The organism is Actinosynnema sp. CA-299493, assembly GCF_050946825.1.
Taxonomy (GTDB): Bacteria; Actinomycetota; Actinomycetes; order Mycobacteriales; family Pseudonocardiaceae; genus Actinosynnema.
Map to the genome: position 1 here is coordinate 5,898,313 of NZ_CP191993.1, position 57,671 is coordinate 5,955,983.

Genomic DNA, 57,671 nt, shown 5'->3' on the forward strand with positions numbered 1-57,671 from the left:
TCAGCGGCGTGGCGCAGGCCATCGAGTGGAGCCGCACGACGCCGCGCGAGGAGGTCGTGGCGCGCAAGGTCGACATCCTCACCAAGCGCGGGCGCAACGAGGACCCGGCCGCGCTGCGGTACTGGAAGTCCAACGGCGTCGCCGAGAAGGGCGGCCGGATCGTGGACCAGGAGCTGACGCTGTGGGTCGACTGGCTCGCCGAGCGCGGCGAGATCGCCAAGGACCAGGTCACGCTCACCGACCTCTACACCAACGAGTTCAACGGGGTGGCGGCGTGAGCGCCCACATCAGCTTCCGCGACGTGACCAAGCGGTTCGTGGTCCGCGACCGCGCCTCCCGGCGGCGCACCGAGTTCACCGCCGTGCGAGGGGTGGACCTGGACGTGGAGCGCGGCGAGTTCCTGGTCCTGGTCGGGCCGAGCGGCTGCGGCAAGTCCACGCTGCTCGACCTGCTCGGCGGCCTGACCGGGCCGAGCGAGGGCGAGGTGCTGCTGGACGGCGTCCCGATCACCGGGCCGGGCCTGGACCGGGGCGTGGTGTTCCAGCAGTACGCGCTGCTGCCGTGGCGCACCGCGCAGGGCAACGTCGAGTTCGGCCTGGAGGCGGCCGGCGTGCCGCGCCGGGAACGCGCCGGGCGTGCCCGCGACTTCCTGGACCTGGTGGGGCTGGGCGGTTTCGAGGACCGGCACCCGCACCAGCTCTCGGGCGGCATGCGGCAGCGCGTCGCGATCGCCCGCAGCCTGGCCTACGACCCGACCGTGCTGCTGATGGACGAGCCGTTCGCGGCCCTGGACGCGCAGACCCGCGAGTCCTTGCAGGACGAGCTGCTGCGCATCTGGCGGCGCACCGGCAAGACGGTCGTGTTCATCACGCACTCCATCGACGAGGCGGTCTACCTGGGGCAGCGGGTCGCGGTGCTGACCTCGCGGCCGGGCCGGGTCAAGGAGGTGGTGCCGATCGAGCTCGGCGACCGCACCGACCAGCCCGACCTGCGCTCCAGCACCGGGTTCGCGCGTTATCGGCACCGGATCTGGGAGCTGCTGCACGACGAGGTCTCCCGCGCCCAGCAACAGGAGAAGGAGGTGGCGGCGGTATGACCGCGCTGGTGGAGTCACGACCGGCTGCGGAGGAGCGGCCCGCCGACCGTGACCGGGTGCGCAAGCCCTCGGTCACCCGCCGCGTCGCCGACGCGCTGGTGACGGCGACCGGCAAGACCGTGGCGATCCTGGTGCTGCTGGCGGTGTGGGAGGTCGCGCCCCGGCTGGACCTGGTCGACGCCACGTTCCTGCCGCCGTTCTCCACCGTGCTCGACGCCTGGTGGGACCTGGCCGCCAGTGGTCAGCTCGTGGACCACACCGGGGCGAGCCTGGCCCGTTCGCTGTCCGGGTTCGGCCTCGCGGTGGCGGTCGCCGTGCCGCTCGGGCTGCTGATCGGCTGGTACAAGCCGGTGGCGACGCTGCTCGGACCGCTGCTGGAGGTCTTCCGCAACACCGCGGCGCTGGCGTTGCTGCCGGTGTTCGTGCTGCTGCTCGGCATCGGCGAGACGTCGAAGATCGCCATCGTGCTCTACGCCTGCACCTGGCCGATCCTGCTCAACACGATCAGCGCGGTGCGCGGTGTCGACCCGACCCTGCTGCGGCTGGCCCGGTCGGTGGACCTCTCGGGGTTCCGGCTCTTCCAGAAGGTGATCCTGCCCGCCGCGGTGCCCACGGTGTTCACCGGCATCCGGTTGGCCGGCGCGGTGTCGATCCTGGTGCTGGTGGCCGCCGAGATGGTGGGCGCCAAGGCCGGGCTCGGCTACCTGGTCAACGCCTCGCAGTTCAACTTCGCCATCCCCCGGATGTACGCGGGCATCATCACGATCTCGGCCATCGGCGTGGTGTTCAACCAGCTGCTCGTCGCGCTGGAACGCCGTTTCACGTCCTGGCGCGTTCCCGTCGGCTCCTGATTCCCCCACTGCGGAAGGAACATCGCATGACGCTCGAACTCGACGCGGACGTGCTGGTCGTCGGCGGTGGGCCCGCCGCGACGTGGGCCGCGCTCAAGGCCGCCGAGGACGGTGCTTCGGTGGTGCTGGCGGACAAGGGGTACTGCGGCACCAGCGGCGCGACGGCGTCCGGCGGCACCGGTGTGTGGTACGTGCCGCCGGAGCCCGAGGCGCGGGAGCGGGCCATGGCGAGCAGGGAGGCGCTCGGCGGGCACCTGGCGGACCGGCGCTGGATGGCCAGGGTGCTGGACGAGACCTACGACCGGGTCAACGAGCTGGCGGAGGTGGCCCGCTACCCGTTCCCGGTCGGGCCGGACGGCGAGCAGCTGCGCAACGGGCTGCAAGGTCCGGAGTACATGCGGCGGCAACGCGTCCGGGTGCGCCGGGCCGGGGTGCGGGTCCTCGACCACAGCCCGGTCACCGAGCTGCTCACGACGGACGGGGGTGAGGTGGCGGGCGCGGCGGGCTACCAGCGGCAGGCCGACCGGGCGTTCCGGGTGCGGGCCGGCGCGGTGGTGCTGGCGACGGGCGGCTGCGCGTTCCTGAGCAAGGCGCTGGGCTGCAACGTGAACACCGGTGACGGGGCGCTGTTCGCCGCCGAGGTCGGTGCGGAGCTGTCGGGCATGGAGTTCTCCAACGCCTACGGCATCGCGCCCGAGCACACGTCGGTGACCAAGACCGCGTTCTACAACTACGCCACCTTCTACCGGGCGGACGGCTCGGTGCTCGACGGCGCGGGCAGCCGGCGCGGCCGGTCGGTGATCGCGCGGACGCTGCTGGCCTCGGAGAAGGTGTTCTGCAAGCTCGACCGCGCCGACGAGGCGACCCGCGGTGCGATGCGGTTGGCCCAGCCGAACTTCTTCCTGACCTTCGACCGGCTGGGCGTCGACCCGTTCACCCAGCCGTTCGCGGTGACCCTGCTGGCCGAGGGGACGGTGCGCGGCACCGGCGGCATCCGGATCGTCGACGACGGGTGCGCGACCACCGTGCCGGGCCTGTACGCGGCGGGTGACGCGGCGACCAGGGAGCTGATCTGCGGCGGGTTCACCGGCGGCGGCAGCCACAACGCGGCGTGGGCGATCTCGTCCGGGTCGTGGTCGGGGCGGGCGGCGTCCCGGTTCGCCCGCGCGCTCGGCCCGGCCGCCTCTCGGCGCCGGGTCCGCGCCACCGGCGGTGCGGGACTTCGCCCGTCCGGCGCGGAGTCGTCGCTCTCGGCGGCGGAGGTCGTGGGCGCCGTGCAGGCCGAAGTGCTGCCGTACGACAAGAACTACCTGCGGCACGGTGACGTGCTGCGCACGGCGCTGGGGCAGCTCGACGGCACGTGGTCGGCGGTCCGCTCCGGTCTGCGCGCCGAGGGCGCGGACGTGGTGCGGGCGCGCCAGGCCGCGGCGATGGTCGCGCACGCCCGGTGGATGTACGCCTCGGCGCTGGTCCGCAGCGAGAGCCGGGGCATGGCCAAGCGGCTCGACTTCCCCGAACTGGACCCCGCCCAGCACTTCCGGGTCACCTCCGGTGGCCTCGACGAGGTGTGGGCCCGCCCGCAGGAGGTGTCGGCGTGATCGAGCTGGTGTCGGCCGCGCAGTGCGTGACCTGCGACAAGTGCGTCGCCGTGTGCCCCACCAACGTGTTCGACCGCGGCGCGGACGGCGTGCCGGTGATCAGCAGGCAGCAGGACTGCCAGACCTGCTTCCAGTGCGAGGCGAACTGCCCGACCGACGCGTTGTTCGTGGCGCCCCAGACCCACCCGCTGCCGGCCGGGTCGTCCGCCCACGACGAGGAGCACCTGCGGCGGACGGGGCTGCTCGGCAGCTACCGCCGCGACATCGGGTGGGGTCACGGGCGGACGCCGGGCGCGGCACGGGCGGTGGGCCCGGCGCTGTCACCGTCCGGCCCGCCGCTGATCTCGTGACCCCGGCGGGTCGCGGCACGGGTGCGGCGGCGGTGATGGGCGCCGTGCTGCGGCACGGACCGGTCGCGCGCACCACCATCGCCCGGCTGACCGGTCTCAGCCCGGCGGCGGTGACGCGCAACTGCGCGGCGCTCGCCGGTGTCGGCCTGCTCGCCGAGGTGGCCGGGCCGCTGCCGTACCGGGGCGTGGGCCGCCCGCACTCCCCGGTGGACGTGGAAACCGGTCGCCACCTGGTGGCCGGGATCCACATCGCCCACGAGCACTGCACGCTGGCGCTGCTGGACCTGCGCGGACGCGTCCGGGCCAGGCTGCGCGTGCCGCACCGCGACCCGGACGACCACCGGGAGGTGCTCGCGACCGCCGCCGACCGCCTGGTGCGGCTGCACGCCGAGCACCTGCCGGGGCACGTGCCGCTGGGCCTGGGCGTGGCCGTCGGCGGCTGGGTCGACACCGAGGCGGGCGTGCTGGTCGAGCACGCGTCGCTGGGCTGGCGGGACGTGCCCGTGCGCGACCTGCTCGCCGCGCGGACCGGCCTGCCGGTGCTGGTGGACAGCCACGCGCGGGCGTTGGCACGGGCGGAGCAGCTGTTCGGCGCCGCAGGGCACCACCAGTCGCTGGTGCACCTGTTCGTCGGCAACGTGGTGGACGCGGCGATCATCACCGGCGGCGGCGCCCACCGGGGTACGAGGTCGGCAGCGGGCGGTGTCGCGCACCTGGCGCTCGGCGACCCGGCGATCGAGTGCCCGTGCGGTCGCACCGGGTGCCTGGAAGCCACGGTGTCCGACCGCGCCTGGGCGTGGCGCGCCCACGCGGCGGGCGTGATCCCCCGGCCGTCGATCGCCGACCTGGGCGACGCCGCCGTGGCCGGGGACGCCGCGGCCACGGCGCTGCTCGTCGACCGCGCCAGGATCGTCGCCCGCGCCGCGGCGCTGCTGTTCGACATCGTCAACCCCGACGTCGTCGTGGTCACCGAGCTGGGCGTCATCCGGCTGCCCGAGTGCGCGGACGCCTTGCGCGCCGAGGTGGCCACGACCTCACGCGCGTGCCCGTCGCCCTCGGCCGTGCTGCCGAGCAGCTTCGGCCCGGACGTCCTCGGCGTGGCGGCCGGGGCCGTGCAGCTGGACGCGATCTACGCCGACCCGCTCGACCTCCGCAACCCGATCCGACTGGGAGTCTGAAGTTGTCCGCACGCGAGCTCCACCTCAACGCGTTCCTGATGGGCGTCGGCCACCACGAGGCCGCCTGGCGGCACCCCCGCACCGACCCCCGAGCACTCGACGACGTGGCGCACTTCCAGCACCTGGCGCGGATCGCCGAGCGCGGGACGTTCGACTCGGTGTTCCTCGCCGACGGCGTGCAGATCTGGGGCGACGTGCGGCACACGGCCGCCAACCGGTTCGAGCCGATCACGCTGCTGACCGCGATCTCGCAGGCCACCGAGCGCATCGGGCTGATCGCGACCGCGTCGACCGGGTTCAGCGAGCCGTACAACCTGGCGCGACTGTTCTCCTCGCTCGACCACATCAGCGGCGGGCGGGCCGGGTGGAACATCGTGACCACGGCGGGCGACCGGTCGGCGCAGAACTTCAACCGCGAGGTCAACTCCGAGCACGCCGAGCGCTACCGCCGGGCCGACGAGTTCCTCGACGTGGCCACCGCGCTGTGGGACTCGTGGGAGGACGACGCGCTGGTCGTGGACCCGGAGTCCGGCGTGTTCGCCGACGACGCCAAGGTGCACGAGATCAACCACAAGGGCCGGTTCTTCTCGGTGCGCGGGCCGTTGAACGCGGTGCGCAGCCCGCAGGGCCGCCCGCTGCTGGTGCAGGCCGGGTCGAGCGAGGACGGCAGGGCGTTCGCGTCGGAGTGGGCGGAGGCGGTGTTCACCGCGCACCAGTCGCACGGCGACGCGACCGCGTTCTACGCCGACCTCAAGCGCCGCGTCACGGCCCGGGGACGTGACGCCGACGACGTGCTGGTGCTGCCCGGGATCGTCCCGGTGCTCGGTGGCACGGAGGCCGAGGCGCGGGCGCTGGCCGACGAGCTGGACGGGTTGATCATCCCGGTGCGGGCGGTGCGGCAGCTGACCGAGCTGATCGGCGTCGACCTGACCGACCACCCGCTCGACGAGCTGTTGCCGGAGTTCCCGCCGGTCAGCCAGGTCAACGGCGCGAAGAGCCGGTTCGAGCTGGTGCGCGACCTGGCGCAGCGGGAGCGGCTGACGTTGCGCCAACTCCTCGGTCGGCTCGGCGGCGGGCGCGGGCACCAGGTCGTCGCCGGCACGCCCGAGCAGATCGCCGACCACGTCGAGCTGTGGTTCACCACGGGCGCGGCGGACGGCTTCAACGTGATGGCTCCCCTGCTGCCCTCGGGGCTGGAGGACTTCGTGGACCACGTCGTGCCGCTGCTGCGGGCCCGGGGCCTGTTCCGCACCGAGTACACCGGCCGCACGCTGCGCGAGCACTACGGCCTGCCGCGCCCGGTCAGCCGGTACGCCGCGGCCTCGTTGGTCTGAACGGCCCACGACCTCCCTCCGCCGCACCGGGCGGGTGCAGTCGTCCGGTGCGGCGGGGGGATCCAAGGAGGACGCCGGAGGTACCGCCGCCGCTCCGGTGCCCGGTGGCCGGTTGCTAGCGTGTCGCCGTGTCTGAGCGAGAGCACACCGGGCGGATCCTCGACGGCCGGTTCGAGCTGCTGGAGAGGCTGGGCAGCGGCGGCATGGGCACCGTGTGGCGCGCCCTCGACCTGGGGCTGCACCGCGAGGTGGCCATCAAGGAGGTCCGCCCGGCCGACGCGGACCAGATCGACGGCAACTCGGCGGTGGCCGCCCAGCTGCGGGAGCGCGTGCTGCGCGAGTCCCGCGCGCTCGCCCGGTTGCAGCACCCGAACGTCGTGTCGATCTACCAGATCATCGAGTCGGCCGACTCGCCGTACCCGTGGATCGTCATGGAACTGGTCCGCGGCACGTCGCTGGACGCGCGGCTGAGTGACGGCGTGCTCACCCCGGGCGAGGCGGCGAGCATCGGTCGGGACGTGCTCGCGGCGTTGCGCTCGGCCCACTCGGCGGGCGTGATGCACCGCGACGTGAAGCCGGGCAACGTGCTGCTGCGGACGGACGGCAGCGCCGTGCTCACGGACTTCGGCATCGCCGCCCTCCAGGGCTCGACCCAGCTCACCGCGACCGGTGACGTCATCGGGTCCCCGGAGTACATCGCGCCGGAGCGGCTGCGCGGCGACGAGACGCACACCGCGTCGGACTTCTGGTCGCTGGCGATGCTGCTGTACGTGGCCGTCGAGGGCTACCACCCGATGCGCCGGGCGTCCACGATGGCGACCCTCGCCGCGGTGATGACCGAGCCGGTCCCGCCGCCGCGCCGCGCGGGCGCCCTCGCACCCGCGCTCAACGCCGCGCTGCGCAACGAGCCGGCCGAGCGGCCGAGCGGCGAGGTGCTGGACCAGATGTTCGCCGCCGCCGAGCGCGACCAGGTTTTCCACCCGGGCCCGCCCACCCCGGCGGGGTTCGCCGTCCAGGGGCCGCCGAGCGGTCCGCAACCCTCGGCGCAGTACCCCCACTGGCCGACGCCCCCGCCGGTCGGCGGGCCGCCTCCCCCCGGTTACCCGCAGTCCTACCCCACCCCGCTCCCTCAGCCGCGCAAGCGGACGGGCGCCGTGGTGGCCTCCCTCGTGGGGGTGGCGGCGGTGGTCGCGGCCACGCTGCTGGTGGCCCGCATGACGGGCGTGTACGACTGGACGGCCTCCCCCGGCGGCTCGGCGACCACGCCCTTCCTCACCGACCTGCCCGGCCGGACGACCACCGCGGCCAACGTGGCGAAGACCGACCTGCTCACCCCCGCCGGCGCGCGCGAGGCGGTCGGCGCGCTCCGCGAGGTGATGGGCGGCAGCGCGGTGTCCGAGCTGACCCTGTGGTCGGACCACGCGACGGCCATCGCGCCGGCGGCGGCGGTCGAGCACGGCTTCGACAACTTCGAGTACCGGGGCGGCAGAGCGACCAGGAAGGGCCCGGAGAGGGTGGACGCCGACCGCCCGATGATCGACCTGAACGAGGTGAACTGGGACGCCGTGCCCGCGCTGTTCGAGCAGGCGAACAAGGACCTGGGCGTCCCGCAGCCGACCATGCGGTACGTGATGATCGACATCGACATCATCGACAAGACCCCGTCGTTCAGGGTGTACGTGGTCGACGACTACGGCGCCGCGTTCCTGGAGGCGAACCTGAAGGGCGAGGTCCAGGAGACCTACCCGCGCGGCAAGTGACCGCTCGTCGCGGCGACCGGCCGGTCGGCGTCGCGGCGCGGCCGGGCCGCGACGCCGGGCTTGCGGCGTTCCAGCACCCAGTCGGTCACCAGCAGCAGGAGCAGGGGGCTGAGCCAGACCCCGATGCTCGCGGAGCTGTGCTGGAGCAGTTCCGGGCTGCCCTTGAAGGTGGTGTCCAGCTGGGGCGTGAGCACGATCGTGGCGATGATGGTGACGACCCGGCTCAGCACGATCGACATGCTGAGCGCGAAGCTGCGCGACATCCACCTGCGGTGGTCGCCGTAGCGGCGTTGGCGGGCCATTCGCAGCCCCGTGATCGTGACCACCAGCCACAGCGCCGAGCCGACGAGGTTGGCCACGCGCACGGAGGGTCCTCCGGCGGTGTGCCAGCCGATGTAGAAGCCGAGCACGCCGGCGGGCAGCGCACCGGCGAAGACGTAGATCCGCCCGGTGAGCCGGTGCCCGCGCGGGTGGCTCGCGCGGAACGAGGGCCAGACCTGGAAGCAGGCGGTCACCATGGCGACGGCGCCGAAGACGACGTGCGCGACGAGCAGCGGGTAGTAGAGGTCGTCGCCCTCCGGCGGGGTCAGGCGGGACCGGGACGGGTCGAGGGTCAGGTAGGGCGGCACGGAGAAGGCGAGGAACAGCGCCGCCACCGTCATCAGCGGCGCGATCCAGGGGCGACGCCACCAGGTCCGCGCGCGGCGGGGTGGCGCCGTGCGCGGTGGGTTCGAGGTCGAGGTCATGGCGATTCCGTTCAGGCTGAGCCGGGCTGGGTGCGTACGCCGTATCGGCGATCTGCGCACACCGTATCGACCGCGTTCAGGCAAAAGCGCTGTTCAGAGCCACGAAGTGCACTAGTACCGCGAGGAACTGGACTAGTACGATACCTGGCATGTCGTCAGCACAGCGACCCGATCCGCCCTACCGGCGGATCGTCGCGGAACTCCGCGCCCGCATCCTGACCGGCGACCTGCGACCCGGCGACCGGTTGCTCTCCACCCGGCAGATCGCCCGGCGGTGGGGCGTCGCGGTCGCGACCGCGACCAGGGTCGTGGCGACCCTCCGCGACGAGGGGCTGGTCGAGACGAAGGTCGGTTCCGGCACGGTGGTCAGCGCCCGCGCCGACCCGGCGCCGGTCGACCGGACCACGTCACCGCGGCCACGGCAGGAGGTCGGCGCCGAGCAGTCGTCGACCCGCGAGCACGTCGTGCGCACCGCCATCTCGATCGCCGACGCCGAAGGGCTCGACGCCGTGTCCATGCGGCGTCTCGCGGCCGAACTCGGCGTCGGCCCGATGTCGCTGTACCGGCACGTCGAGAACAAGGACGAGCTGGTGGCGCAGATGGCCGACGAGGTCTTCGGCGAGCAGGGCCCACCGGTCCGGGAACCGGCGGGGTGGCGGGCCGGGCTGGAGCTGATCGCCCGCCGGCAGTGGCAGCTGTGCCGACGGCACCTCTGGCTGCCCAGGGCCATCTCGTTCACCCGCCCGGTGCTGGTGCCCAACATGATGGCCCAGACGGAGTGGGTGCTGCGCGTGCTCGACGGGCTCGGACTGCCCGTGGAGATCCGGGTTCGCGAGGCGCTCACGCTGCACGCGCTGGTCATCACCGCGGCCCTGCCCATGGCGGCCGAGGCCGAGGCCGAGCAGGAGACCGGCGTGCCGCTGGACCGGTGGTGGCTGGCGCGGCGGGCACGGGCCGACGAACTCCTCGCCGGCGGGCGGTTCCCCCTGCTGGCCACCATCCCGCCGGACGTGACGTCGGACCTGGACGAGCTGTTCGAGTACGGCCTGGCACGCCACCTCGACGGCTTCGCGGTCCTGGTGGGAGATCGGGCCTGAGCTCTGGACGCCCGCCGAAGGCCCGCCCGTGCCGGACCTGGTGCCGACCTGGTCGTCTCCAACCCGCACCTCGTCCGGGCCCGCGAGGACCGCGTCTACGACCGGCCGGTCGAGCGGTCGGTGTTCGACCCGGGGTACGGCATCCACCAGCGGTTCTTCGACGAGGTGAAGCCGCACCTCGCCGACGGCGGGCGGATCTTCATGAACACCAGCGACACGGTGGGCGACCCGAAGTCGATCGTGGCCCTGGCCGTGCGGATGGGCTTCGCCGTGCGGAAGCACCACTCGAACCGGATCGAGATCCCCGGCTCGCTGATCGGCTGGACCCCGGCGATCGCCGCCGCCGCGGACGAGCACGGCATGGTCCACATCGACTCGTCGATCTACGAGTTCCAGCTGATCTGACGGCCGCCGCCGGCCCCTGGACGACCGATGGCCCGCGAACGGGGATCGTCCGCGGGCCATCGGTGACGTGGGGGTCAGCCGGCCGGACCGTCGGTGACCGTGCCGACGACCGAGGTGCCGATCGAGCCCGGCGTGCGCGTCGCGAGGTCGAAGCGGATCCGCTCGGCCGGCTCGACCACCGCGTCGGCGACCGTCAGCACGGACACGTCCACGCTCACCTGCCCGCGCTGGAAGTAGGCGGTCACCCCCAACCCGGTGGACGACAACGGCCGGGACGGCAGTGGCTCCTCCTGGTACACGCGCTGGCGGAACCACACCTCGTCGACGTCCGTCGTGGACAGTTCGTCGCCTCCCGGTGCGATCGGCCGACCCGCGACCGTGACGTTCGAGTCGGCCGCCGAGGACAGCGTCACCCGCCAGGTCAGCGTGCCGCCCTCGGTGACCTCCCCGATGACCGGGGTGGCGGAGACGGTCGGCTCGGGGTCGTCGTTCGGCACGGTCAGCCGGTCCGTGTAGCGGCCGACGACCGCGCCCCGCACCGCCTTGGCCAGGACCACCCGCTTCGCGCCCAGGCTCCAGCGGGTGTTGCCGGTGACCTGCACCGGGATCTCGACCTCGTGCTGTCCCGGTGAGATCGCGACCAGCTGCTCGGCGTAGACGCCGTCCTCGCCCTGGACGAGCACCCGCACGGAGCCCTCTCCGTCACCGGTGACGGAGACCGGGAACCGGACGGTCCGGGCACCGGAGTCGCCCTCCTCGACGGTCAACGCGCCCACGTCGACGCGCGGCAGCGCCACCGGGCGGGGGTCCGGCAGACCGGGCGCCCAGCCGTGGGCGTCGATGAGCCACGCCTCCCCGGAACCGCCGTGCGGGACGAGCTCCAGCTCGGCGACGCGGCGCAGGTCGATCCCGTGGGCCGGCAGGGGCACGCGGACCTCCTGCGCCCAGCGGGCGGACAACCGCTCGGTGGCGGGCAAGCCGTCCAGCGTCACCTCACCCAGCCGCACGCGGCGCCCGGCCGCGTCGGTGACGGCCACGTCGAAGCGGTTGGCCGTGGTGTTCGGCGGCACGGCCAACCTCAGCGCCAGCTGACGCGCGCCCACCAAGGACATCGGCACGCCGGGGCGCACGGTCGAGGGCTGACCTTCGGCGGTCCACCGCAGCGCCACGGCGAACCGGCCCGCTTCCGGCACCACGCGGTTGAACCGGACGAAGTGCGGTGACGGGCGGGTGGCGGCCGGGTCGACGCACGCCGCCGCCGGATCGGCCGAGACCTGCGCGCACACCCGCGCGGACCCGGCCGCCGAGGTCGTCCCGTCCGGCACCACGAACGGGGAACGCGCGCCGCCGACGGCGTGGGCGAGCACGCGCGCCGGGTCGGCCGAGGGCGCGCGGACGCCCGAGCCGTCGAGCAGCGGCAGCACCCGCCGGTCCCCCGCGACGAACAACCGGGCCGCGGCGGCGATGTAGGTCGCACCCGCGTTCTGCTGCTGCTCGGCCGTGAGCCGGGTGGCCGTGCCCGGCGAGCACACCGCGTCGACCCACGTGGCGGGGAAGTCGTCGTTGGCCGGCGCCTCCGCCTGGCCGGGCGTCCACTCGGTGTTGAAGAAGTTGTGGTTGGCGCCGACGAAGTACAGCGCGCTGTGCAACGCCGTTCCCCGGCTCACGCCGCGGGTCGCGTCCACGGACAGCTGGCCTTGGAGGTCGGACACGTCGGCGTCGCAGCCCGGCAGGATCGTCGCGGACGGCACGTCGGGCGCGGGGTTGTGCCCGAAGATCGTCGGAGCGATGAGCAGGGTGCCCTTGACGGTCCAGCGCACCGGATCACCTTGGGACGGCGGGGAAACGCTGTCGACCGCGGCCCGGTTGACGCCCTCGCCGCCGCGTGAGTGCCCGACCAGGAACACGCTGCCCAGGTCGGCGACGGGCGCGGCGCGGACGACCTCGGGCGCGGCAGCCCGACCGGCGCCCGCCCAGTCCGCCCACCTCGCCAGGTGCGCGCGGACCAGCGCCGACCGCGCGCCCGCGCCCGACTCGACGTCCAGCGTGTCGTGGGCGTTGATCGCGTTGGCCGACACGGACACCGTCACGTAGCCCTGCGAGGCCAGCAGCCGCTGCGCCTGGAGGTAGCCGCGGTGGCTCGGCACCGGCTTGGCGGGCGCCGGGCAGGGCCACTCCAGCAGGGCCGTGGTCCCGTTGTAGCAGGTGATGTGCCTGCCGTGCAGGAACAACGCCAGCGGTCGCCTGCCCGGCGCGCCAGTGGGCGAGACGACCACGGCCTTCATCTCCAGCGGCGCCGGGTAGCCGGGCGCGGTGATCGGGTCGAGCTCGTACTCGCCGGTGCGCGTGGCGAACGGGCCGGGCTTGCCGGGATCGGTGTCCCCGGCGGGGGACAACGCGGGCGGCGTCGCGTTCACCGCGGTCGACGCGGGCGCGGGCTCCTCGGCGTCCAGCCGCCTGCCCGACAGCCGCACCTGGAGCTCGTCGACGTCGTCGAACCCGGCCCCGGCCAAGGTGTACGTGCGCAGGTCGGCGGACGTGCGCGGCACCCCCAGCAGCCGGTCGCCCTCCCAGAACTCGACCGCGGCGCCGCCCGGCGGAACCGGGGAGGGCGCGGTCCACGTGAGCCCCGCACCGGTGACCGCCCACCCCGACGGCGGCGGTGAGTCCGGCGCTTGTCGCGCCTGGGCCAGCGCGGCGACCGGCAGGACGAGGGCGGCCATCATCAACGCGGGTAACAAGAGTCTGATCGAGCGCATGTGCGATCCCCCTGGGTCGACCGGCGTCCGACCAGTTCTAGTGGTGCCGGACACCGCCCACAAGCGTTGGCGCAACTGTTGCGGGCCGGTTGCCGTGACACTGCCCGAAAGTCCCTTCGGACCGGCGTCGGTGATCAGACCCCGAGCCGCGCCCGTCGTCTCACCGCGCCCCGGCCGCGCGGACGTGCAGGCGGATCGCCGAGATCAGGAAGAAGACGCCGTCCGCCACTTCGTCATGCGGCGCGACGGCGCGATGGCCGCCGGCTGCCCGACCGAACCGGAGCCGATCCGCGAGACGTTCCCGCGCGGGATCGAGGAACTCCTCAAGCATTCTCCCGAATGCCCGGAAAGTGAGCACCGCTCTTCGCCGGACAGCCCTGGAACGACGTTACCGCATTAGGCGGGCACACCGATTTCGGCACCGAGTGGGCGACCTCGCCGACACTGCGGGGCACTCGACCATCCGGCCCTGTACAGGGTGCGAACGTGCTGTTGGATGGTCGCATGTACAACGCCATTGTCGTAGGTGGCCGGTGCGCCGGGGCGGCGGTCGGGACCCACTTGGCCCGACGTGGGCTCCGGGTATTGGTCGTGGATCGGTCGCACTTCCCCAGCGACGTCCTCTCCACGCATTTCGTGTGGCCGCACGGCGCCTCCTACCTGAACCGGCTGGGAGTGCTGGACCAGGTGAAGGACGTGACACCCGGGCACACCCACGTCACCGTGGTGAACAATGGCATCCCATTACGCGGCAGCATTCCCGAAGAATTGTTGCGCAACCAATTCCGACTGTTGCACGACGACGACCGCGGCATCACCACGGAGTACTTCTCGGTCCGCCGGCACGTGCTGGACAAGATCCTGGTCGACAACGCGGTGCGGGCCGGTGTGGAATTCCGCGAGGGGTACACCGTCAAGGAACTCCTGCGCGATGAGGACGGCACCGTCATCGGCATCAAGGGGCGGGACGGCACGGTCGAGCACGCGCAAGTGGTGATCGGCGCCGACGGGCGCAACTCCTTCGTCGCGCGCGCCCTCGGGGTCGAGAAGTTCGACGAGCGACCGCGGTGCACCTACGCCTACTGGAGCTACTTCAGCGGCATCCCCGACGCCGAGGCGCAGATCCACCGGCGGGGCAGGCTCGGGATGGCGATGGCCTCGACCAACCACGGGCAGACCATGGTGCTGACGTGGGGGCCGAGCGAGTGGGCCGAGCGGTTCCGGGACGACGTGGAGGGCAACTTCCACCGGTCGCTCGAACTCGTCAGCGAAGAGGCGGCGGGCGCCGTGGCGGGGGCGCGGCGGGAGGAGCGCTTCTACGGCACGCTCGACCAGGCCGCGTACCTGAGGCAGTTGCACGGGCCCGGGTGGGTGCTGGTGGGTGACGCCGAGTCGTTCAAGGACCAGTGCACGGCGCTGGGGATCACCCACGCCCTGCGTGACGCGGAGCTGGCGGCGGAGGCGGTCGGCCGGTGGCTCGGTGGTGAGACCGACCGGGACACCGCCATGGCCGGGTACGCGGCCAAGCGGCGCAGCCAGACCGCCGCGGCCTACTACGACTACGTGTGCACGCTCGCGGAGATGAAGCCGCTGCGGCACGACGAGCTCCAGCTGTTCGCGATCCTGCGCGGCAACCAGGCCGAGATCGACCGCTTCATCGCCACCCACGTCGACGTGGCGCCGGTCTCGGAGTTCTTCGACCCGTCCAACGTGTTCCTGCTCAACGACACGGCCAAGGAGTCCTCGCGCGACCACGACGCGTTCGCCGACTTCGAGGCGACCTACCGCGAGCACCAGCGCAACCCGTTCGCGCGCGTGGCGGCGGAGGCGACCCGATGACCGGCACCCTGGCACACGAGCGCGAGGACGGCGAGGTCGTCGCCGCCCTCATCGCCGCGGCCGACGCGGCGGGCGCCGACCCGCTCGCCGCGGCCAAGGCGGTCGCCGAGGCCGCGCGCGAGGTCTCGGACATGATGCGGAACTGGGCGACCCACATCCCGTGGGAGGACCTGGAAGAGCTGGACACCCTCCCGCAGGACGAGGTCGTCCGCTTCTTCGGCGAGGACTACCCGGCGGTCCGGGCCGACCTGGCGCCGATGTGGGAACCGGCGACCACGGCCGCGCCCGCGATCGACCCCGACGAGGACTACGCGCTCGACAAGAACGCCTACGACTTCTTCCGGCCCGTCGGGGCCAACCTGCTCGGCCGGACCGAGGAGTTCCACGGCTGGGTGGAGGCGCGCAGGCGCACCGAGACCTGGCAGTACTCCCGGGTCCTGGAGGCGGCGCCCGGCGGGGTCGCGACCATCACCAACGACCTGAGCAAACCCGCCCGCGGCATCAACTTCAACTCCCAGGACTACCTGTCGTTCAACGCCCACCCGGAGGTCCGGGAGGCGGCGGTCAGGGCGATGCGCGACTTCGGCCCGCACAGCGCCGGGTCGCCGATGGTGCTGGGCAACACCCGCATCTCCGACGAGCTGGAGGCCGCCCTCGGCGAGCTGGTCGGCCTGGAGCACGTGACGCTGTTCTCGAACGGGTGGTCGGCGGGGTTCGGCGCCGTCACCGGCCTGGTCCGCCAGGAAGACCACATCCTCATCGACCGCCTCGCCCACTCGTGCCTGCAGACGGGGGCGCGCGCGGCGACGAGGAACATCACCCGCTACACCCACCTCGACGTCGAGGCCGTGCGCACCCACCTGGCCCGGATCCGCGCCGCCGACACCCACAACGGCATCATGGTCATCACCGACGGCCTGTTCTCGGTGGACTCCGACTGGCCGGACGTCGCCGCCCTGCAAGAGGTCTGCCACGCGTACGACGCGACCCTGCTGGTCGACGTCGCCCACGACCTCGGCTCGATGGGACCCGGCGGCACCGGCGTGCTGGGCATGCAGGACATGCTGGGCAAGGTCGACCTGGTCATGGGCGCGTTCTCCAAGACGTTCGCCTCCAACGGCGGCTTCGTCGCGGCCAGGTCGCCCGCGGTGAAGCAGTACATCAAGATGTTCGCCGGGTCCCACTTCTTCTCCAACGCCCTGTCACCCATGCAGACCGCGGTGGTGCTCCAGGCGGCCCGGATCATCCGCACGGACGAGGGCGAGGCCCTGCGCGGGCGGCTGTTCTCCGCCATCCACGCCCTGCGCGACGAGCTGACGACGCGCGGGTTGACCTGCATGGGCTCGCCGAGCCCGATCGTGCCGGTCCTGATCGGCAACGAGAAGCTCGCCCGGACGGTCAACCGACTGCTGTTCGACCGCGGGGTGCTCGCGTTCATGGTCGAGTTCCCGGTCACCCCGACCGGTGCCTCGCGCTTCCGGTTGCAGGTGCAGGCCGCGCACGAGCCGGCGCAGGCGAGGGAAGCGGCCCGCATCATCGACGAGGCCCTGCGCGACGCGAGGACGTACCTGTCCAGCGCGTTCGGCAACTCGTTCTAGCGGGGAGGGGCGCTCGCGGCGACCACGAGCGCCCCTCTCCCACCGCCGAGGCACGCGGCCGTCGCCGACGCAGGACCCGGTGGCGGTCGCGCTGTCGACTCAGACCGACGGTGGGCGGACGCTGTCCCGGGGCACGAGCGTCGGGCTGGACGCGCGCCGGGTCTCGTCGACCGCGTTCCCCTCGATCTGGGTGATCAGGAGGTCCAGGGCGTCGCGGGCCACCTCGGCGAAGTCCGGCCGGACGGTGGTCAGCGGTGGGATGAAGTACGCGGCCTCGGGCACGTCGTCGAAGCCGACCACGCTCACGTCGTGGGGGACCCGCCTGCCGCGCTCGCTCATCGCCCGGAGGATGCCGAGCGCCAGGTGGTCGTTGGCCGCGAAGATCGCCGTGACCTCGGGCATCCGCGCCAGCACCTGACCCGCCCGGTACCCGGAAGCGGCGCTCCAGTCGGCGGACATGAGCGGCGGCACCTCCGCGCCCACGGCCTCCAGCGCCGAGCGCCAGCCCTCGATCCGGCCGGCGCTGTCGAACCAGTCCGGCGGACCCGAGACGTGCCACACCGTGCGGTGGCCCGCCTCCAGCAGGTGGGCGGTGGCGGCGAACGCGCCCGCCGCCTGGTCCACGGTCACCAGCGGGGTCGAGCGCTCGGCGTCGCCGTCGACCATCACCAGCGGCACGCCGGGTGACACGGCGTCCACCGCGTCGTGGGCCGAGGCGGTCGGCGCGATGACGACGATCCCCGCCACCCGCTGGTCGCGGTGCCGCTCCAGGGCCGTGGTGATCGACTCGCGGTCCAGCACGTCCACGCGGTGCGCGGTCACCACGAACCCCGCCCGCACCGCCACCTGCTCGAACGCCGCCAGCAACGAGACCGGCCCGCACAGGGTCGTGTTCTGCGCCACCACCCCGATCAGCTGCGAGCGACCCGTCACCAGCGCGCGGGCGGCCCGGTTCGGGCGGTAGCCCAACTCCTCGATCGCCGCCTGGACCCGTGAGCGCGTCTGCTCCTGGACGTACGGGTGCCCGTTCAGCACTCGCGACACCGTTTGGTGCGAAACCCCGGCGAGCCGGGCGACGTCGGCCATCGCGGGCGCGCTGGATGTCCTGTTCCCCACTAATGTCCCATCTGCGCAGAACCGGCCGCGACGCCCACGACAGCGGGCACCGCGGGACCGGACCGCGGACGGCCGTCGGCCGCCACGGCGAGCCGGGCGCGGGTCGGTGGTCGGAACGGGCACGCCGGAAGCGACCGCGCTCATCGGGGATTGGTGCCGAGCAGTCGACATCGGGGCCGATCGACAATGATCAGCAAGTCAATGTAGCCATATTTCAAGCGGCCGGTCAACGCGCCCGCACGCTAAATATCCGGGTGCGATTTTTAGCTCCGAAAACCGGCCCGCAAGTGTTTCGGGCCCGTGCCGACCGCGAGCCGCCCAGCCCTCTGTTCGTGCCGCTTTCGGATTCACGCGGCCCGGCGCGCCGCCGGACGGCAATGGGCGCACGACGAGAGGCGGCCCGGGAACTCCGGGCCGCCTCGTCGTGCCTGATCGTCCGCGGGTCACCCCGACCGGTCGTGGTCAGGCGGTCGTGCAGGTGGCGTTGCCGAGGGTGTAGCCGGCGGGTTTGGCGGTGTTGCCGGTGTGGGTGGCCTGGAAGCCGATCCCCACCGACGCGCCGGGCGCGATGGTGGCGTTGTAGGAGACGTTGCGGGCGGACACCTGCCCGGACGTCGGCGAGTAGGTCGCGTTCCACCCGGAGGTGATGGTCTGGCCGGACGCGAGGGTGAAGGTCAGGGTCCAGCCGGTGATGGCGGCGGTCCCCGTGTTGGTGATGGTGAGGTCGGCGGTCAGGCCGGTGTTCCAGGCGTTGGTGGTGTTGGTGACGCGGCACGCGCCGGGTTCCGGCTGGCCCGTCGTCGTCGTGGTTGTCGTCGTTGTCGTGGTGGTGGTGGTGGTCGACGTCGTGGTCGTGGTCGTGGGACCGCTCTGGAACTGGGTGAAGAACCGCCACGTCTCGGCGGGCAACCAGGTCCGGGAGCCGCTGTCCCCGGTGGCGCCGTCCTGCGGTGCGGCGATGTGACCCTCGTCGAACGCCGCCCACACCACCGGGTAGCCCTCGCGGCACCCCGAGTAGGTCGTGGTCACGTGGGTCAGGCTGCCCTGCGCCGGTTCACGCGGGCTCTGGGCGGTGCAGCCGTTGTTGGCGACGAAGCGGTCCCGCATCGACCGGCCGCCCGCGATGCCCAGGACGTTGTCCCGCAGGCCGTGCGCCGCGAGGTAGGCGATGGGTCGGGTGCCTCCGCTGCACCCGCTGAGCTGGCCCACGGCGTAGACGGCGACCGCGCGGAAGACGTCCGGCCGGGCGCACGCGACGGCGTAGCTCATGGCCGCGCCGTAGCTGAAGCCGAGGGCGAAGCGCTGGGTGGTGTCGACGCAGAGGCCGGCGTCGAGCTGCCGGTTGATGTCGTCGACGAGCGTGATGTCCTCGCCGCCGCTGTTGGCCCACCCGTTGTTCAGGCCTTGTGGCGCGACGAAGACGGTGCTGTTGTCGGCCAGGCGTTGGAGCCCGTAGTACGCCCAGACGTCCGTCTGCACGGTACGGCCGGTGGCGACGTCGACGGCCGAGCCGTTGAGCCAGTGGAAGCCGAAGACCACCCGGTACGGGCGGTTCACGTCGTAGTTGTCCGGGACCCGCAGGATGTAGCTGCGGGACTTGCCGCTGCTCGTGATCGTGATCGTGCCGCTGCGCAGCGACGGGGCCTTCCCGCACCCCGCGGTCGCCGCGGTGGCGGTCACTTCCGCCGCCGAGGCGCGCTCACCGAGGTCGCCGCTCAACACCGTGCCGACCGAGGCCACGACGAGCAGCGCCGCCGCCGCGACCGAACCCAGGATCGACCTGCGCTTCATCACCACGCGACTCTCCCTTCTCCCGGGCCGTTGCCCGCGCTCGCTCAGGACGTGGAACACGGCGTGCCGTTGAGGGTGAAGGAGGCCGGCTTGGCGGTGTTGCCGTTGTGGGTGGCCTGGAAGCCGATGCCGATCGAGGCGTTGGGCCCGATCGCCGGGTTGTAGGCGACGTTGCGCGCGGTCACCTGCCCGGACGTGGGCGAGTAGGTGGCGCTCCACCCGGAGGTGATGGTCTGCCCGCTCGGCAGGGTGAAGGCCAACGACCAGCCGTTGATCGCGGTGGCGCCGGTGTTGGTGATCGTGAGGTTCTCGGTGAGGCCGGTGTTCCAGGCGTTGACCGTGCCGGTGACGCGGCACGAGCCTGAACCACCCGGCGTCGTGGTCGTGGTCGTGGTGCTGGTGGTCGTGGTCGACGTGGAGGTGGACGTGGAGGTCGTGGTGCTGGTCGGGTCGCCGGGTCGGTCCAGGCCGAAGAACGCGACGGCCTGGGCCGCCATCCCGCCGGAGGGCAGGGTGTGGCCGGCGCCCTGGATGCTGTAGGCCTCGACCTGCGTGGTGCCGGACGCGTCGTTGTAGCGGCGGCGGTTCCAGTTCGCCTGCGGGGTGTCGGTGGACGACGGCGTCTGGCTCAGCCCGAACACGTCGGTCCACTGCTCGACGCTCTCCTGGAGCAGCGAGTACGGCACGAGGGTGTCGTTCGTGCCGTGCCAGAGCTGCACGCGCGGCCGGACGCCGGTGTAGCCGGGGAACACCTGGCGCACCGCGTCGCCCCACTGCTGCGGCGTGCGGTTCGCTCCCCCGCTGCCCGTGCACCTGCTGCTGCCCGGCGGGTAGTCGGCGGCGTTGGCGAAGCAGTTGAACGGCACGCCCATGAACGCCGCGCCCGCCTTGAACACGTCCGGGTACAGGGCGAGCATGTGGTTGGTCATCATGCCGCCGGAGGACGACCCGGTGGCGAAGACGCGGTTCGGGTCGCCGCCGTAGCGCTGCTGGACGTGGGTCACCATCGACACGATCGACACCGGGTCGCTGCCGCCGCCACGTCGCTTGGCCGCGTCGGACCAGGTGTCGAAGCACTTGCCGAACCCGGCCTGCTGCTCGGCGCTGGGGTAGATGACGACGAACCCGTGCCGGTCGGCCAGCGACGCGAACTCGCTGCCCGAGTAGAAGCCGGGGCCGGTGCCGCCGCAGCCGTGCATGGCCACCACGATCCCGGGGTTGGCCGGCCGGGAGTCGGGCACGTAGACGTGCATCCGCATCCCACCGGGGTTGGCGCCGAAGTTGGTGACCTCGGTCAACGACGCCGCCGACGCGGGCGTGGAGGCGACGGAGACGAGGCCGGCCACGACCAGTGACGTCGCGGCGGCGAGTAGCAGACTCGGTTTGACCTTCATGCGCTTGACTCCTTCGGTTCGCGCACGGCCGGACAGGGCGCTCGCGGCGGGTCGGTGCGACCCGCGGTGCGGCGGCGGAGATCCACGCGTGGACGTGTCCGGCGGTTGACCAGCCGGCGCGATCGAGCGCACGGTCCCGGCTGATCGGACCCCGCCCATCGTGTGACAGTTAGACTGCCGCCCGGTCAAGAAACTGTCAATCGACTGTCTCGACCGGCGGGCGTGGCCCGTGCGGCGGATCACGGCCCGGTTAGGGTCGGTGGGGACGACCTGTCCGAGCCACCGCCGGAGCCGCCGTGACCAGCCCGTACGACATCGAGGAGATCTTCCCGGACGACGCGGTCCGGCTCCCCCGGCGGCAGTCCGGCAACTCGCCCCAGGGCCTGACGGTGACCCTGCTGGCCGACTACACCCTGCGGACCGGGGCCCGGCTGCCGTCGGGCGCGATCGTGGCGCTGCTCGCCGAGGCGGGTGTCAGCCACGCCGGAGCGCGCACCACCATCAGCAGGCTCGCCCGTCGTGGTGTCCTCGAAGGCAGCAAGCAGGGCCGCAACAGCTCCTACCGGCTCACCGCAGCCGCCGCGCTCAACCTGGCCGCCGGCGGTCGGTCCATCGTCGCCGCGGCCGCCGCCGACGAGCCCTGGGACCACCGGTGGACGTTGATCGCCTTCTCACTGCCGCAGGACGAGGTCGCGCGCCGGCGCGAACTCCGCAGCCGGCTGCGCTGGCACGGCTGCGCGCCCCTCTACGACGGCCTCTGGATCTCGCCCCACGACATCACCGACAAGACCCGGGCACAGCTGGTCGAGCTCGCCTCCGGCGCCATGACGGTCTTCCGCGCGCGCCACGTCGACCTCGGCGTGGCCGGCCGCGACCCCCTCGACGCCTGGGACACGACCGCCATCGCAGGCCACTACGACGCCTTCATCCGGCGCTGGCGCCCGCTGCTGCCCGAGATCCACACCTCCCTGATCACCGGGATGGAAGCGGTCCGCGCCCGCACCGAGGTCATGGACACCTACCGCCGCCTGCCCATCCTCGACCCCCGGCTGCCCCTCGAACTGCTCCCGCCGGGATGGCCGCGCGAACCCGCCCGCGACCTGTTCACCGCCGTCTACGACGGTCTCGCCGGCCCGGCCCAGGACCACGTGCGGGCCGTCGCGAGCCGGTTCACCGCGGACCCGCTCACCGACGTGCGGGCGCACACCGTCGCGGACGTGCTCGCCGGCCTGCACGGCGCCTGGGAGCCGACCGCCGAGCCGGGCCGGGCCGGATCACCCACCGAGAGTTGACCGGGCGGTCAGGGTTGGCCGCGGTCGAACTGGTCGTGGTCGAGCGGACCGTGGTGGAACCAGTCGAACCAGGCGGTGCCCTCGGTGACGTACATGCCGATCACCCGCCCGGTGAAGCCGGTGGCGACCTCCGTGGACAGGTACCGGCCGTCCAGCTCGGCCAGCGGCTCCGGGTCTTCGCCGACGTGGAAGGCGAGGTAGTCGGGCGCGGCGACGTGCAGGCCCGCGGGCTCCTCCCCCTCCGGCCACCGCCGGGCCGGGCGGGTGGTGATCACGAGGGTCACCGGGCCCAGCGGCACGGGGCGCGTGGCCACCACCTGGCGCAGTGGTCCGATGCGGGCGATGACCTCGGCCTGGCCGTCGGCCACCTCCAGGTCGTAGTGGTGGCCCTCGTCCAGGCGCACCGACAGGCCGGCTCGACCGGCGGCCGGGTCCAGGAGGACGGCGGTCCGGCTCTCGACGTGCTGCTGCCGGCGGCCGACGAAGGTGCAGCCCGGCCGGTCCAGCGTCGAGCCGGTGGCGTGCAGCGCGAGCCACCCGCGCCGTTGCGCCAGCGACCACGAGCCGTCCGGGCGCGAGCGCGGCGAGATCCACCGCGGATCGAGGTCGAGGTCGTCGAAGTTGTCCCGCCCAGGGGCCGCTTCCAGCGCTCCTCCGCCGACCGGCGCCCGTTCCCTGAGCTCGACGGGGCCGACCCGGGGCCAGTCGTCCTCCCACCGGACCGGGGTGAGGAACGTTTCCCGGCCCAGGACGTGGAACTTGGGGCTGTACCCGACGGGACGGGTCGCCAGCAGCACCATCCACCACTCGCCGGTCGGCGTGGTGACGAGGTCGGCGTGGCCGGTGCTCTGGATCGGCCGGCCCGTGCTCCGGTGCGACAGGACCGGGTTGACCGGCGCCGGCTCCCACGGCCCCCGCGGCGAGCGGGCGCGCGCCATGGCCACGGTGTGGCCGCGCTCGGTGCCGCCCTCCGCGATCATCAGGTACCACCACTCCCCGACCCGGTAGAGGTGCGGCGCCTCCGGCCACTGCAACCCGGTGCCGGCCCAGGCGGGCTCCGGTCCTTCCAGCACCTTCCCCGCCTCGGGGTCGATGCGGGCGATCTGCACGCCGTTGAAGGTCGGGCCGTGCGCGCCGGCGAAGGAGCACCAGCAGTTGCCGTCCTCGTCCCAGGCCAGGTCCGGGTCGATGCCGGGCAGGTCGATCCACACCGGGTCCGACCAGGGACCCTCGGGGCGTTCGGCGGTGACGATGAAGTTGCCGCCGTGCGACACGTTCGTGGTGATCAGCCAGAAGCGGCCGTCGTGGTGCCGGATCGTGGGCGCGTAGACGCCGTCGGACGCCATCGCGTCGGCCGGCAGCGGCAGTTGCGACGGGCGGTCCAGGACGTTGCCGATCTGCCGCCAGCCCACCAGGTCGCGGCTGTGGAAGATCGGCACGCCCGGGAAGTACTCGAAGCTGGAGCACACCAGGTAGTAGTCCTCCCCCACCCGGCACACGCTGGGGTCGGGGTGGAACCCGGGGATCACGGGGTTGTCGTAGTACGACGCCTCGGACTGCGGTGAGGTCATGGTTTCCCTTGTTGTGCGAGGGGCTTCAGCCCTTGAAGGCGCCTTCGAGGATGCCCGCGACCATCCGGCGTCCGACCACGACGAACAGCACGACCAGCGGGATCGTGGCGAGGAAGGAGCCGGACATGGCCAGGCCGAGGTCGACGTCGAGGCTGTTCTGGAGCGCCTTGATGGCGATCTGCGCGGTGTAGCGCTCGGGTGACTTGAGCACGATGAACGGCCACAGGAAGTCGTTCCAGGCGGTGATGAACCCGAACAGGCCGAGCACGAACGCCGCCGGCCGCACGATCGGGAACGCGATGCGCCAGAACACCTGCGCGGTGCTCGCGCCGTCGATGCGGGCCGCCTGCATCAGCTCGTCGCTGATCGTGGCCGAGATGTGCTGGCGCATCCAGAAGATGCCGAACGCGCTGGCCAGGCCGGGCACGATCAGCGCCTGCAACGTGTCGACCCACCCCAGCTGGGACATGATCATGTACTGCGGGATGACCGAGAGCTGCGTGGGCACCGTCATGGTGAGCACCACGACCACGAACAGGCTGTTGCGACCGCGGAAGCGCAGCTTGGCGAAGGCGAACCCGGCCAGCGAGCACAGCACCGCCTGACCGACGCCGATCGCGGTGGCCACGGCGAGGCTGTTGAGCAGCGACTGCACGAACGGCACCGTGTCCAGCACCAGGCCGGCGAGGTGGAAGAAGTTGCCGCCGGGCACGACCTCGGGCGGCATCTCCGTCGCGGTCGCCGTGTCGGTGGTGGCGACGATGAACATCCAGTACAGCGGGAACAGGCACACCACGGTGGCCGCGGACAGCAGGAGGTAGGTCCACCAGCGGACCCGGCCGGGGCCCCGGCCGCGCGTCGAGGTGCTCGTCATCGGTCCGCCTTGATCCGCGTGGACAGCACGAAGTTGATCGCGGCGATGGCCACGACCATGACGAACAGCGCGACCCCGATCGCCGAGCCGTAGCCGAACTCGAACTGCCCGAAGCCCTGTTCGTACAGGAACAGCGTCAACGTCTGGCACTGCCGCACCGCGCCGCAGGTCAGCCCCGACCCGGTCAGCAACGGCTCGGTGAAGATCTGCAAGCCGCCGATGGTGGACGTGACCACGGTGAAGATGATCACCGGCCGCAGCGCGGGGACGGTGATGTGCCGGAAGAGCTGCCACGGCCCCGCGCCGTCGATGGCGGCGGCCTCGAACACCGACCGCGGCACCGATTGCAGCGAAGCGAGGTAGAGCAGCGTGGTGTAGCCGAACCACCGCCAGGTCACCATCGTGGCGATGAGGACGTGACTGCCCCAAGTGGACTGGACGAAGTCCACCGGTTCGACCCCGACCAAGCCGAGCACCCAGTTGAGCAGCCCGTAGTCGCGGTCGAACAGCTGCGCGAAGACGACGGCGGTGGCCGCGACCGACGTGATGTAGGGGACCAGGACCGCCATCCGGAAGAACAGCGCGAACCGCAGCCGGGCGTGGTTGAGCACGTGCGCCAGCACCAGCGCCAACAACAGTTGCGGCACGGTGGACAACGCCCAGATGCTCACCGTGTTGCCCGCGGCGTTCCAGAACCGCGGGTCGGCGAACATGCGGGTGAAGTTGTCCGTGCCGATGAAGACCTGGTCGCCGATGGGGTTCCAGTCGAACAGCGCCACGTAGAACGTGAACAGCAGGGGGAACAGCCCGAACACCCCGAACAGGACGAAGAACGGGGCGATGTAGGCGTACGGCGACAGGCGTTCGGCCAGCCCCCTGCCCCGCGGGGAGGCAGGGGGCGGCAGTGCCGCCGACGGCGCCGGTGTGAGCGTGGCGGTCACGGTCGTCACTCGCCGATGGCGGTCTTGATGTTGCTGACCGCGTCGTCCCACGCGGTGGCCGGGTCGCCGCCGGCCTGCTCGACGTTGGTGATGGCGTCGAGGAACTCCTGGCCGATGGCGGCGCTGTCGGGACCGATGTAGAACGGCTTGAGGCCCAGCAGCGAGTCGGTGTAGATCTTGCCCGTCGGCGCGTCGGAGAAGAACGGGTCCTTGCCGGCGGTGAGCTTGGCGTCCTGGTAGACCGAGGGCGTGGAGGGCAGGGCGCCGACGCGGGTGAAGTGCTCCAGCTGCCCCGCGGGCGACTGCATCTCCTTGATGTAGTTCCAGGCGGCCTGCGGATTCTTCGCGCCCTTGGGGATGGCCAGGTAGCTGCCTCCCCAGTTGCCGGCGGCGCCGGGGATCTTGGCGATGTCCCACTTGCCCTTGGTGTCGGGGGCGGTGCTGCGGATGCTGTTGAGCATCCACGACGGCGCGGACACCGCGGCGTACGAGCCCTGGCCCATGCCGGCGCTCCACGCGCTCTCGAACGAGGACTGCCCGGCGGTGATGCCGGAGGTGGCCGCCTTGATGCCGAGGTCGAACGCCGCCTTCACCTGCGGGTTGGTGCGGTAGACCAGCTTGCGGTCCGCGCTGTAGTACTTCTCCGACACCTGGTTGACCGCCTGGTAGAACACGCTGGTCGCCGCGTTGTCGGTGAACGCCTTGCCGGTGGCCTGCTTGTAGCGCTTGCCGGTTTCGATGAAGGCGTCCCACGTCGGCCACAGCGCGCTCACGGCCTCGCGGTCGGTGGGCAGCCCGGCGGCGGCGAACAAGTCGGTCCGGTACGCCACGGCCATGCCGCCGACGTCGGTGGGGACCCCCAGCACCTCACCGTCCTTGGCGACGCTCTGCTCCCACACCCAGTCCAGGTAGTCGTCCGCGATGTCGTCGGCGCCCAACGTCCGCAGGTCCACGAAGTTCTGCGGCTGGTCCACGAACTGCGGCAGGTTGTCGCCCTGGATCAGCACCAGGTCGGGCACCTTCCCGCCGGCCAGCGCGGTGGTCAGCGACTGGGCGGTCTCGGTGGAGGTGCCCACCTCGGTCAGCTTGATCTGGATGTCCGGGTGCTTCGCCTGGTACGCGTCCACGGTCAGCTTCTGGTTGATCGCGGAGAACGACCAGAACTCGAAGGACTTGCCGTCCCCTTCTCCGCCGCCTCCGGTGCCGGGTGTGCAGGCGGTCAGGAGGGCCAGGACCGCGGCGGCGCTGAGCAGGGGCAAGCGGAGTGTCACGACGCTTCTCCAAGGTGTGCGTTAACTGGCGGCACCGCCACCGCGCGGTTGGCCACCGCAGGCAGGCGATCGCGTGAACCGGGCCGAGTCCGCGCCGCACCGTGCGACCGAAAGTTTCGGCTTCAGCTCCGATTGTTAGCGCTCACGACAGTAAGCTGTGTCACAGGACCCGTCAAGAACCGTTGCCCCGCCCGCGATCCCCCGACCACGCCCTTTGCCGCCGACCTGTCGGCAACACACTTTGTGAACGCGAACTATCTAAGATCTCGTCGACCCTCCCGGTGGTCGCGGTGGCGGTCCCTGCCGGCCACCACCGCGACCACCGCGCACCGGCTACGCGGTGAACTGCCACCAGTTGAGGTTGAACAGGTAGCCGCTGCCGCCGGTGTAGCGGAGGTAGAGGTCGCGGGTGCCCGTCGCACCGCTGATCGGGCACGAGACCGTGGTCCAGGTCTGCCAGCCGCCGGTGGCCGAGACGCCGCAGCGCCCCACCACCGCGCCGCTCGGGCTGTCCAGCCGCACCTCGACGGTGCCGCCGGCGCCTGCCGAGGCGACCCGCGCGCTGAACGTCCTCGCGCCCGAGCCGAACGCGGCGCCCTTCACCTTGGTGTAGTCGCCGTTCTCGATCCAGCCGATGTTCATCCCGCCCTCGGAGGACGGTTCGGTCTCGATGCCCGAACCCCAGGCGATCGTCTCGGCCTCCTGGCGGACGAAGGGGTTGAGGGTGCCCGCCTGCGGTGCGCCGCCCGTGGTCATGTTGATGGTCGGGATGGTGCCGTCGGCGTTGTAGGCGAACCTCTCCACCGCCACCGAGCGGGTGAAACCGCCGCCGCCGGACAGGGCTCCGTTGTGGTAGAAGAAGTAGGAGCTGCCCTTGAAGTCGACGATGCCGGCGTGGTTGGTGAAGCTGGCGCCCTGGGTGGGCATGACCGTGCCGCGGTAGGTCCACGGCCCGGTGGGGCCGGGTGCGGTCGAGTAGGCGATGAACTCCGAGCAGCACTTCGCCGCGAACACGTTGTAGTACAGGCCGTTGCGCTTGTAGACCCAGGGGCCTTCCTCGTAGAGGGTGGGCCGGTTGGCGTCGCCGGCCCGGGAGCCGAAGCCGGCCGCGGTGAGCGGGATCTGGGTGGGGCCGCCGGAGAAGGAGGTCATGTCGGCGTTGAGCCGCACGTACCACAGGTTCGGGTTGCCCCAGTACAGGTACGCCTGACCGTTGTCGTCGATGAAGACGGTGGGGTCGATCTCGCCGTTCTCCACCAGCGGGCGGCCGATGGCGTCGCGGAACGGGCCGGTGGGGCTGTCGGCGACGCCCACGCCGATCGCCATCCGACCGGTGGCGCGGTTGACCACGGGCACGTACCAGTAGAACTTGCCGTTGCGCGCGATCGCCTGCCCCGCCCACGCGTCCTGCTTGGCCCAGGCGAACGTGCCCACGTTCATCGGCGACCCGTGGTCGGTCCAGTTCACCATGTCGTCGGAGGACCAGACCCGCCACTCCTTCATGGTGAACCAGGTCGAGCCGTCCTCGTCGTGGCCGGTGTAGAGGTACACGCGTCCGTTGTGGACCAGGGGAGCCGGGTCGGCGGTGTAGATGTGCTGCACGATCGGGTTGTCCGCCTTGGCGAGCGCGGGCGCGAGGGCGAGGGCGCAGAGGACCGCGGTGAGCAGCGCGCCCACCCGTCGTGCGAGCGCCGAGGGGGACCACGTCGATTTCACAAGAGACCTCCGGAGGTGCATCGGTCGGCGGCACGTGTCGGGCGCCGCGGCCTTCGGCGCCGTCGGGCGCGGGTCCGCTCCGACGCCCCTCCCCGCCGCGCCGCCGGCGGCGATCACGGCGGCGCCCGGCCAGGCGGGGTCGCGCCGGGAGCGGAGCGGCCTTGAATCCCCTGCCATGTAACTACGCCCCGGCGATGCCGTCAAAGCTAAAAGTGTGAGCGCTAACTTTAGCGCCCTGCCCCCATCCGGCCTACCGACTACGCCAGCACCATTCGAGCCGAACAAGCTCGGCTAAAAATGTTTGCGCTAACTTTAGCAAGGGCGACGAATTCACCGTCGAACGGCATTCGAACTGACCATGCCACCCGCCAGGGACCGGGCGGGCCACCGAGACGTCTCGCCCACCCCCGACACACGCCCTACCTGCACGAAAATTTTTCGTTACGTCTTGACCGAGCGTGTGTCATCCTTCACAGTCGGAGAGGCACGACGCGCGCTCACCGCGAAAACTACCGCAACTCAATGCCGGCTCATTTGCATCGAGTCTGCCCGAGCCCGAAGTTGTTAACGCTAACAGATAACCGGGCGCGTGTCGGCCAGTGCCCCTGCCACCGCCGAACAAGACACGCGGTGTGCTGATCCGTGAGGACACGTGATGAACCATTCGATACGAGCGGTCATTCGGCCGACGCCCTCGCGTCGACCGAGAACAACGGCGTTGCTGCTCGTCGTAGGACTCGTCGCCACCATGATGACGGTGGCGTTCGACGGCCTGGCCCTGGCGGGTACGACGCTGGGCGCCTCGGCGGCGGAGAAGGGCCGGTACTTCGGTGCCGCCATCGCGGCCGGGAAGCTCGGCGACTCGACCTACACGACCATCCTGAACCGCGAGTTCAACCAGGTCACCGCCGAGAACGAGATGAAGATGGACGCGACCGAGCCCAACCAGGGCCAGTTCACGTTCGGCAACGGCGACCGGATCGTCAACCACGCCATCAGCCGCGGCATGAAGGTGCGCGGCCACACCCTGGCGTGGCACTCCCAGCAGCCGGGCTGGATGCAGCGCATGGAGGGTTCGGCACTGCGCCAGGCCATGCTGAACCACGTCACCCGCGTCGCCACCTACTACCGGGGCAAGATCCACTCCTGGGACGTGGTGAACGAGGCGTTCGCCGACGGCGGCAGCGGTGGCCGGCGTGACTCGAACCTCCAGCGGACCGGCAACGACTGGATCGAGGCGGCGTTCCGCGCCGCGCGGGCGGCCGACCCGGGCGCGAAGCTCTGCTACAACGACTACAACACCGACGGCGTCAACGCCAAGAGCACCGGCATCTACAACATGGTGCGCGACTTCAAGGCCCGCGGCGTGCCGATCGACTGCGTGGGCTTCCAGTCCCACCTGAGCAACTCCGCGCCGTCGGACTACCAGGCCAACCTCCAGCGCTTCGCCGACCTCGGCGTCGACGTGCAGATCACCGAGCTCGACATCTCGGGCTCCACCCAGGCCACCGCCTACGCCGCCGTCACCAGGGCCTGCCTCGCCGTCGCCCGGTGCACCGGCATCACCGTCTGGGGCATCCGCGACAGCGACTCCTGGCGCACCGGCCAGAACCCCCTGCTGTTCGACAGCAGCGGGAACAAGAAGGCCGCCTACACCTCCGTCCTCAACGCCCTCAACGAGGGTTCCAACCCCCAGCCCGGGGTCATCGACACGACCGCCTGGTACGTGCTGGTGAACCGCAACAGCGGCAAGGCGCTGGACGTCTACAACCTGGCCACGAACGACGGCGCCCGCATCACGCAGTGGGCCCGCAACGACGGCAACCAGCAGCAGTGGCAGTTCGTCGACTCCGGCGGCGGCTACTACCGGGTGAAGTCCAGGCTGTCGGGCAAGGTGCTGGACGTCCACAACTTCTCCACCGCCGACGGCGCCGCCATCGTGCAGTGGGCCGACGGCAACGGCACCAACCAGCAGTTCCGCGCGGTCGACTCGACCGGCTACATCAGGTTGGTCAACCGCAACAGCAACAAGGCCGTCGAGGTGCAGGGCGCGTCCACCGCCGACGGCGGCAACGTCGTGCAGTACAGCGACTGGGGCGGCGCCAACCAGCAGTGGCAACTCGTGCGCGTCGGCTGATCCGGTCCGACTCGGCGCATCGCCGGCAGCACCTTCACCGGCGGGCGCTGGACGAAGGACATCAGCCACGGCGAGCTGCTCCGCTCCGGGAACGACCAGGCGCTGCCCATCGACCCGTGCCGGCTCCAGTTCCTCCACCAGGGGCTGCCCCCGACGCGAGTGGTGAGCACAGCCGACTGCCGTACCGCCTGGGTCTGCCGACCCAGGCGGATTCACCCTGCTGACCGGCCGGAGCCCTCGCACGCCGTGCGGGGGCTCCGGCCGCAACGCCGCTCGGAAGCGGCAGGTAAGGAGCTGTCATGTCTGTCCCCGACCAACTCCCACGGCGCCTCGCGCGCAGACGTGGCCGGTTGTCGCGGATGGCCGCGGTGCTCGCCGCGGTCGTGCTCGGAGGTGTGATGGTCGTCTTCAGCTCGGCGACCAGTTCGGCGGCGACCGTCGACACGACCGCGTGGTACGTGCTGGTCAACCGCACCAGCGGCAAGGCGCTCGACGTCTACAACTTCTCCACCGCCGACGGCGGACGCATCACCCAGTGGACCCGTGGTGACGGGGCCAACCAGCAGTGGCAGTTCGTCGACTCCGGCGGCGGCTACTACCGGCTCAAGTCCAAGCACTCCGGCAAGGTGCTGGACGTCTCGAACTTCTCCACCGCCGACGGTGCCGCCATCGTCCAGTGGGCCGACGGCAACGGCACCAACCAGCAGTTCCGCCTCGCCGACTCCGACGGCGGCCACGTGCGCCTGATCAACCGCAACAGCAACAAGGCGGTCGAGGTGCAGAACGCCGCCACCACCGACGGCGCGAACATCGTCCAGTACAGCGACTGGGGCGGCGCCAACCAGCAGTGGCAGCTCGTCCGCGTCGGCGGTGGCGGCACCACCACGACGACCACGACGACGACCTCGCAGCAGCCGGGCGGGCAGTACACCAACCCCGTCGTGTGGCAGGACTTCGCCGACGTCGAGGTCATCCGGGTCGGGGACGCGTACTACCTGACCGCGTCGACCATGCACTACTCCCCCGGCGCGCCGGTCCTGCGCTCCTACGACCTGGTCAACTGGGAGTTCGCCGGTCACTCGGTGCCGTCCCTGGACTTCGGCACCAAGTACGACCTGACCAACGGGCAGCGGGCCTACGTCAACGGCATCTGGGCGTCGACGCTGCAGTACCGGCCGAGCAACAAGACCTACTACTGGGCCGGGTGCATCGACTTCAACGACACCTACATCTACACCGCGACCAGCGTCGAGGGGCAGTGGAACCGGCACGCCCAGATCGACAACTGCTACTACGACGCGGGCATGCTCATCGACGACAACGACACGATGTACGTCGCCTACGGCAACAGCACCATCAGCGTCGCGCAGCTGTCCGCCGACGGGCGCAGCCAGGTCCGCGCGCAGCAGGTGTTCCAGACCCCCTCGAACATCGGGACGCTGGAGGGCGCGAGGTTCTACAAGCGCAACGGCAGCTACTACATCTGGCTGACCCGACCCGCCAACGGGCAGTACGTGCTCAAGTCGGACAACGGACCGTTCGGCCCGTACACCGTGCGCCAGGTGCTGCTCGACCTGCCCGGCCCCATCCCCGGCGGCGGCGTGCCCCACCAGGGCAGCCTGGTCCAGACCCAGAACGGGTCCTGGCACTACATGTCGTTCGTGGACGCCTACCCCGGCGGCCGGGTGCCCGCGCTGGCCCCGATCACCTGGACCTCCGACGGCTGGCCGACCCTCCAGACGGTCAACGGCCGCTGGGGCGTGAACTACCCCTCGCCGCTGCCGACCCGGCCGGTCAAACCCCTCACCGGGACCGACACGTTCACCGGCACGGCCCTCGGCCCGCAGTGGGAGTGGAACCACGACCCCGACACCACCAAGTACTCGGTGAACAACGGGCTCACGTTGCAGACGGCCACCGTCACCAACGACCTCTACGCCGCCCGCAACACCCTCACCCACCGCATCCAAGGACCGACGTCCACGGCCACGATCGAGCTGGACTACAGCACCATGCGCGACGGCGACCGGTCGGGCCTGGCGATGCTGCGGCAGTCCTCGGCCTGGATCGGCGTCAAGCGCGACAACGGCCAGACCCGCGTGTCCATGACCAACGGCCTCGCCATGGACGGCAGCTGGCGCACCACCAACACCGGCAGCGAGGCCGCGGGCGCCGCGATCAGCGGGGGCCGGATCTGGCTGCGGATCAACGCCGACATCCAACCGGGCGCCAACCGCGTCGCCCGGTTCTCCTACAGCACCGACGGCGTGAACTTCACCCCGCTCGGCCCGACGTTCACGCTGAACAACGCCTGGCAGTTCTTCATGGGCTACCGCTTCGGCATCTTCAACCACGCCACGCAGTCCCTGGGCGGCGCGGTGACCGTCCGCAAGTTCGACCTGACCACTCCCTGACCCGGGAGGCGGGACCGTCCACATGACGGCCCCGACGCGACGCGGCGACCCGCCCGGAACTCCGGACGGGTCGCCGCGTCGTCAGGCTCAGATGAAGCGCCAGAGGTGGTCGTTGGTGCCGTTGTCGTCCCAGATGACGATCTGCGCGCCACGTGCGGTGGAGGCGCCGTTGACGCCGAGCACCCGCCCGCCGTTGCCGCACTGGATGCGGAAGTAACCGTTGGCCCCGTGCCGCAGCCGCCACTTGTGGTCGTTCGTGCCGTTGTCCGCCCACTGCAACACCCGGGCGCCGTTGGCGGTGCCGGCGTTCTCGACGCCGAGGACCTTGCCGCTGTTGGAGTTGCGCAGCCGGAAGTACCCGTCCGGGTCCACGACGGCGGTCCAGAGGTGGTCGGCGGTGCCGCTGTCGTCCCACTGCACGACCAGGCCGCCGTCGGCGGTCGACATGTCCTGCACGCCCAGCACCAGGCCGCTGGCCAGGTTCTGCACGCGCCGGGCGCCGGCGGGCACGAACCGCCAGCGGTTGTCGGAGGTCCCGTTGTCCGGGTCCTGCACGGCCTGCGCACCCGCCGTCGTGGCGCCGTTGAGAATGCCCAGCAGCTTGCCGCTGTTGCCGTTGCGCAGCTTGTGGGTGCCGTCACCGTTGTCGACGATGGTCCACTTGTGGTCGGCGGCGCCGCTGTTGCTCCACTGCAGGACCCGCGCGTTGTCCGCGGTGGACGCGTTCTCCACCCCGAGGACCTTGCCGCTGTTGCGGTTGCGCAGCCGCACGGCGCTGCCGTCGGCGATCAGCTCCCAGTTGTGGTCCGCGGTCCCGGTGTCGTTCCACTGCACGGCGAGGCCGCCGTCCGCGGTCGACATGTCCTGCACGCCCAGGACCAGGCCGGTGGCCGCGTTGACCAGCCGGTAGCCGGCGTCCGAGCCGCCACCGCCACCGCCGTTGGTGCTCCAGTAGACGGTGTAGTTGTGGCCGTGGGCGTCGTAGAACGGCCCGAGGTTGACCGTCGCGCCGTCGGCCCGGGCGGTGAACGCCAGGCCCGAGGTGCCGGTGCGGGTGATCGAGGTGGTGTCCAGCGCGGGCAGCCTGGACAGGGCGGTGTTGCCGTAGTTGCCCGACAGCACGACCGGGCCGAAGGTGATCGCGGCCACGGCCGGGTTGTCGTTGGCGGGCTGCACGACCGCCCGCATCGGCAGGCGCAGGGTCACCACGTCACCGGCGGCCCACGTCCGGGTCAGGGAGGCGTAGGTGCCCGGCGTCGTCGCGATGTCCTGCGCCACGCCGTTGACGCCGACCGTCGCGCCGGTGGTCCAGCCCGGGATGCGCAGGCGCATCGTCCACGACCCGCTCGCGTTGCCGGTCACGGTCAGCGTGGTGGTGTCGGATGCCGGGTAGGTCGTGGTCTGCGTGACGGTGATCCCCCGCTGCGCCCAGGTCAGCACCGACGGCGTGTACAGGTTCACCGTGAGCGTGGTGCCGTTGTGGAAGTAGATGGAGTTCGCCAGCGAGGTGTTGACCTCCAGGGCGGTGCCCTGGCAGCACCAGAAGGTGGTGTAGTCGGTGCTCCAGTTGCCGCCGCCCCAGGCCGGTCCGGTGTTGCCGCGCCGGTGGCCGGGGTTGAGGCCGGTGAAGTAGCAGATGTGCCCGTGCGGGTCGGCCGTGTTCTGCTGGCCGAGGAGGTGGTTGAGCAGCCCGCGCTCGTAGAAGTCGAAGTAGGAGGCGCGGTTCGGGTCCAGCAGCCACAGCTCACGGGTCAGCTTGAGCATGTTGTAGGTGTTGCACGCCTCGGCCGTGTCGGTGTTGAGGTAGGAGGCGATGGCGTTGGGCGCCCGGAAGTGCTCCGCCTGGCTGTTGCCGCCGATCACGTAGGTGTGCGCGCCGACGGTGATGTTCCAGGCGTTGGACGCGATGTCCCGGTAGCGGGTCGTCCCGGTGGCCTTGTACTCGCGGGCCGCGCCGATCCACTTGGGCACCTGCGTGTTGGCGTGCAGACCGCTGAGCCGGTCCTGGTTGGCCGCCAGCGGGTCGAACACGGAGGCGTGGTCGAACCGCTGCGCCGTCGCGAGCCAGCGGGAGTCGCCCGTCTGCTGGTACAGGTCGGTCAGCACGGCGTTCATGCCGCCGAACTCCGTGCCCAGCACCCGCTGCATCTGGCTGTAGGACAACCGCGCGGTGCGCCAGTCCACCCAACCCGCGAACCTCAGCAGCACGTCACGCGCCTGCGTGCTGCCGATGTGCCGCCACACGTCCAGCAGGCCGGCCAACGTCTTGTGCAGCGAGTAGTACGACACCGACTTGGGCGAGCCCGCCTCCATCGCGTCGAAGTCCGACTCCGGGAACCCGGACAGGTACCCGGTGTTGAACCCGGCCGCCGCGTTGTTCGCCTGGCACTTGGCCAGCTCGGCGACCACGTAGTTGGCCCGGTCCCGGCAGGTGGTGTCGCCGAGCACCGCCCACGCCTGCGCCCACGCGCTGAGGAAGTGCCCCTGGCTGTGGGTGCGGAACGGGAAGTTCGGCGCCTCCCAGCCGCCCAGCGCCGCCGCGCCCTGCGTCGAGAGGCGGTGGTTCGCGCGGAAGTTGTAGAGCAACCGGTTGACGTCGACGAACTTCAGGTACGTCAGCGTCCGGCTCTGGTTCTCCATCCAGCGGCCGGGGCTCAGGCGCACCTCGCCGAGGTCGAACGGGTGGGCGGACACACCGAGGTCGCCGCGGGCCGGCGGCACCGACGCCGCGGCCGCGGACCCCGAGGTCAGGCCGGGCACGGTCGTCGCGACAGCCGCGACGCCGACGGCCTGCAACAACGTGCGGCGGCTCAGGGGTGACGACATGAGCTCTCCTGTGGGTTGTGGAGGTCGACCGGCCGGGACGTCGCGCCGCGGGCACGGCGGTGCGACCGGCAGGGACCTGTCGGCGGAGGGAGATCTGGTACGACGTGGCAGAGCGGGCGCGACGGGCCGGCGCGTGGGAGCGCCGCGATCCGACGACCGCCGGGCGGTAGGGCGGTCGAACGGTCAGGCGGTCACGACGTCCGGCTCGCGACGAGGATCGCGCCGTGCCGGAACGTGTGCGGTGTGCCGTGTGCGTCGCATCGAAGTCCCCAACGTCGTCGTTGACGGGCGGTCGTGCCGGCGGATGCGTGACCGAGTGGGCCCGGTGGCCCGGCTGTCAGCACAGTAGCCATCGCCGGAGCCGGGCGTCAACGCTGCGAGGGCGCTAAATGTTCACGCTCACTTTAGCGCCCGCAGCGCTCTCCGATCGTCGAACTTCACCCCGAGCTGCTTGTTTACCGGAAAAATCTCACCTCATGCCGTGACCGAATCGGGAGAGGAGCACCTCCACGAGTCGAGCTGTGTGAGCGTGAACATCAGGACGGACCGCGTCGGCGACCACCACCGCGGTCCGTCACCCGGCCCCGCTCAGTCGCCGCTGGAGAAGGCGGCGTCGAAGGAGGCGGTCGGCGCGTCGAACGCGTTGCGGCGCACGAACTCCAGCGCTTCGGGCGCGCCGATCAGGCGGTCCATCCCGGCGTCCTCCCACTCGACGCTGATCGGGCCGTCGTAGCCGATGGTGTTGAGCATCCGGAACGCCCGCTCCCACGGCACGTCACCGCGCCCGGTGGAGACGAAGTCCCAGCCGCGCCTCGGGTCGGCCCAGGGCAGGTGCGAGCCGAGGCGGCCGTTGCGGCCGTCGCCGACCTGGCGGCGGGCGTCCTTGCAGTCGACGTGGTAGATCCGGTCGCGGAAGTCCCGGAGGAAGCCGATCGGGTCGAGGTCCTGCCACACGAAGTGCGAGGGGTCCCAGTTGAGGCCGAACGCGGGTCGGTGCCCGATCGCCTCCAGCGTCCGGACGGTGGTCCAGTAGTCGTAGGCGATCTCGGAGGGGTGGACCTCGTGCGCGAACCGGACGCCGACCTCGTCGAACACGTCCAGGATCGGGTTCCACCGGTCGGCGAAGTCCTGGTAGCCGGCGTCGATCATCGACGGTGGCACGGGCGGGAACATCGCGACGGTCTTCCAGATCGAGGAGCCGGTGAAGCCGACGACGGTGCCGGCGCCGAGCTTGGCGGCGGCCCGCGCGGTCGCCTTCATCTCCTCGGCCGCGCGCCCCCGCACGCCCTCGGGGTCGCCGTCGCCCCAGATGCGCGGGGACAGGATGCCCTGGTGCCGCTCGTCGATCGGGTCGTCGCAGACGGCCTGGCCGGTGAGGTGGTTGGAGATCGTCCACACCTTCAGGTCGTGCTTGGCCAGGATCGCCAGCCGGTCGGCGACGTAGTCGTCGTCCTCGGCGGCGCGCCACGGGTCGAGGTGGTCGCCCCAGCAGGCGATCTCCAGGCCGTCGTAGCCCCACTCGGCGGCCAGCCGGGCGACCTCCTCGAACGGCAGGTCGGCCCACTGGCCGGTGAACAACGTGATCGGACGCGCCATCTCGTTCTCCTCTCAGACGTCTTGCCAGGTGCGGGACGCCGCGCTCGCCTCGACGGCGGCCAGGACGCGTTGCAGCTGGAGCCCGTCGGCGAACGACGGGGCCGGGTCGGCGTCCGCGGCGATGGCGCGGACGAAGTCGACGGCCTGGTGGGTGAACGCGTGCTCGTAGCCCAGGCCGTGGCCGGCGGGCCACCAGGCGTCGACGTAGGGGTGCTGCGGCTCGGTGACGACGATGCGGCGGAAACCCGCCACCGCCGCGTCGTCGCCGCCGTCGTAGTAGTGCAGGACGTTCATGTCCTCGAAGTCGAACGCCAGGCTGCCCGCCGAGCCGTTGACCTCGATGCGGATGGCGTTCTTGCGGCCGTTCGCGAACCGGGTCGCCTCGAACGAGCCGAGCGCGCCACCGGTGAACCGGGCCAGGAACAGCGCGGCGTCGTCCACCGTGACCGGCCCCGTGCGGTCCGACACGGCGGTGCCCGACAGCCCGGAGTGCTCGGCCGCCAGCGGCCGTTCGGACACGAACGTCTCCAGCGTCCCGGACACCTCGCGGACGGTGTCGCCGAGGATGAACTGGGTGGCGTCGACGATGTGCGCGCCGATGTCGCCCAGCGCGCCCGACCCGGCCCGCTCCTTCTGCAACCGCCACGACAGCGGCGCGGCCGGGTCGACGATCCAGTCCTGGAGGTACTGGGCGCGCACGTGGTGGATCCGACCCAACCGGCCCTGCGCCACGAGTTCGCGGGCCAGGGAGAGCGCGGGCACGCGCCGGTAGGTGAACCCGACCATCGCCCGCACGCCCGCCGCGGCGGCACGGGCCGCCGCCTCCACCATCGCCTCGGCTTCGGCGACGGTGTTGGCCAGCGGCTTCTCGCACAGCACGTGCTTGCCCGCTGCCAGCGCCGCGACGGCGATCTCGGCGTGCGTGTCGCCGGGCGTGCAGATGTCCACCACCTGGACGTCGTCCCGGTCCAGCACGGCCCGCCAGTCGGTCACGGCCTCCGCCCAGCCCAGTCGCGCGGCGGCGGCCTCGGAGCGGGCCCGGTCACGGCCGCACACCACGGCCATGACCGGGCGCAGCGGCAGGTCGAAGAAGCGGGGTGCGACGCGCCACGCCTGGGAGTGGGCGGCTCCCATGAAGGCGTGGCCGATCATCGCGATGCCCAGCGTCCCTGTCGTCACGGCGGTGGTCTCCTAGGACTCGAAGGCGGTGGGCAGGTAGCGGTCGACGTTGTCCTTGGTGACGACCGGGGCGAACAGCTCGACCTGGCGCGGGACCTCCACCTCGACCAGGTCGCCGAGGCTCTTGCCCTGCACCGCCAGCCGCGCCAGCCGGATGCCGTCCGCGCCCTGGGTGGAGGGGTAGACCACGGTCGCCTTGTGCAGGCCGTCGGCGGCCTTGATCTCCCGCATGACGTTGGCCGAGCCCGCGCCACCGACCATGAAGAACTCGCTGCGGCCGGAGTTCTTGATCGCCGCCGTGACGCCGACGCCCTGGTCGTCGTCGTGGTTCCACAGGGCGTCGATGCGCGGTGCGGCCTGGAGCAGGTTCGCGGCGGCCCGTTCTCCGCTCTCCACGGTGAACTCGGCGGCCACCCGGTTGTTCACCTTCAGCCCGCAGTCGCCGAGGGCGTCGGCGAAGCCCTTGCTGCGGTCCTGCGTCAGGGGCAGCGAGTCGATGCCGGCGATCTCGGCCACGACCGCGTCGGACTTGCCGCCGAGCTCCTGGCAGATGTAGGTGCCGGCGGAGACGCCCATGCCGTAGTTGTCACCGAGGACGGTGGAGCGCGCGGCGAACGGGCTGCCGAACTCGCGGTCGACGTTGATCACCGTGATGCCGGCCTTCATCGCCTTGAGCGCCACCGGGGTCAGCGCCGCGCCGTCGAACGGCAGCAGCACGATCGCGTCCACCTTGTCGTTGATGAACGTCTCGACCTGGCTGATCTGGAGGTTGACGTCGTTGGTGCCCTCCACCACCTTCAGCTCGACGTCGGAGTACTTCGTCGCCTCCGCCTTGGCGGCGTTGGTGATCGCGGCCATCCAGCCGTGGTCGGCGGCAGGCGCGGAGAAGCCGATGACGACCTTCTCGCCGGGCTCGTCGTTGGCGACCCGGGGGCCGCCCTGGTCGCCGGTGCCCGCGGCGGGCTCGGGGGTGTTGCCCGTGCAGGCGGTGAGGACGAGGCCGACCGACAGTGCGGCGACGAGACGGGTTGTTGCCTTGCGTGACATGGGACTGCTCCTCGGGATGGCGGCGGGTGGGTCGGGGTCAAGCACCGCTGCGGCGGGCCAGCCGCTGCTGGAGCAGGACGGCGGCCACGATGATCGCGCCCTTGGCGACGGCCTGGGCGGAGATGGAGAGGTTGTTGAGGGTGAACACGTTCGACAGCGTCGTGAAGATCAGGACGCCGAACACGGTGCCCGCGATCGTGCCGCGACCGCCGGACAACAGGGTGCCGCCGATCACCACCGCCGCGATGGCGTCGAGCTCGTAGAGCCCGCCGTGGGTGGAGCTGCCGGTGGTGGTGCGCGCGACGAGCATGACCGCGGCGATCCCGCAGCACACGCCCAGCAGCGTGTAGAGCAGCACGGTGTGCCGCCGCACGTCGATGCCGGCCAGCCGCGCGGCCTCGGGATTGCCGCCCACGGCGAAGGTGCGGCGGCCGAACGTGGTGCGGTTGAGCACCACCCACCCCACGACCGCCACCAGCGCGAAGATCACCACCAGCACCGGCACGCCGAGCACCGACGCGTCGAAGAACGCGGAGAAGCCCGGCACGTCCACGATCTGGGTCTTGCGGTTGGAGATGATCTCGGCCAGGCCGCGGGCGGCGGCGAGCATCGCCAGCGTCGCGATGAACGCCACGATCCGCCCGTAGGCGATGAGCAGGCCGTTGACCACGCCGCAGCCACCGCCCACGGCGAGCGCGGCGAGCACGACGACCAGCCAGTGGCTGTCGTTGGCCATCGCCTGGGTGGCGAGGGTCGTGGCCCAGACCGAGGACAGCGCGACGATCGCGCCGACGGACAGGTCGATGCCGCCGCCGGTGATCACGAACGTCATGCCGACGCTGACCACGCCGATCACCGACGCCAGGCGCAGGATGGTGAGCACGTTGTCGACGTCGGCGAACCGGTCGCCCGCGGTGGCGACGCCGACCAGGCACAGCAGCACCAGGGCGACGACGAGGCCGGTGTTGCGGCCGGCCGCGGACCCGAGCAGCGCGGTGACGCCGCCCTTCGCGCGGTCCGCGGTCGGCGGCCTGACCGCGGTGGTGTTCTCGCTCATGCGGCGGTTCCTTCCATGACCAGGTCGAGGACCCGGGATTCGTCGATCTCGTCGGCCGGTCCTTCGTGGACGACCCGGCCTTCGCGCACCACCAGCACCCGGTCGGCGAGGCCGAGCACCTCTTCGACCTCGCTGGACACGACCAGCACGGCCACGCCCCGGGCGGCCAGGTCGCGGATCAGCTCGTAGATCTCGCTGCGCGCCCCGACGTCCACGCCCCGGGTCGGCTCGTCGAGCAGCAGCACCCGGCACTCGCGCAGCAGCCACCGCGCCAGCACGACCTTCTGCTGGTTGCCGCCCGACAGGGTGCGCACCGCCCGGTCCACGCCCGGCGGGCGGACGTCCAGCGCCGTGGTCAGCTCCCGGGCACGCGCGCGCTCCGCGCCGTTGTCGAGGAAGCCGAAGCGGGAGAACGCCGACAGCGTGGACACCGTGATGTTGCGGTAGACGGCCTGGTCCAGCAGCAGGCCCTGGCTCTTGCGCTCCTCCGGGCACAGCCCGACACCCGCGCGCACGGCCGCGCCCACGCTCCCCCGGCGCAGCCGCCTGCCGTCCACCTCGACGGTGCCGGCCGTGGGCTTGCGCGCGCCGTAGACGGCTTCCAGGATCTCCGACCGCCCCGACCCGACGAGGCCGGCGAGCCCGACCACCTCGCCCGCGTGGACGGTGAGGTCCACGCCGGCGAACCGCTCCCCCGCCGCCAGCCCGCGCACCACCAGCACCTCGGGCGCGGCCGGGTCGACCGGGTCGCGCGGCGGGAACGCGTACTCCACGTCTCGGCCGGTCATGAGCCTGATCAGGTCGGCGGTGCGGGTCTCGCGGGCGGGCAGGCCGGTGGCCACCGTGCGGCCGTCCTTGAGCACGGTCACCCGGTCGCCGATCTCGCGGATCTCCTCCATCCGGTGCGAGATGTAGACGATCGCCACGCCCTGCGCGGTCAGCTCGCGGATGACCCTGAAGAGCCTCCGCACCTCGTCCTGGTCGAGCACCGCAGACGGCTCGTCCATGATCAGCAGCTGCCCGTCGCGGGACAGGGCGCGCGCCATGCTGACGATCTGCTGGTTCGCCGCGGACAGCCGGCCGACGTCGCGGTCCGGCGGGATGTCCGGGTGGCCGAGCCGGTCGAGCAGGGCCCGGGTGCGGCGGTGGACCTCGGCGCGGCGGGTGAAGCCGGCCGTGGACAGCTCGTGGCCGAGGAAGACGTTGTCGGCGACGGACAGCCCGGCCACCAGGTCCAGTTCCTGGTAGATGGCGGCCACGCCGCTGCGCATCGCGGCGGTCGGGTTGTCGAACGACACGACCTCGCCCCGCCACCGGATCTCGCCCTCGTCCGGGCGGTGCGCGCCAGCCAGCACCTTGATCAGCGTCGACTTGCCGGCGCCGTTCTGGCCGAGCAGGCAGTGCACCTCGCCGGCGCGCACGTCGAAGTCGACCCCACCCAGGGCCGTCACGCCGGGGAAGCGCTTCACCACGCCCCGGACGGACAGCAGCGGGGCTGTCGTGGCCGTCATACGGTTTCCTCCTGTGCCAGGTGCTTGTCGACCGGCTCGACGAGAACGGGGTCCCGGAAGACGCGGTCGAGGATCTGCGAGGCCCCGCCGCGCACGGGGCCGGAGAAGCCCAGGGGCGAGAACGCGACCCGCGTGCCGCCGATGTCCCGGGCGAAGACGTGGCCGCGCAGGTCCTCGCGCAGGGAGCCGGCGATCCACGGCCGCAGCGCGGCGAAGTAGCCGCCGAGGACGAGCAGGTGCGGGTTGAAGGCGTTGACCAGGATGCCCGCGCCGATGGTGAGCCACCGGTCGATGTCGGCGATGGCGGCCAGCACCCGCGCGTCGCCCGCCGCGGCCCGCTCGCCGATGTCGGCCAGCCGGCGTTCCAGCCCGGGCAGCGGGTCGTGCTCCGGATCGTGCGCCGACGTGCTCCCCGACTCGTGCTCCGGAGCGGCGGCGAGCAGCGCGTTGAGGCCGACGGCGGCCTCCCAGCAGCCCGTGCGGCCGCACGCGCACGGCGGGCCGTCGTCGCGCACGCGCATGTGCCCGACCTCGCCCGCGAACCCCTGCGCGCCGCGCAGCAGCCGCCCGCCCACCACGATGCCGCTGCCGACGCCGGCCGCCGCGGTGAGCAGGATGAGGTCGCCGCCGCGGTCCAGGCCCTGCGCCTCGACCTCGGCCAGCGCCGCGAGGTTGGCCTCGTTGTCCAGCAGCACCGGGTACGGCGGCTCGCCGAGCAACCTGCTGATCTCGGCGACCACCGGGATGTCGGTCCACCCCAGGTTGGGCGCCGCGCGCACCACCCCGGTGTCGGCCTCGACCAGGCCGGGCACGGCGATGGCGACGCCGACCGGCCGGGCCGCGACGCCGACCAGCGCGGAGTCCAGCAGCCGTCCCAGCCTGGCCAGCACCAGCGCCGGTTCCATCGCGGTGGTGTCCAGCGCGATCCGCTGCCGCGCCACGACCTGGCCGCGCAGGTTGAGCGCGAGCACCGACAGGTAGCCGACGTTGACCTCGGCCCCGACCGCGACGACGTGCTCGCCGTCGAGCCGGATGATCTGGCCCGGCCGCCCGACGGTGGCCCGCTCGGTCTCCCCCTCGCCCACCAGGCCGCGTTCGACGAGCTCGGCGACCAGGCTGGAGACGGTGGCCTTGTTCAGCCCCGTCTCCCCGGCGAGCCGGGCCCGCGACCGCGGACCGTGGTCGCGCAGGTGCGACAGCACGACGGAGAGGTTGTGCCGGCGGACCGTGGCCTGGTCCGCGGTCGATCCGCCCGTGCGCGGGCGAGCCGGCCCGTTCCTCATGGCACTCCTCGGGTTCTCGGGCGGGTGGGGCGGGGCGCGACACCGCGAGAGGGGTCGGTCGAGCGGGTGAGGCCCGGACGGGCCTCACCCGCGACCGTCAGACGTGCTGCCAGCAGCCGTCGTCGCGTCCCGGACGCGGCGTGTACCGGCCGGTGGCCTCGACGTTGCCCGCCACGTCGATCGAGCGGTACTCCAGGTACTCCTTGCCGTTGGGGCGGAGGTGGATCTCCCCACCCCGGTGGACCTGCCACTTCCCACCGGAGATCCGGTACTCCGTGCGGGCCACGCCCGAGGTGGCGTCGGTGGCGGTGAGCCCCACCCGGGACGCGGACCTGCCCGGCTTGGCCTTCGTGACCGGCGGCGCGGTGTCCACCTCCACCTCGACCGACTGCTCGGCGGAGGTGTTGCCCGCCGCGTCGGTCGCCCGCACCGCCACCCGGTGCCTGCCGTCGCCCACGGGCACGACGCCGGTGTAGGGCCGCCACGGGCCGCCGTCGAGCCGGTGCTCCAGCACCGGGCCGCCGGACGTGTCGTCGGTGGCCGTCGCCGAGACCAGCGCCCGCCGTGTCCACCAGCCCTCGGGGCCGGGTGCGTTGTCCACCGCCACGGTGAGCCGCGGCGCGGTGCGGTCGACCTTCACCGTCGTCGACTTCTCCTCGGAGACGTTGCCGGCGGCGTCGGAGGCCCGGAACGCGACCACCCGCTCACCGTCGTCGGCGAACACCAGGGGCGCCGTGTACGCCGCCCAGTCGCCCGTGCCCACCCGGTACTCGACGCGCACCGGTCCCGGCTGGTCGTCGGTCGCGGTGGCGGTGAGGGTCACCGGACCCGTCCACCACCCGCCCGTGCCCGGCGACGCCGGGTCGCCGACCACCGACAGCACCGGGGCGGTGCGGTCCGTGGTCACCCGGAAGTGCCCGAACCTCGCGGGCTTCGAGGCGGTCTGACCGCCGCCGATGGCGAACAGCCCGATCCGCGCTCCGGCCAGGTCCTCGTTGACCACGGGTTCCAGCGACGTCCAGGCCTGCCCGTCCGCGCTGTAGGAGCCGGTGTAGGTGGAGCCGGACTTGGCCAGCCGCAGGTGCCAGACACCCCCGGTGAGGCCGTTGACGCCGGGCTGCGGTTGGCCCACCACGTCGCCGCTCTCCGTCCGCAGCTCCACGCCGCGCTGGACGGGCGTGCCCGCCTCGTTGGTGGCGATGTGGTCGAGCTTCACGTAGTTCGCGTCGTCCGCGTAGGCGATCAGGCCGGCCTGCTGGTAGCGCTCGTCGAGCGCCGACGCGTCCACCTCCGTCTCGATCACCCAGTCGCCCTCGGGGGCGCGCTGGAGGATGAAGTTGGCCGGGTCGTCGGCCGAGCCGCCGTAGATGTCGCCGGCGCTGGTGTCGATGCGCAGGCTCCCGTCGGCCACGCCGTAGTGGGCCGGGTCGGGTCGGACGACCGCGTTCCAGCGGCACCCGTCCAGCGCCGTCCCGGCGAAGTCGTCGTCCGGCGCCACCGCCGCGCTGTCGTCGGGGGTGAGGGTGAACCAGTCGAACCCGGCGTCCACCACCGGGCGGTCACCGCCGCCGCCGACGAGCGAGAGCAGGCCGATCTTCGGGTTCACCAGGCCCGCCAGCGCCTTGGTCTGCGGCATGTCGGTGAACGTCTGCCCGTCACCGCTGTAGGACGCGGTGAGGTTCTGCCCGTCGCTGGTGAAGCGGACCCACACCGTGTCGGGGAACCCGGCGCCCAGCGCCGCCGTGTTGGACTCGCCGACCTCGTTGGGCTGCCCGGCCTCCTCGCGGATGAACTGGAAGATCCGGCTCGCCGCGTCATCGGTGTCCGACCGGCCTTCGAGCACCATCTTCGCGTAGTTGTCGTCGTCGCCGTAGATCACCAGACCGGCCTGCTGGTAGGCGCGCCGCACCGGCACGCGCACCTTGGCCGTGGCCTGGAACGGCCCGGACGGCAGGTCCTGGAGGACGATGTTGGGCGTGGTGTTGGTGGTGCCGTAGATGTCGGACGGCGCGGTCGGCAGCACCAGGTGGCCGTCGCGCACGGCGAGGTCCTGGTTCTCCCGCACCACGGTGGTCCACCGGTTTCGGTCGAGCGCGCCGCCGAGGAAGTCGTCCGAGCGGCCCGAGAAGCAGGTGACGTCGGGCGCGCGGACGGTGATCGGGATGGTCTTCGTCCCGCTCGCGCCCCGCGCGTCGGTCGCGGTGACCTTGGCGTTGAAGGTGCCCGGCGCGGTGTAGGTGTGGCTGACCGACGCGCCCGTGGCGGTGCCGCCGTCGCCGAACACCCAGGTGTAGCCGATCGGGGTGTCGCCGTCCGGGTCGGTGGCCGACGCGGTGAAGTCGACCTTCAGCGGCGAGGTGCCCGTGGTCGTGGTGGCCGCCGCCTCGATCGCGGGCCGCTGGTTGTGCGTCACGCCGCGACCGGCGAACTCCAGCCAGTTCACGTTGGCCAGGTAGCCGGTCGTCGTGCTGCCCTCGGGCCTGCGGGTGACGAAGTACAGCTCGGCGGAGGCCGGGACGTCGTCGACGAGCTCGGCGGTGGCGGTGGTCCAGTTCTGCCAGCCGCCCGTGCCGGCGAAGGTCGCCGTGCCCGCGAGCGGGCCGTCCGGCGCGCCGACGCGGACCTCCAGCCGGCCGCCCTCGGAGCCCGAGGCCACCCGGAACCGCACCTGGTCGATGCCCTCCAGGGTCGCCGGGCGCAGGGAGAACCAGTCGCCGTCGGTGATGAACCCGATGTTCCGGCCGCCGCCGGTGTCGGTGGTGTCCTCCTGCTGCACGCCCGCCGCGTCGTCGCCGACGCCGTCCGCGGTGCGGCCGGTCGCCGTGTGGAACTCGGCTTCCTTGTGCTTGGGTTGCAGCACCAGGATCGACTCGCCGGTCAGCGGGGACGCGCCGTCGCCGCCCTGGTCCGTGTACTTCGCGGTGAGGACGCCGAAGATGTCCGCGCCCACGTGGCCCTCGTCGCCCGACATCAGCGCCAGGCCCTCGCAGCCGCGGTACTGCTCGTAGCCGTGGGAGTGCTCGTCGTGGCCCAGGGCGGGCTGCACGACGACGTCCTGGCAGTCGACCGCGCCGTCCTCGGCGTCGGTCACCGTGACCCGGTAGGAGACCTGGTCGCCGAAGTCGATGAACCCGCCGTCGGCCGGCGCGGTCAGCGTGACCACGGGAGGTGTGTTGCCGACGACGATGCGCACGTTGGCGACCGCGGACCGGCCGCCCTGGTCGGTGACGGTGAGCCGGGCGGTGTAGTCGCCGTTCGCGGTGTAGGTGTGGGCGGGCGCGGCCTCCGTGCTGTCGGTGGCGCCGTCGCCGTCGAAGTCCCACGCGAACGCCAACGCGTCGCCGTCGGGGTCGCGCGACCCGGCCGAGTCGAACCGCACGGTCAGCGGCGCGTGCCCGGAGGTCTTGTCCGCCTTCGCGGCCGCGACCGGCGCCCGGTCGCCGCGCACGTAGTCGATGCGGTAGACGCCGCTGTCGGCGTTGTTGCCGCCGAAGCCGGAGCCCCACTCGATCAGGTACAGCGAGCCGTCCGGGCCGAACTGCATGGCGTGCGGCCGGTTGAACGCCATCCCCGGCAGCATCCGGCTGATGTCCGCGACGCCCGTGCCCTCGGCGTCGAGCTGCAACGAGAACAACCTGTTGTCGTTCCAGTCGCCCCAGATCGCCTTGCCGTCCCAGTAGGCGGGCCACTTGTGCTCGGCGGTGAGCTCCGGGTCGTACCGGTAGGTGCCGCCCGCCATGGGCGCGCCGCTGCCGCCGATCTCGGGGTTGCCCGTGCTGGTCTTGCCCTGCCAGATCTTGGTGCCGATCGCGGCGGGCAGCTGGGTGATGCCGGTGTTGTTCGGCGAGTTGTTCACCGGGGCGGCGCAGTCGAACTGCGCCCCGGAGGCGCCGGTGGCGAAGTCGTAGTCGATGTACGGGGTGTTGTCACCGACGCAGTACGGCCACCCGTAGAACCCCGGCCGGTCCACCACGTTCCACTCGACGCGGCCGTCCGGACCGCGCTGGGGGTTGGCCTGCCCCGCGTCGGGACCGTAGTCGGCGACCTGCAACTTGTTGGTCAGCGGGTCCAGGCCGATGCGGAACGGGTTGCGGAAGCCCATGGCGAAGATCTCGGGCCGGGTCTTGGCCGTGCCGGCGGGGAACATGTTGCCCGCCGGGACGGTGTAGGTGCCGTCGTCCTGCGGGGTGATGCGCAGGATCTTGCCGTTGAGGTTGTTGCTGTTGGCCGCGGAGCGCTGGGAGTCCCAGGCCGAGCGGCCGGCGGTCTCGTCGAGCGGCGAGTAGCCGTCGGAGGCGAACGGGTTGGTGTTGTCGCCCGTGGTGATGTAGAGGTTGCCGTCGTTGTCGAACTCCAGCGCGCCACCGGCGTGGCAGCACTGGTCGCGCTGGGTCGTGACGGTGAGCAGCACCTTCTCGCTGCCAGCCACGATCGTGTCGCCTTGCAGCGTGAACCGGGAGACCCGGTCGACGGCCTCGGCGCCCGCGGGCGAGTAGTACAGGTAGAGCTGGCTGTTGGTGGCGAAGTCGGGGTCCAGGGCGATGCCGAGGAGGCCGAACTCCTGTCCGGTGTAGACGTTCAGCGTGCCGGCGGTGACGACCGCGCCGTCACGCCGGATGACGCGCACCGCGCCGTTGCGGTCGATGTAGAACACGCGGCCGTCGTCGGCGATCGTGAGTTCCATCGGGTTGGCGGTGGTGTCGTCGAGGGTGACCTTCTCGAAGGCGTTGGTCCGGGTCGCCGAGCAGTCCGCGTCCACGGCGCCCGCCGCGGTCTGGATGCCCTTGAGCAGGTGGTCAAGGAACGCCGGCTCGGCGAAGGACTCGTCGCCGTGGCCCAGGCCCGTGTACCAGGAGCGCCCGCCGTCGTAGTCCTGGCACCAGGCGATCGGGTGGCTCGTCCCCATCGTGCCGCCGCTGTAGCTCGTCTCGTCCAGCTCGGCCAGCACGTGCACGTCGGCGGCGGGGTCGGAGCGGAAGTTGTACCACTCGTCGAAGCGGCGCCAGGACTGCGGCAGGCCCGCCGTGGACGGGTGCGCCGGGTCGGTGACCTTGACGGTCGCGTCCTGCGGCGCGGGGTGGCCGGAGAAGTAGGCGCCCACGAGGTCGCCGTACCAGGCCCAGTCGTACTCGGTGTCGGAGGCGGCGTGCACGCCCGCGTACCCGCCGCCTGCCTTGATGTAGCGCTCGAAGGCGGCCTGCTGGGTGGCGTCGAGGACGTCGCCGGTGGTGGAGAGGAAGACCACGACCTCGTACTGGGCGAGGTTGGCGTCGGTGAACGCGGCGGCGTCGACGGTGTCGTCCACGGTGAAGCCGTGCTCGACGCCGAGCCCGCGGATCGCGGCGACGCCCGCCTCGATCGACGGGTGGTGGAAGCCGGCGGTCTTGCCGAAGACGAGGGCCTTGAACGTCTCGTCGCCGTGGCCCGGGTGCGCCTGGGCCGGTGCGGCCAAGGAGACCAGCGACCCGAGCAACGCGGCCACGACCGCGACGACCGACCACCGCCTCCTGCCGCGTCTGGACGAGCTCACCATTGAGACCTCCAAGCCGATGACCACGGCGAACGGCTGAACGCAGGATTTGTCTGTCGGGTAAACAAACTAATGAGGCGTTTTCCAGGGGGTCAAGGTCGCCGGATGTCCACAACCCGCCAATCCGCGACCTGCCGGAAACCGGTGGATACCGCGTTCGGCGGCTTTACTCCGCCGCTCCGCCACAGCACACTGCGCGCGCACGCGCCCGGTGCCCGCGCGGACATTCGGTGTGCGGACGGGTCGGGCCGAACGCGGGAGCGGTCGTCCGCACGACCCGGGGACGGCCGGCGCGTGTCGCGAGTGGATGGTGGCGTGCGCCCTGTGCACGTTCACAGGCGGTCCGCAGCCGCCACCCGCTCGATGAGTATGACTCATCGGCGTCGCCGAAGGGCTCGATCGGCCGATCGGCGGACTCGACGTCACGCCGGCCGAATCCGGACATTTTCAAGTCGCCGGTCCCGTTCCCTTGACTTCACGGGCTTCGGGACGCTGTCATTGTGTGCCGGGCACGCTCGAGGACCGGTCGGCTCCAGGCGCACGGTGGACGCGGGCCGTCCGGCCGTGCACGCCAAGAGTAAGACGCATCCTCGACCAGTCCCGCCCTTCCCCGACGTCAACACCGGCGTGAGGTGTATCCGGACATGTGCCGCCATGACCACGTTTGAGCAGGTGGAACTGACCATGTCGGCCGTCGTCCAGGACGTGGGCGAGGTGGACCTCGAACCCACGGACTCGACCCGACGGCTGCTGCTGCTCATGCGCACCGGCGCGATCGACGAGGCCATCGCGCGGGAGCTGGGGGTCAGCCTCCGCACCCTGCACCGCCGGATCACGCGCTTGCAGAACCTGCTGGGCGTGCGTTCGCGCTTCCAGCTGGGCGTCATCGCGTGTGAACGCGGTTGGGTGTGACGCGACGTCACGTGATCGTCCACTGAGGACCGCAACCGGTCCGGAGGCGCCGGCCGGGCACCTGTCCGGCCGATTGTGCGGGCGACCGTCACCGGCGTACGGTCCGGTTTGTTGATCGAACCGGTTCGAGATCTAGTCCGCTCAAGCGTTCCGATGCCGACCGCGAGCCTCGGGGGCACCGCGGCGCGTCGAGCGGGGACGAGGAGCGAGCATGGCTCGGGTGCTGGTCCTGACGGCGGACGCCGCCGAGGAACTCGACTCGATGTACCCGGTCTTCCGATTGCGCGAGGGTGGTCACGAGGCGGTCGTGGCCGCTCCGACCACGCGCGCGGTCAAACTGGTGGTCCACGACTTCGAGCCCGGTTGGGACGCCTACACCGAGAAGCCCGGCCGGCTGCTGCCGGTGGACCTGGCGTTCGGCGACGTCGATCCCGAGGAGTACGGCGGGCTGGTGATCCCGGGCGGCCGGGCGCCGGAGTACATCCGGACGGACCCCGACGTGGCCCGCGTCGTCCGCCACTTCTTCGAGCGGGAGCTCCCGGTCGGCACGATCTGCCACGGCCCGCAGGTGCCCGCCGCCCTCGGGCTGCTGAGGGGCCGCAGGACCGCTTCCTTCCCCCCGCTGAGGGCGGACATGGAGCAGGCCGGCGCGACGTTCGTGGACGAGCCGGACGTGGTCGACGGCGCGATGGTGTCGTGCCGCGGCTGGCCCGACCTCCCCCTCTGGTCACGGGCGTTCATGGGAGTGCTGGAGAAGTCGCAGATCCCCGCTTGACGGCCCGCCGCACGTGCGGCGGACCAAGGGGTCACCGGCGGCGCGGCCCCCGGCCGGTCATCGTCCCGTCGCCGGGGCGATGACCGGCCGGGGGCCGTTGCCGTGCCCGGTCAGCCGCGCAGGCTCCACTGCTGGTTGGCGCCGCCGCCGCAGGACCACAGGATGATCTTGGTGCCGTTCGCGGTGGCCGCGCCGTTGGCGTCCAGGCACAGCCCGGACTGCACCCCGGTGATGGTGCCGTTGGCGTTGACGTTCCACTGCTGGTTGGTCTGCCCGTTGCAATCCCAGACCACCACCGCCGTGCCGTTGGCGGTGCCCTGGTTGTTGGCGTCCAGGCACTTGGTCCCGGACACCTGCAACTGCTTGCCCGAGGTGTGGGTGAAGCGCTGGTTCGTGCCGCCGTGGCAGTCCCACAGCTGCGCCTGGGAGCCGTTGGCCGGCGCCGTGCCGGGGATGTCGACGCACCGGCCGGACTGACCGCCGACGATCGTGACGCCCTGCTGCCCACCGCCGCCCTGCCGCCGGGCGATCGACTTCGACTCGGCCGACCGGTTCCCCTGCGCGTCCACCACGTAGAGCCGGTAGTCACCGGACGTGGTCGGCACCTCGATGGTCGTCGCGGCGCCGCTCGCCCTGGTCATCGTCGGGCCGACGGCGAAGGTGGTCGTGCCCTGGGGCGCCAACCAGACCGTCCTGGTCGCGTCGCCGGCGCTCCGGATGGGGATCGAGGAGCTCCCGGCGCCGACGAACGTGCTCGCCGGCAGGACGTGGTCCGGCACCGAGAGGGTGGCCCGCGGGACGATGTCCCGGTAGGCGTCCTCCAGTCCGGAGTTCACGGCGATGCCGTAGGCCGCCGCCGGCCAGACGTAGTCCGAGGAGACGAGGATGTCCTGGACCGTGCTGTTCGGCAGGTTCTTGTTGGACACCTTGTTGATCGGCCCGTAGGTCTGCGTGATGCTCAGGTCGTGCTTGCGCCCGAAGTCGTCGGAGTTGACGAGCCACGTGACGTTCTTGTCCACGCTCAGGACGTTGTCGCGGAACGTGATGTAGGCCGAACCCTCGTCCGGGTGGAGCCCGTACTTGTGGCCGGCCGGGACGCCTTGGAGGTAGTTGTCCGTGATCGTGGTCCCCGGCTGGCTGCCCAGCGTGTAGATGGGGGCCGTGTCGCTGAGGCGCTGCACGGTGTCGATGATGTGGTTGTGGCTGATCGTGTTGTTCTTCGCCGTGGTGGTCGGCCGGTTGGGCGCGATCGAGCCCGACGACCCGTCGAAGTTCCACCAGCCCCAGCCGAGCGTGATGCCCGACCACGGGCTCTTCTCGATCCGGTTGTGCCGCAACGCGAGGCCGTCGACGAAGTAGGCGGAGACGGGGCTATGCCCGTTGAACAGCACCGCGCTGTCGTAAATATAGTTGTTCTTGATCTCGATGTTCTTGGGCAGTCCCTCGACCTGGGCGGAGTACTTCTCCCCGTTGGTCGACGTGTGGTCCCCGATGTAGACGTGCTGGGGGTGGCCCACGGTGATGGCGGAGCCGGCGATGTCGTTGGTGTGGTTCCCGGTCAGCTGCGCGTCCTGCACGTCGTTGACCATGGTGATGCCGTCGACACCGGTGTGCTGGACCCGGTTGCGCTGCAACTGGACGTGGTCGGCGTTCTCGATCTGCACGATGCCGGGCGCGACGTCCACGTTGCGGTAGTGGTAGACGTGGAAGTTGCCCTTGACGTACACGGTGTTGCCGAGGTTGCCCTGCTGGGCCTGCTTGAACGCGGAACCGGCCACGGTGAACAGGTTCCAGTCGGAGTGCTGCACCGTGAGGCCGGTGAACGTGATGTAGCGGGCGTGGTTGGTCGTGGACGTGCCGGCGACCCGGAGCACGGTGGCCACGTTGTTCGGGGCGTGGACCGTCGCCGTGGCCATGTTCTCGGCGTCGGCCTTGTAGTAGTACAGCGTCTTGCTCGTCTTGTCGAAGTAGAACTCGCCGGGCGAGTCGAGGAACTCGTAGGCGTTCATGAACTTGTGGCTGCCGCCGACCTGGTGGTTGCCGTTGAACGCGCCTTGGGCGATGGCCGCGCCCGGTTGCTGGAACAGCGCCACGCGGCCGGTGCCGTCACTGCTCGTGGTGACCTGGCGGACGCCCGCGATGGCCGTCGTCCAGGTCGTGGCGGTCTCGATCTCGATGTCGTCCGCGTTGCGGGAGATGGCGGGCAGGTCGGCCGGGTTGTACTTCGCGCCGTCGCACTGCGAACCCGACTCCTTGGCCCAGGACGCCTGCCCGGCGGTGACGTTGTACGTGCCGTAGCAGCCCTGCGAGTTGATCGTCTTGGTGGCCATGAACGCGCGCTTGTCGTTGACGTAGAGCGACCGCAGCTTGTTCGCGCGGTCGAGCGGGGCCTTCCAGATGTTGCCGGCGTGCTGCGCCCACCCGGTCACCTGCACGCCACCGCTCAGCACCGGCGTCTCGTTCTGGTACGCGGAGTACACGACCCGGTGGCCGTTCGTGCCCGAGTCGGCCGGCGCGAACTCGATGGTGCCGCTCACCGGGTAGTTGCCACCGCGCAGGTACACGTAGATGTCGCCGGTCATGTTCGCGTTCGTCGTGCGGACGACGTCCCGGGCGCGCTGCACGGTCTTGAACGGCGCGGTGATCGTCCCCGGGTTGGCGTCGTTGCCGTCGGGCGCGACGTAGTACGTCGCCTGGGTGGCGGCCGAGGCCTGGAAGTGGTCCGCGAAGGTCGGCAGCAGCGCGGCGGACACGAACACCGCGATCGCCACCAACGATCTCGTGGCGGTACTGGCTGGTTTCACCCTCTTCTCCCTTTCGCTTGGTCCGATCGGACGTGGTCGCCGCGCACGCGCGTCGGATGCGGGCCGGGAGCGGGCCTGCGTGAGATGTGTACGACTGATCCCGGCCTGCCCGACCCCCGCGGGGGTCGAGCGAGGTGACGCGGGATGTGGCCGATTTCGTTGGCGCAACGAGGATGTGGCCGCCGACCCGGTAGTCCATGAGATCAGCAGGGCCACTCGGCGTCAAGCGATAGGTGTGCTCATCCGCGGCCGAAGAGGCATGGCGCGTCCGCCGCTGGGCGGAAGGCCGCCGACGCGGGTCGCACCGCCTCGGTCTTGGTCGTGGCACAGCGGTTCCCCGTCCCGCGGAGGCGAACCGGGACGGGGAACCGCTTCAGGGCCGGTTACGGGGTCAGGAACACGCGGTGCCGTTCAGGGCGGGTGAGCCGAACGGCGGTGTGGTCCCGTTGTAGTTCGCGTTGTAACCGATGGTCGTCGTGCCACCGGTCGGCAGCGACCCGTTCCAGGACGTGTTGGCGACCCGGACCACGTCGCCCGTGTCGGTCCACGTCCCGTTCCAACCCTGGGCGACGGTCACGCCCGGCGCCGAGAAGGTCAGGGTCCAGCCGGTGAGGGCCGCACCCCGGTTCCCGATCACGATCTCGCCGGTGTAACCGCCCGACCACTGGCTGACCACGCGGTGGGTCACCGTGCAGCCGCCTCCGGGGTTGTTGCCCGTGGTGGTTGTCGTGGTGGTGGTGGTTGTCGTGGTGCTGGTCGACGTCGGGCCCGCCGCGATGGCCAGGTCGTACGCGCGCTGCGGCACGAACTGACCGGCCGGCGCGATGCAGCCGTCCGCCTCGCCCGGCAGCTTGACCCACAGGAACGCGGCGATCTTGGCGTCGCCCGTGTTCGTCGTGCTGGGCTTGCCGATCGCGCGCCCGGCCGGGTCGCACCACTCCGTGCCCAGCGGGCCGTTGCCGTTGCGACTGGTGTCGATCACGGCCGTGAGCCTGCCGTCGCCGAGGGCGTTGAGGATGTTCTTGGTGTACGCCACCTCGTCGGGCGTGCTGCGGTAGTTCGACACGTTCGAGGCGATGCCGTCGGCGCTGTTGGAGATGTCGGCGGCGCGGAGCCTGTTGGCGGCTTCCGCCGGGCTCAGCCACGCCGAGTTGCCGATGTCGTAGTACACCTTGGCCTGCGCGGAACCGGACTTGAGCTTCTTGCCCGCGTAGGCCATGGACGCCCTGGTCTGGCTCTGCTGGTCGGCGTTCTGGCAGTTGCTCATGATCGGCAGCACGTCGGGTTCGAGCACGATCGTCGCCGGTCGACCCGCCAGCCCCGCCGCGACCTCGTCCACCCAGGCCCGGTAGGCCTGGTGCGAGGGCGCGCCGCCACCGCTGGCCCCGCCGCAGTCGCGGTTGGGGATGTTGTAGACCACCAGGATCGGGATCTTGCCGGCCGAGGCCGCCGCGCCGACGAAGGAGCTGATCTCCGAGCGCACCGTCGAGGTGTTGGTGGTGGTGTACCACCGCGCCTGCGGCACCGAGGCGATCCGGTCGCGGATCACCGCTGCCCGGGAGTCGCCGGAGTTCGCGGCGACCCACTTCGCGCTGGAATTCGACGGGTCGACGTAGAACGCCGAGTCGGCCGCTTGCGCGGTCGCGCCGCCACCCACCGCCAGACCCACCACCCCGGCCAGGAGCGCGCTCGAGAGGAGGCACGCGGCCGCGGTCTGCTTCCTGCGGGTCATCGTGTCACCCCCTTCACAGGGCCGGGTACGCGTTCTGGACGAGCGAGGTGAACCCGGCGGGGAACCACGAGCCCGCGTGCGGCGCGCCGGCCATGGCGCCGGTCAGGTTGCCGCCGTTGGCCTGGTCGTCACCGCGGAAGGTCGGGTCGCACATCGGGTCGTGCTGCTTGCCTTCCTCGTTGGGGCCGTCGGTCTTGGTCGCGATGCCGTCGGACTCGCCCGGGGGCTTGATCCACACGTAGGCGTCGAAGCCCGAGCGCGGCGCGGCGGTGGGCCGTGCGCCGATGCCCGCGCCGGCCTGGTTGCACCAGTTGCCCCGGTGCAGCTTGCGGTCGATGCGGCCGGAGTTCACGTACGCGTCCACCGTCGACCCGCTCGCGCCGGTGGGCCGGTTCGGGCCGCCCCAGCCGTTGCGGGAGGTGTCGACCAGCATGCCGATGCCGCTGGGGAAACCGGCGGAGATGAACCGGTTGCGCATCTCGGTGCCGAAGTCGGCCTCGTCGAAGAACGGGTTCCACTGGTAGTAGGTCGCGGACCGCAGCTGCTGGCTGCCGACGGTGAGGTTCGGGTCGGGCAGGTTGACCTCGTCGGTCGGCGAGGTGTTGGCCAGGTTCGACACGAAGCCGTCGATGCTGTTGACGCCCTTGGTGGCGCCCTTGATGGTGTTGGCGATCAAGGTGACCGAGGGACCCATGTTCGTGTCCCAGCCCAGCCACCCCGCGTGGCCGATGTCGATGTAGTTGTAGACGTTCGAGATCGCGCTGAGCTTGCTCAGGGCGTACTGGATGCCCTGGACGTAGGCGCCGCTGGTGTTGGCCTCGGCGCACTTGGCCTTGCTCAGGTTCGTCACCAGGTTCGGCAGCGAGTCGGGCTCGACGATCGTGACGATCCGCAGGGAGCGGTACTTCGGGTCGGCCAGGATCGCGGCGATGGGGTCGATGTACTCGGCCTTGTAGCGCGCCAGGCCGTTCTCGCCGACCTTGAGCTCGCCGTTGGACGCGAGCGCGGCGCAGTCGCGGTTGGGCAGGTCGTAGACGACGACCTGGATCACCACGGGGGTGCCGCCGGCGGACTGCCGCAGCGCCTCGTCGAGGTGGCCCGTCAGCCCGCGCCCGGAGGTGATGGCCCCGATGCGGTCCATCCACACGGCGGTGGAGTTCTGGGCGACCTTGCGCATGGACGTGCCCAGGGCGCCGCCGGTCGCGTCGGCCAGGGTGTTCACGTTCGAGACGTAGTCGGGGTTCAGGTAGCCCTTGGCGCCCGCGTACGGGTTGGCCACGTGCTCACCGGGGTTGTCCGGCGTGGTCGTGGTCGTCGTGGTCGTCGTCGTGGTGGAGGTCGAGGTCGAGGTCGACGTGGAGGTCGACGTCGACGTGGACGTCGTGGTGGAGGTCGGGCCGCCGCCACACGTGTTCCCGTTGAGCTTGAACGACGTGGGCAGGGCGTTCGTGCCCGAGTACGAGGCGTTGAAACCCATGGTCGCGCTTCCACCCGTGGGCAGCGACGACGCCCACGAGGGGTTCTTCGCGCTCACGTGCTGACCTGACTGGGCGAAGGTCGCGCTCCAGCCGTTGGTGATCTTCTGGGTGCCCGGGAAGTCCCATTCCAGGGTCCACCCGCCCGAGATCGGGTCGCCGAGGTTCTTCAGCGTGACGTTGGCCGTGAAGCCGCTGTCCCACTGGTTGACCTGGTAGTCGACCGAACAGCCGGGTGCGGCGCTGGCCGAGGTGCTCGCCAGCGTCAACAACCCCGCGCACAGGGTCAGGGCGGCGGCAGCGGCGCCGCCGCGTGCCAGTTTCGTTGCACTCATTCAGGGTCCTCGCAGCGTCGGTGCTGTGGGTTGGGGGTGAAGCTTTCCGGGAGCGCTCCCAGAAGTGGGCTCACTCGACGACTCGTCCACCGTTGCGGTTTTCGGCACGGCAACCGCCGTCGAGCGGGATCGCGAACCGGCCGTTGTCGACGGGTGGTCACGGCAGGGCCGCGCAGCGGTCTCAGCTCCCGCCGGAGAGGGTTCACTTCGGCTCGAATGTAACCACGCGGAGCAGCGCCGTCAATTGCGGGAAATGCTAAAAGTGTTAGCGCTAACTTTAGCGCAATCGGTTACGAAACCCTTTCGCGCCACAGCTGATCACACCTGTCAAGTGCGGCTTTGAAACTTCTTCGAACGAGGTTCACCCGGCTGAACCAACCGGATGATTGGTCGTGACCAATTTTGTTAGCGCGCACAACGAGTCGCGACATCGTTCGACGGCGATGTGCCACCACTCGTGCGGGTCAGTTGAAGCCGCGGT

At 71.5% G+C, this 57,671-nt stretch carries 41 protein-coding genes (2 of these 41 only partly in view); 18 read left to right on the top strand and 23 right to left on the bottom strand.

The features are described 5' to 3' along the window. The 8 genes from ACQPYE_RS24700 to ACQPYE_RS24735 form a co-directional block, all read left to right on the top strand. On the top strand, positions 1–278 hold the 3' end of the coding sequence (locus tag ACQPYE_RS24700) for an ABC transporter substrate-binding protein (RefSeq protein ID WP_498714763.1). Its footprint begins 730 nt before the window's first position; 278 of the gene's 1,008 nt are visible here — the last part of the coding sequence; its start codon lies beyond the left edge, outside the window; the stop codon is at positions 276–278. Then, the gene (locus ACQPYE_RS24705; protein ID WP_498714764.1) at positions 275–1,096 is read left to right on the top strand and encodes an ABC transporter ATP-binding protein; all 822 of its coding nucleotides are present in this window, start codon (positions 275–277) and stop codon (positions 1,094–1,096) included. Before ACQPYE_RS24700 ends, ACQPYE_RS24705 begins: the two co-directional genes overlap by 4 nt. Then, positions 1,093–1,947 carry an ABC transporter permease gene (locus ACQPYE_RS24710; RefSeq protein WP_498714765.1) on the top strand — a complete coding sequence of 285 codons (855 nt, stop codon included), beginning with the start codon at positions 1,093–1,095 and terminating at the stop codon, positions 1,945–1,947. Before ACQPYE_RS24705 ends, ACQPYE_RS24710 begins: the two co-directional genes overlap by 4 nt. Positions 1,948–1,973: 26 nt before the next feature. Further along, positions 1,974–3,545 carry an FAD-binding protein gene (locus ACQPYE_RS24715; RefSeq protein WP_498714766.1) on the top strand — a complete coding sequence of 524 codons (1,572 nt, stop codon included), beginning with the start codon at positions 1,974–1,976 and terminating at the stop codon, positions 3,543–3,545. Next, entirely contained in the window at positions 3,542–3,895 is a 354-nt protein-coding gene (locus ACQPYE_RS24720; RefSeq protein WP_498714767.1) for a 4Fe-4S dicluster domain-containing protein, read from the top strand. Before ACQPYE_RS24715 ends, ACQPYE_RS24720 begins: the two co-directional genes overlap by 4 nt. Next, positions 3,892–5,073, top strand: a complete 1,182-nt coding sequence (locus ACQPYE_RS24725) for an ROK family protein (protein ID WP_498714768.1) — start codon at positions 3,892–3,894, stop codon at positions 5,071–5,073. The genes ACQPYE_RS24720 and ACQPYE_RS24725 overlap by 4 nt, the downstream gene beginning before the upstream one ends. Positions 5,074–5,075: 2 nt before the next feature. Beyond that, positions 5,076–6,407, top strand: a complete 1,332-nt coding sequence (locus ACQPYE_RS24730; RefSeq protein ID WP_498714769.1) for an LLM class flavin-dependent oxidoreductase — start codon at positions 5,076–5,078, stop codon at positions 6,405–6,407. Positions 6,408–6,535: 128 nt separating this feature from the next. Continuing rightward, positions 6,536–8,167 carry a protein kinase domain-containing protein gene (locus tag ACQPYE_RS24735; protein WP_498714770.1) on the top strand — a complete coding sequence of 544 codons (1,632 nt, stop codon included), beginning with the start codon at positions 6,536–6,538 and terminating at the stop codon, positions 8,165–8,167. Here the strand turns inward: ACQPYE_RS24735 and ACQPYE_RS24740 are convergent. Then, positions 8,149–8,913 (bottom strand): DUF2306 domain-containing protein, encoded by a 765-nt coding sequence (locus ACQPYE_RS24740; RefSeq protein ID WP_498714771.1) that lies wholly within the window; start codon positions 8,911–8,913, stop codon positions 8,149–8,151. The genes ACQPYE_RS24735 and ACQPYE_RS24740 overlap by 19 nt on opposite strands. A gap of 149 nt (positions 8,914–9,062) precedes the next feature. Here ACQPYE_RS24740 and ACQPYE_RS24745 point away from each other — a divergent pair, with 149 nt between their 5' ends. Continuing rightward, the gene (locus ACQPYE_RS24745) at positions 9,063–10,010 is read left to right on the top strand and encodes a TetR/AcrR family transcriptional regulator (RefSeq protein ID WP_498714772.1); all 948 of its coding nucleotides are present in this window, start codon (positions 9,063–9,065) and stop codon (positions 10,008–10,010) included. Between the two features lie 120 nt (positions 10,011–10,130). Next, positions 10,131–10,415, top strand: coding sequence for a hypothetical protein (locus ACQPYE_RS24750; protein WP_498714773.1), 285 nt, complete (start codon positions 10,131–10,133; stop codon positions 10,413–10,415). A 74-nt stretch (positions 10,416–10,489) separates the two neighbouring features. On the opposite strand, the gene ACQPYE_RS24755 is transcribed toward ACQPYE_RS24750, so the two are convergent. After that, entirely contained in the window at positions 10,490–13,174 is a 2,685-nt protein-coding gene (locus ACQPYE_RS24755; RefSeq protein WP_498714774.1) for a hypothetical protein, read from the bottom strand. Between the two features lie 160 nt (positions 13,175–13,334). Beyond that, a complete protein-coding gene (locus tag ACQPYE_RS24760; protein ID WP_498714775.1) occupies positions 13,335–13,505 on the bottom strand; it encodes a hypothetical protein in 171 nt (56 codons plus the stop codon). Positions 13,506–13,678: 173 nt separating this feature from the next. On the opposite strand from ACQPYE_RS24760, the gene ACQPYE_RS24765 reads away from it, so the two are divergent. Both ACQPYE_RS24765 and ACQPYE_RS24770 read left to right on the top strand, forming a co-directional pair. Further along, the gene (locus ACQPYE_RS24765) at positions 13,679–15,013 is read left to right on the top strand and encodes an NAD(P)/FAD-dependent oxidoreductase (protein ID WP_498722979.1); all 1,335 of its coding nucleotides are present in this window, start codon (positions 13,679–13,681) and stop codon (positions 15,011–15,013) included. Then, entirely contained in the window at positions 15,010–16,611 is a 1,602-nt protein-coding gene (locus ACQPYE_RS24770; protein ID WP_498714776.1) for an aminotransferase class I/II-fold pyridoxal phosphate-dependent enzyme, read from the top strand. Before ACQPYE_RS24765 ends, ACQPYE_RS24770 begins: the two co-directional genes overlap by 4 nt. A gap of 99 nt (positions 16,612–16,710) precedes the next feature. On the opposite strand, the gene ACQPYE_RS24775 is transcribed toward ACQPYE_RS24770, so the two are convergent. From ACQPYE_RS24775 to ACQPYE_RS24785, 3 genes are all read right to left on the bottom strand, one after another. Continuing rightward, positions 16,711–17,697: a LacI family DNA-binding transcriptional regulator gene (locus ACQPYE_RS24775; protein ID WP_498714777.1), complete on the bottom strand. Its 987-nt coding sequence runs from the start codon at positions 17,695–17,697 to the stop codon at positions 16,711–16,713. Between the two features lie 492 nt (positions 17,698–18,189). After that, a complete protein-coding gene (locus tag ACQPYE_RS24780; RefSeq protein WP_498714778.1) occupies positions 18,190–19,518 on the bottom strand; it encodes a CE1 family esterase in 1,329 nt (442 codons plus the stop codon). Between the two features lie 44 nt (positions 19,519–19,562). Then, entirely contained in the window at positions 19,563–20,912 is a 1,350-nt protein-coding gene (locus ACQPYE_RS24785) for an extracellular catalytic domain type 1 short-chain-length polyhydroxyalkanoate depolymerase (protein ID WP_498714779.1), read from the bottom strand. Between the two features lie 296 nt (positions 20,913–21,208). On the opposite strand from ACQPYE_RS24785, the gene ACQPYE_RS24790 reads away from it, so the two are divergent. Next, the gene (locus ACQPYE_RS24790) at positions 21,209–22,204 is read left to right on the top strand and encodes a PaaX family transcriptional regulator (protein WP_498714780.1); all 996 of its coding nucleotides are present in this window, start codon (positions 21,209–21,211) and stop codon (positions 22,202–22,204) included. 8 nt (positions 22,205–22,212) lie between these two features. On the opposite strand, the gene ACQPYE_RS24795 is transcribed toward ACQPYE_RS24790, so the two are convergent. The 5 genes from ACQPYE_RS24795 to ACQPYE_RS24815 all read right to left on the bottom strand — a co-directional run bounded on the left by ACQPYE_RS24795 (position 22,213) and on the right by ACQPYE_RS24815 (position 28,577). Next, positions 22,213–23,775 (bottom strand): glycoside hydrolase family 43 protein, encoded by a 1,563-nt coding sequence (locus ACQPYE_RS24795; RefSeq protein ID WP_498714781.1) that lies wholly within the window; start codon positions 23,773–23,775, stop codon positions 22,213–22,215. A gap of 25 nt (positions 23,776–23,800) precedes the next feature. Next, entirely contained in the window at positions 23,801–24,649 is an 849-nt protein-coding gene (locus ACQPYE_RS24800) for a carbohydrate ABC transporter permease (protein ID WP_498714782.1), read from the bottom strand. Next, positions 24,646–25,599, bottom strand: coding sequence for a carbohydrate ABC transporter permease (locus ACQPYE_RS24805; RefSeq protein WP_498714783.1), 954 nt, complete (start codon positions 25,597–25,599; stop codon positions 24,646–24,648). Before ACQPYE_RS24805 ends, ACQPYE_RS24800 begins: the two co-directional genes overlap by 4 nt. Then, positions 25,596–26,861 (bottom strand): extracellular solute-binding protein, encoded by a 1,266-nt coding sequence (locus ACQPYE_RS24810; protein ID WP_498714784.1) that lies wholly within the window; start codon positions 26,859–26,861, stop codon positions 25,596–25,598. The genes ACQPYE_RS24805 and ACQPYE_RS24810 overlap by 4 nt, the downstream gene beginning before the upstream one ends. A 333-nt stretch (positions 26,862–27,194) precedes the next feature. Beyond that, complete coding sequence (locus ACQPYE_RS24815) at positions 27,195–28,577, bottom strand: glycoside hydrolase family 43 protein (protein WP_498714785.1); 1,383 nt, start codon at positions 28,575–28,577, stop codon at positions 27,195–27,197. Positions 28,578–29,325: 748 nt separating this feature from the next. Between ACQPYE_RS24815 and ACQPYE_RS24820 the strand changes: the two genes are divergently transcribed. The 3 genes from ACQPYE_RS24820 (at position 29,326) to ACQPYE_RS24830 (ending at position 33,128) form a co-directional block, all read left to right on the top strand. Next, positions 29,326–30,714: a glycoside hydrolase family 10 protein gene (locus ACQPYE_RS24820; protein WP_498722980.1), complete on the top strand. Its 1,389-nt coding sequence runs from the start codon at positions 29,326–29,328 to the stop codon at positions 30,712–30,714. A 75-nt stretch (positions 30,715–30,789) separates the two neighbouring features. Next, complete coding sequence (locus ACQPYE_RS24825; protein WP_498722981.1) at positions 30,790–31,113, top strand: hypothetical protein; 324 nt, start codon at positions 30,790–30,792, stop codon at positions 31,111–31,113. Then, positions 31,014–33,128: a family 43 glycosylhydrolase gene (locus ACQPYE_RS24830; RefSeq protein WP_498714786.1), complete on the top strand. Its 2,115-nt coding sequence runs from the start codon at positions 31,014–31,016 to the stop codon at positions 33,126–33,128. The genes ACQPYE_RS24825 and ACQPYE_RS24830 overlap by 100 nt, the downstream gene beginning before the upstream one ends. 87 nt (positions 33,129–33,215) lie before the next feature. Here ACQPYE_RS24830 and ACQPYE_RS24835 read toward each other — a convergent pair whose 3' ends face one another. The 8 genes from ACQPYE_RS24835 to ACQPYE_RS24870 all read right to left on the bottom strand — a co-directional run bounded on the left by ACQPYE_RS24835 (position 33,216) and on the right by ACQPYE_RS24870 (position 49,157). Then, positions 33,216–35,954 carry a beta-L-arabinofuranosidase domain-containing protein gene (locus ACQPYE_RS24835; protein WP_498714787.1) on the bottom strand — a complete coding sequence of 913 codons (2,739 nt, stop codon included), beginning with the start codon at positions 35,952–35,954 and terminating at the stop codon, positions 33,216–33,218. Positions 35,955–36,542: 588 nt separating this feature from the next. After that, on the bottom strand, positions 36,543–37,550 hold the full coding sequence (locus ACQPYE_RS24840; RefSeq protein WP_498714788.1) for a sugar phosphate isomerase/epimerase family protein: 1,008 nt from the start codon (positions 37,548–37,550) through the stop codon (positions 36,543–36,545). A 12-nt stretch (positions 37,551–37,562) separates the two neighbouring features. Further along, on the bottom strand, positions 37,563–38,702 hold the full coding sequence (locus ACQPYE_RS24845) for a Gfo/Idh/MocA family protein (protein ID WP_498722982.1): 1,140 nt from the start codon (positions 38,700–38,702) through the stop codon (positions 37,563–37,565). Between the two features lie 39 nt (positions 38,703–38,741). Beyond that, positions 38,742–39,776, bottom strand: a complete 1,035-nt coding sequence (locus tag ACQPYE_RS24850) for a substrate-binding domain-containing protein (RefSeq protein ID WP_498714789.1) — start codon at positions 39,774–39,776, stop codon at positions 38,742–38,744. 37 nt (positions 39,777–39,813) lie between these two features. Beyond that, positions 39,814–40,833 (bottom strand): ABC transporter permease, encoded by a 1,020-nt coding sequence (locus tag ACQPYE_RS24855; RefSeq protein WP_498714790.1) that lies wholly within the window; start codon positions 40,831–40,833, stop codon positions 39,814–39,816. Continuing rightward, positions 40,830–42,344, bottom strand: a complete 1,515-nt coding sequence (locus ACQPYE_RS24860; protein ID WP_498714791.1) for a sugar ABC transporter ATP-binding protein — start codon at positions 42,342–42,344, stop codon at positions 40,830–40,832. The genes ACQPYE_RS24855 and ACQPYE_RS24860 overlap by 4 nt, the downstream gene beginning before the upstream one ends. Continuing rightward, a complete protein-coding gene (locus tag ACQPYE_RS24865) occupies positions 42,341–43,627 on the bottom strand; it encodes an ROK family transcriptional regulator (RefSeq protein ID WP_498714792.1) in 1,287 nt (428 codons plus the stop codon). Before ACQPYE_RS24865 ends, ACQPYE_RS24860 begins: the two co-directional genes overlap by 4 nt. A gap of 97 nt (positions 43,628–43,724) precedes the next feature. Then, positions 43,725–49,157: a ThuA domain-containing protein gene (locus ACQPYE_RS24870; protein ID WP_498714793.1), complete on the bottom strand. Its 5,433-nt coding sequence runs from the start codon at positions 49,155–49,157 to the stop codon at positions 43,725–43,727. A 654-nt stretch (positions 49,158–49,811) separates the two neighbouring features. On the opposite strand from ACQPYE_RS24870, the gene ACQPYE_RS24875 reads away from it, so the two are divergent. Both ACQPYE_RS24875 and ACQPYE_RS24880 read left to right on the top strand, forming a co-directional pair. Continuing rightward, positions 49,812–50,069, top strand: coding sequence for a helix-turn-helix domain-containing protein (locus ACQPYE_RS24875; RefSeq protein WP_498714794.1), 258 nt, complete (start codon positions 49,812–49,814; stop codon positions 50,067–50,069). A gap of 211 nt (positions 50,070–50,280) precedes the next feature. Then, complete coding sequence (locus tag ACQPYE_RS24880) at positions 50,281–50,844, top strand: DJ-1/PfpI family protein (protein WP_498714795.1); 564 nt, start codon at positions 50,281–50,283, stop codon at positions 50,842–50,844. 110 nt (positions 50,845–50,954) lie between these two features. On the opposite strand, the gene ACQPYE_RS24885 is transcribed toward ACQPYE_RS24880, so the two are convergent. From ACQPYE_RS24885 to ACQPYE_RS24900, 4 genes are all read right to left on the bottom strand, one after another. After that, entirely contained in the window at positions 50,955–53,648 is a 2,694-nt protein-coding gene (locus tag ACQPYE_RS24885; protein WP_498714796.1) for an RICIN domain-containing protein, read from the bottom strand. Between the two features lie 391 nt (positions 53,649–54,039). Continuing rightward, positions 54,040–55,380, bottom strand: coding sequence for a glycoside hydrolase family 6 protein (locus ACQPYE_RS24890; protein WP_498714797.1), 1,341 nt, complete (start codon positions 55,378–55,380; stop codon positions 54,040–54,042). A gap of 13 nt (positions 55,381–55,393) precedes the next feature. After that, entirely contained in the window at positions 55,394–57,190 is a 1,797-nt protein-coding gene (locus ACQPYE_RS24895) for a glycoside hydrolase family 6 protein (RefSeq protein WP_498714798.1), read from the bottom strand. 464 nt (positions 57,191–57,654) lie between these two features. Continuing rightward, on the bottom strand, positions 57,655–57,671 hold the final stretch of the coding sequence (locus tag ACQPYE_RS24900; protein ID WP_498714799.1) for a glycoside hydrolase family 43 protein. It continues 1,456 nt past the right edge of the window; the window shows 17 of its 1,473 coding nt (coding positions 1,457–1,473); the start codon falls outside the window, past its right edge; its stop codon occupies positions 57,655–57,657.

Excerpts from the sequence above, each read along its gene's own strand:
- ACQPYE_RS24835 (WP_498714787.1), bottom strand. The coding sequence starts at position 35,954 with ATGTCGTCACCCCTGAGCCGCCGCACGTTGTTGCAGGCCGTCGGCGTC.
- ACQPYE_RS24765 (WP_498722979.1), top strand. The coding sequence starts at position 13,679 with ATGTACAACGCCATTGTCGTAGGTGGCCGGTGCGCCGGGGCGGCGGTC.
- ACQPYE_RS24860 (WP_498714791.1), bottom strand. The coding sequence starts at position 42,344 with ATGACGGCCACGACAGCCCCGCTGCTGTCCGTCCGGGGCGTGGTGAAG.
- ACQPYE_RS24745 (WP_498714772.1), top strand. The coding sequence starts at position 9,063 with ATGTCGTCAGCACAGCGACCCGATCCGCCCTACCGGCGGATCGTCGCG.
- ACQPYE_RS24740 (WP_498714771.1), bottom strand. The coding sequence starts at position 8,913 with ATGACCTCGACCTCGAACCCACCGCGCACGGCGCCACCCCGCCGCGCG.
- ACQPYE_RS24865 (WP_498714792.1), bottom strand. The coding sequence starts at position 43,627 with ATGAGGAACGGGCCGGCTCGCCCGCGCACGGGCGGATCGACCGCGGAC.
- ACQPYE_RS24890 (WP_498714797.1), bottom strand. The coding sequence starts at position 55,380 with ATGACCCGCAGGAAGCAGACCGCGGCCGCGTGCCTCCTCTCGAGCGCG.
- ACQPYE_RS24895 (WP_498714798.1), bottom strand. The coding sequence starts at position 57,190 with ATGAGTGCAACGAAACTGGCACGCGGCGGCGCCGCTGCCGCCGCCCTG.
- ACQPYE_RS24855 (WP_498714790.1), bottom strand. The coding sequence starts at position 40,833 with ATGAGCGAGAACACCACCGCGGTCAGGCCGCCGACCGCGGACCGCGCG.
- ACQPYE_RS24770 (WP_498714776.1), top strand. The coding sequence starts at position 15,010 with ATGACCGGCACCCTGGCACACGAGCGCGAGGACGGCGAGGTCGTCGCC.
- ACQPYE_RS24840 (WP_498714788.1), bottom strand. The coding sequence starts at position 37,550 with ATGGCGCGTCCGATCACGTTGTTCACCGGCCAGTGGGCCGACCTGCCG.
- ACQPYE_RS24830 (WP_498714786.1), top strand. The coding sequence starts at position 31,014 with ATGTCTGTCCCCGACCAACTCCCACGGCGCCTCGCGCGCAGACGTGGC.
- ACQPYE_RS24880 (WP_498714795.1), top strand. The coding sequence starts at position 50,281 with ATGGCTCGGGTGCTGGTCCTGACGGCGGACGCCGCCGAGGAACTCGAC.
- ACQPYE_RS24760 (WP_498714775.1), bottom strand. The coding sequence starts at position 13,505 with ATGCTTGAGGAGTTCCTCGATCCCGCGCGGGAACGTCTCGCGGATCGG.
- ACQPYE_RS24795 (WP_498714781.1), bottom strand. The coding sequence starts at position 23,775 with ATGACCTCACCGCAGTCCGAGGCGTCGTACTACGACAACCCCGTGATC.
- ACQPYE_RS24875 (WP_498714794.1), top strand. The coding sequence starts at position 49,812 with ATGACCACGTTTGAGCAGGTGGAACTGACCATGTCGGCCGTCGTCCAG.
- ACQPYE_RS24775 (WP_498714777.1), bottom strand. The coding sequence starts at position 17,697 with ATGGCCGACGTCGCCCGGCTCGCCGGGGTTTCGCACCAAACGGTGTCG.
- ACQPYE_RS24710 (WP_498714765.1), top strand. The coding sequence starts at position 1,093 with ATGACCGCGCTGGTGGAGTCACGACCGGCTGCGGAGGAGCGGCCCGCC.
- ACQPYE_RS24820 (WP_498722980.1), top strand. The coding sequence starts at position 29,326 with ATGATGACGGTGGCGTTCGACGGCCTGGCCCTGGCGGGTACGACGCTG.
- ACQPYE_RS24800 (WP_498714782.1), bottom strand. The coding sequence starts at position 24,649 with ATGACGAGCACCTCGACGCGCGGCCGGGGCCCCGGCCGGGTCCGCTGG.
- ACQPYE_RS24785 (WP_498714779.1), bottom strand. The coding sequence starts at position 20,912 with ATGAAGGTCAAACCGAGTCTGCTACTCGCCGCCGCGACGTCACTGGTC.
- ACQPYE_RS24715 (WP_498714766.1), top strand. The coding sequence starts at position 1,974 with ATGACGCTCGAACTCGACGCGGACGTGCTGGTCGTCGGCGGTGGGCCC.
- ACQPYE_RS24780 (WP_498714778.1), bottom strand. The coding sequence starts at position 19,518 with ATGAAGCGCAGGTCGATCCTGGGTTCGGTCGCGGCGGCGGCGCTGCTC.
- ACQPYE_RS24850 (WP_498714789.1), bottom strand. The coding sequence starts at position 39,776 with ATGTCACGCAAGGCAACAACCCGTCTCGTCGCCGCACTGTCGGTCGGC.
- ACQPYE_RS24755 (WP_498714774.1), bottom strand. The coding sequence starts at position 13,174 with ATGCGCTCGATCAGACTCTTGTTACCCGCGTTGATGATGGCCGCCCTC.
- ACQPYE_RS24845 (WP_498722982.1), bottom strand. The coding sequence starts at position 38,702 with ATGATCGGCCACGCCTTCATGGGAGCCGCCCACTCCCAGGCGTGGCGC.